50 protein-coding genes (1 of these 50 running past the window's edge) are annotated in these 57671 nt (G+C 38.2%); 9 read left to right on the top strand and 41 right to left on the bottom strand.

Features of this window, described 5'->3' with window-relative positions:
• The 7 genes from yihA to A5849_RS07315 all read right to left on the bottom strand — a co-directional run.
• A protein-coding gene (gene yihA, locus A5849_RS07345; protein ID WP_002292067.1) for a ribosome biogenesis GTP-binding protein YihA/YsxC crosses the window boundary here: on the bottom strand, positions 1-21 show its 5' end (the start). It extends 567 nt beyond the left edge of the window; the window shows 21 of its 588 coding nt (coding positions 1-21); its start codon is at positions 19-21; its stop codon lies off the left edge, out of view.
• Between the two features lie 82 nt (positions 22-103).
• Positions 104-1354: an ATP-dependent Clp protease ATP-binding subunit ClpX gene (clpX, locus tag A5849_RS07340; protein ID WP_002292068.1), complete on the bottom strand. Its 1251-nt coding sequence runs from the start codon at positions 1352-1354 to the stop codon at positions 104-106.
• Between the two features lie 215 nt (positions 1355-1569).
• Positions 1570-2859, bottom strand: coding sequence for a trigger factor (tig, locus tag A5849_RS07335; RefSeq protein ID WP_002347861.1), 1290 nt, complete (start codon positions 2857-2859; stop codon positions 1570-1572).
• Between the two features lie 153 nt (positions 2860-3012).
• A complete protein-coding gene (locus tag A5849_RS07330) occupies positions 3013-3945 on the bottom strand; it encodes a hypothetical protein (RefSeq protein ID WP_002313684.1) in 933 nt (310 codons plus the stop codon).
• Positions 3946-4098: 153 nt separating this feature from the next.
• Positions 4099-4758: an RDD family protein gene (locus tag A5849_RS07325; RefSeq protein ID WP_002292072.1), complete on the bottom strand. Its 660-nt coding sequence runs from the start codon at positions 4756-4758 to the stop codon at positions 4099-4101.
• A gap of 2 nt (positions 4759-4760) precedes the next feature.
• Positions 4761-5786 (bottom strand): signal peptide peptidase SppA, encoded by a 1026-nt coding sequence (sppA, locus tag A5849_RS07320; RefSeq protein ID WP_002309012.1) that lies wholly within the window; start codon positions 5784-5786, stop codon positions 4761-4763.
• A gap of 12 nt (positions 5787-5798) precedes the next feature.
• Entirely contained in the window at positions 5799-6089 is a 291-nt protein-coding gene (locus A5849_RS07315; protein WP_002347862.1) for a hypothetical protein, read from the bottom strand.
• 407 nt (positions 6090-6496) lie between these two features.
• Between A5849_RS07315 and glmS the strand changes: the two genes are divergently transcribed.
• Positions 6497-8302: a glutamine--fructose-6-phosphate transaminase (isomerizing) gene (glmS, locus tag A5849_RS07305; protein WP_002334745.1), complete on the top strand. Its 1806-nt coding sequence runs from the start codon at positions 6497-6499 to the stop codon at positions 8300-8302.
• Positions 8303-8460: 158 nt separating this feature from the next.
• On the opposite strand, the gene A5849_RS07300 is transcribed toward glmS, so the two are convergent.
• Positions 8461-9300 carry a helix-turn-helix domain-containing protein gene (locus A5849_RS07300; RefSeq protein ID WP_002336457.1) on the bottom strand — a complete coding sequence of 280 codons (840 nt, stop codon included), beginning with the start codon at positions 9298-9300 and terminating at the stop codon, positions 8461-8463.
• A gap of 149 nt (positions 9301-9449) precedes the next feature.
• Here A5849_RS07300 and A5849_RS07290 point away from each other — a divergent pair, with 149 nt between their 5' ends.
• Entirely contained in the window at positions 9450-9674 is a 225-nt protein-coding gene (locus A5849_RS07290; protein ID WP_002306487.1) for a hypothetical protein, read from the top strand.
• 338 nt (positions 9675-10012) lie between these two features.
• Here the strand turns inward: A5849_RS07290 and glmM are convergent, their stop codons facing one another.
• From glmM to nifJ, 4 genes are all read right to left on the bottom strand, one after another.
• Complete coding sequence (gene glmM / locus A5849_RS07280; RefSeq protein ID WP_002292085.1) at positions 10013-11368, bottom strand: phosphoglucosamine mutase; 1356 nt, start codon at positions 11366-11368, stop codon at positions 10013-10015.
• Between the two features lie 23 nt (positions 11369-11391).
• Positions 11392-12564 carry a YbbR-like domain-containing protein gene (locus A5849_RS07275; protein ID WP_002306484.1) on the bottom strand — a complete coding sequence of 391 codons (1173 nt, stop codon included), beginning with the start codon at positions 12562-12564 and terminating at the stop codon, positions 11392-11394.
• Positions 12561-13448, bottom strand: coding sequence for a diadenylate cyclase CdaA (gene cdaA, locus A5849_RS07270; protein WP_002287821.1), 888 nt, complete (start codon positions 13446-13448; stop codon positions 12561-12563). The genes A5849_RS07275 and cdaA overlap by 4 nt, the downstream gene beginning before the upstream one ends.
• Before the next feature lie 188 nt (positions 13449-13636).
• Positions 13637-17329: a pyruvate:ferredoxin (flavodoxin) oxidoreductase gene (gene nifJ, locus A5849_RS07265; protein ID WP_002334747.1), complete on the bottom strand. Its 3693-nt coding sequence runs from the start codon at positions 17327-17329 to the stop codon at positions 13637-13639.
• Positions 17330-17519: 190 nt separating this feature from the next.
• Here nifJ and A5849_RS07260 point away from each other — a divergent pair, with 190 nt between their 5' ends.
• Positions 17520-18041 carry a DsbA family protein gene (locus A5849_RS07260; RefSeq protein WP_002292093.1) on the top strand — a complete coding sequence of 174 codons (522 nt, stop codon included), beginning with the start codon at positions 17520-17522 and terminating at the stop codon, positions 18039-18041.
• A gap of 118 nt (positions 18042-18159) precedes the next feature.
• On the opposite strand, the gene A5849_RS07255 is transcribed toward A5849_RS07260, so the two are convergent.
• From A5849_RS07255 to uvrB, 8 genes are all read right to left on the bottom strand, one after another.
• Positions 18160-20391 (bottom strand): excinuclease ABC subunit UvrA, encoded by a 2232-nt coding sequence (locus A5849_RS07255; RefSeq protein ID WP_002309001.1) that lies wholly within the window; start codon positions 20389-20391, stop codon positions 18160-18162.
• 170 nt (positions 20392-20561) lie between these two features.
• Positions 20562-21497, bottom strand: coding sequence for a DNA-binding protein WhiA (whiA, locus tag A5849_RS07250; RefSeq protein ID WP_002292098.1), 936 nt, complete (start codon positions 21495-21497; stop codon positions 20562-20564).
• Between the two features lie 33 nt (positions 21498-21530).
• Positions 21531-22529, bottom strand: coding sequence for a YvcK family protein (gene yvcK / locus A5849_RS07245; protein ID WP_002316327.1), 999 nt, complete (start codon positions 22527-22529; stop codon positions 21531-21533).
• Positions 22526-23410 carry an RNase adapter RapZ gene (rapZ, locus tag A5849_RS07240; protein WP_002292102.1) on the bottom strand — a complete coding sequence of 295 codons (885 nt, stop codon included), beginning with the start codon at positions 23408-23410 and terminating at the stop codon, positions 22526-22528. The genes yvcK and rapZ overlap by 4 nt, the downstream gene beginning before the upstream one ends.
• A gap of 136 nt (positions 23411-23546) precedes the next feature.
• The gene (locus tag A5849_RS07235) at positions 23547-24278 is read right to left on the bottom strand and encodes an aspartate racemase (RefSeq protein ID WP_002345966.1); all 732 of its coding nucleotides are present in this window, start codon (positions 24276-24278) and stop codon (positions 23547-23549) included.
• Positions 24279-24281: 3 nt separating this feature from the next.
• A complete protein-coding gene (locus tag A5849_RS07230; RefSeq protein WP_002320122.1) occupies positions 24282-25547 on the bottom strand; it encodes a D-aspartate ligase in 1266 nt (421 codons plus the stop codon).
• Positions 25548-25809: 262 nt separating this feature from the next.
• Positions 25810-28626: an excinuclease ABC subunit UvrA gene (gene uvrA / locus A5849_RS07225; protein WP_002313677.1), complete on the bottom strand. Its 2817-nt coding sequence runs from the start codon at positions 28624-28626 to the stop codon at positions 25810-25812.
• Between the two features lie 9 nt (positions 28627-28635).
• A complete protein-coding gene (uvrB, locus tag A5849_RS07220; RefSeq protein ID WP_002347864.1) occupies positions 28636-30630 on the bottom strand; it encodes an excinuclease ABC subunit UvrB in 1995 nt (664 codons plus the stop codon).
• Between the two features lie 258 nt (positions 30631-30888).
• On the opposite strand from uvrB, the gene A5849_RS07210 reads away from it, so the two are divergent.
• Together A5849_RS07210 and A5849_RS07205 are read left to right on the top strand one after the other, a co-directional pair.
• Positions 30889-32391, top strand: a complete 1503-nt coding sequence (locus tag A5849_RS07210; RefSeq protein ID WP_002292110.1) for an amino acid ABC transporter substrate-binding protein/permease — start codon at positions 30889-30891, stop codon at positions 32389-32391.
• Position 32392: 1 nt separating this feature from the next.
• Positions 32393-33130, top strand: a complete 738-nt coding sequence (locus A5849_RS07205) for an amino acid ABC transporter ATP-binding protein (RefSeq protein ID WP_002292113.1) — start codon at positions 32393-32395, stop codon at positions 33128-33130.
• Positions 33131-33174: 44 nt separating this feature from the next.
• On the opposite strand, the gene A5849_RS07200 is transcribed toward A5849_RS07205, so the two are convergent.
• From A5849_RS07200 to A5849_RS07175, 6 genes are all read right to left on the bottom strand, one after another.
• On the bottom strand, positions 33175-34323 hold the full coding sequence (locus A5849_RS07200; protein WP_002292114.1) for a glycerate kinase: 1149 nt from the start codon (positions 34321-34323) through the stop codon (positions 33175-33177).
• Positions 34324-34367: 44 nt separating this feature from the next.
• The gene (locus tag A5849_RS07195; RefSeq protein ID WP_002292115.1) at positions 34368-35696 is read right to left on the bottom strand and encodes an enolase C-terminal domain-like protein; all 1329 of its coding nucleotides are present in this window, start codon (positions 35694-35696) and stop codon (positions 34368-34370) included.
• Positions 35697-35738: 42 nt separating this feature from the next.
• Complete coding sequence (locus tag A5849_RS07190; RefSeq protein ID WP_002313675.1) at positions 35739-37043, bottom strand: SLC13 family permease; 1305 nt, start codon at positions 37041-37043, stop codon at positions 35739-35741.
• Between the two features lie 96 nt (positions 37044-37139).
• A complete protein-coding gene (locus A5849_RS07185; RefSeq protein WP_002313674.1) occupies positions 37140-38495 on the bottom strand; it encodes an enolase C-terminal domain-like protein in 1356 nt (451 codons plus the stop codon).
• A 27-nt stretch (positions 38496-38522) separates the two neighbouring features.
• A complete protein-coding gene (gene garR / locus A5849_RS07180) occupies positions 38523-39419 on the bottom strand; it encodes a 2-hydroxy-3-oxopropionate reductase (RefSeq protein ID WP_002308995.1) in 897 nt (298 codons plus the stop codon).
• 3 nt (positions 39420-39422) lie between these two features.
• Positions 39423-40331 carry a dihydrodipicolinate synthase family protein gene (locus tag A5849_RS07175; RefSeq protein ID WP_002334748.1) on the bottom strand — a complete coding sequence of 303 codons (909 nt, stop codon included), beginning with the start codon at positions 40329-40331 and terminating at the stop codon, positions 39423-39425.
• A gap of 358 nt (positions 40332-40689) precedes the next feature.
• On the opposite strand from A5849_RS07175, the gene A5849_RS07170 reads away from it, so the two are divergent.
• The gene (locus A5849_RS07170) at positions 40690-41790 is read left to right on the top strand and encodes a sugar diacid recognition domain-containing protein (RefSeq protein WP_002308991.1); all 1101 of its coding nucleotides are present in this window, start codon (positions 40690-40692) and stop codon (positions 41788-41790) included.
• Between the two features lie 48 nt (positions 41791-41838).
• On the opposite strand, the gene A5849_RS07165 is transcribed toward A5849_RS07170, so the two are convergent.
• From A5849_RS07165 to A5849_RS15185, 13 genes are all read right to left on the bottom strand, one after another.
• Entirely contained in the window at positions 41839-42540 is a 702-nt protein-coding gene (locus A5849_RS07165; protein WP_231601460.1) for a hypothetical protein, read from the bottom strand.
• A 239-nt stretch (positions 42541-42779) separates the two neighbouring features.
• A complete protein-coding gene (locus A5849_RS07155; protein ID WP_002320123.1) occupies positions 42780-43406 on the bottom strand; it encodes an ATP-binding cassette domain-containing protein in 627 nt (208 codons plus the stop codon).
• A gap of 352 nt (positions 43407-43758) precedes the next feature.
• Entirely contained in the window at positions 43759-44925 is a 1167-nt protein-coding gene (gene dnaJ / locus A5849_RS07150) for a molecular chaperone DnaJ (RefSeq protein ID WP_002292130.1), read from the bottom strand.
• Between the two features lie 150 nt (positions 44926-45075).
• Complete coding sequence (gene dnaK, locus A5849_RS07145) at positions 45076-46905, bottom strand: molecular chaperone DnaK (RefSeq protein ID WP_002292134.1); 1830 nt, start codon at positions 46903-46905, stop codon at positions 45076-45078.
• Between the two features lie 50 nt (positions 46906-46955).
• Positions 46956-47519 carry a nucleotide exchange factor GrpE gene (grpE, locus tag A5849_RS07140; RefSeq protein ID WP_002292135.1) on the bottom strand — a complete coding sequence of 188 codons (564 nt, stop codon included), beginning with the start codon at positions 47517-47519 and terminating at the stop codon, positions 46956-46958.
• A 93-nt stretch (positions 47520-47612) separates the two neighbouring features.
• On the bottom strand, positions 47613-48656 hold the full coding sequence (gene hrcA / locus A5849_RS07135; RefSeq protein ID WP_002292136.1) for a heat-inducible transcriptional repressor HrcA: 1044 nt from the start codon (positions 48654-48656) through the stop codon (positions 47613-47615).
• Positions 48657-48889: 233 nt separating this feature from the next.
• The gene (gene hemW, locus A5849_RS07130; RefSeq protein ID WP_002345173.1) at positions 48890-50056 is read right to left on the bottom strand and encodes a radical SAM family heme chaperone HemW; all 1167 of its coding nucleotides are present in this window, start codon (positions 50054-50056) and stop codon (positions 48890-48892) included.
• 15 nt (positions 50057-50071) lie between these two features.
• Complete coding sequence (locus tag A5849_RS07125) at positions 50072-50299, bottom strand: hypothetical protein (RefSeq protein ID WP_002345972.1); 228 nt, start codon at positions 50297-50299, stop codon at positions 50072-50074.
• Between the two features lie 251 nt (positions 50300-50550).
• Positions 50551-50817 carry a type II toxin-antitoxin system RelE/ParE family toxin gene (locus A5849_RS07120; RefSeq protein ID WP_002345973.1) on the bottom strand — a complete coding sequence of 89 codons (267 nt, stop codon included), beginning with the start codon at positions 50815-50817 and terminating at the stop codon, positions 50551-50553.
• Positions 50814-51044, bottom strand: coding sequence for a type II toxin-antitoxin system RelB family antitoxin (relB, locus tag A5849_RS07115; protein WP_002329324.1), 231 nt, complete (start codon positions 51042-51044; stop codon positions 50814-50816). Before relB ends, A5849_RS07120 begins: the two co-directional genes overlap by 4 nt.
• Before the next feature lie 114 nt (positions 51045-51158).
• Entirely contained in the window at positions 51159-52118 is a 960-nt protein-coding gene (locus A5849_RS07110) for an IS30 family transposase (RefSeq protein WP_002301399.1), read from the bottom strand.
• A 179-nt stretch (positions 52119-52297) separates the two neighbouring features.
• On the bottom strand, positions 52298-52558 hold the full coding sequence (locus A5849_RS07105; RefSeq protein WP_002345974.1) for a hypothetical protein: 261 nt from the start codon (positions 52556-52558) through the stop codon (positions 52298-52300).
• Positions 52559-52599: 41 nt separating this feature from the next.
• Positions 52600-53265 carry a hypothetical protein gene (locus A5849_RS15185; RefSeq protein ID WP_002292140.1) on the bottom strand — a complete coding sequence of 222 codons (666 nt, stop codon included), beginning with the start codon at positions 53263-53265 and terminating at the stop codon, positions 52600-52602.
• Between the two features lie 174 nt (positions 53266-53439).
• Between A5849_RS15185 and A5849_RS07090 the strand changes: the two genes are divergently transcribed.
• Both A5849_RS07090 and A5849_RS07085 read left to right on the top strand, forming a co-directional pair.
• Positions 53440-53697, top strand: a complete 258-nt coding sequence (locus A5849_RS07090; protein ID WP_002345975.1) for a hypothetical protein — start codon at positions 53440-53442, stop codon at positions 53695-53697.
• 13 nt (positions 53698-53710) lie between these two features.
• The gene (locus A5849_RS07085) at positions 53711-54010 is read left to right on the top strand and encodes a hypothetical protein (protein ID WP_002345976.1); all 300 of its coding nucleotides are present in this window, start codon (positions 53711-53713) and stop codon (positions 54008-54010) included.
• Positions 54011-54244: 234 nt separating this feature from the next.
• On the opposite strand, the gene A5849_RS07075 is transcribed toward A5849_RS07085, so the two are convergent.
• Together A5849_RS07075 and A5849_RS07065 are read right to left on the bottom strand one after the other, a co-directional pair.
• Positions 54245-55003, bottom strand: a complete 759-nt coding sequence (locus tag A5849_RS07075; protein ID WP_002345977.1) for a restriction endonuclease — start codon at positions 55001-55003, stop codon at positions 54245-54247.
• Between the two features lie 488 nt (positions 55004-55491).
• Positions 55492-56517, bottom strand: coding sequence for an HNH endonuclease signature motif containing protein (locus A5849_RS07065; RefSeq protein ID WP_002345978.1), 1026 nt, complete (start codon positions 56515-56517; stop codon positions 55492-55494).
• 184 nt (positions 56518-56701) lie between these two features.
• Between A5849_RS07065 and A5849_RS07060 the strand changes: the two genes are divergently transcribed.
• Complete coding sequence (locus A5849_RS07060; protein WP_002301399.1) at positions 56702-57661, top strand: IS30 family transposase; 960 nt, start codon at positions 56702-56704, stop codon at positions 57659-57661.
• Positions 57662-57671 lie beyond the last annotated feature (10 nt).

The raw sequence follows: 57671 nt of genomic DNA, 5'->3' as shown, positions 1-57671 counted from the left end.
TTCAGCTTGATGGACTTTCATGGTCTCTCTCCTTAAAAAGGTGATGAATAAAGCAAGCGGCTGTCGTAAAAGCCAAAATGACTTTTACGGCAGCCTCTTCTCATCAACCCGCTTTTTTCTCTGAATCTTTATAGATCACTGTTGGCTCACCAGACAATTCAGCTGCTTCCTTGGTAATAATCACTTTTTCGATGTTTTCATTTGAAGGGATATCAAACATCACATCCATCATGATTTCTTCGATGATAGAACGAAGACCTCGAGCACCAGTGTTGCGTTCGATTGCTTTTTTCGCAATAGCTCTCAACGCTTCAGGTTCGAATTCAAGTTCAGTATCATCTAGAGAAAGAAGCTTTTGATATTGTTTGACTAACGCATTTTTTGGCTCAGTCAAGATCCGCACCAGATCATCTGTTGTCAATTTCTCTAAAGCTGCCATAACAGGTAATCGTCCGATAAACTCAGGAATCAATCCGAATTTCAGCAAATCTTCAGGGATGATATGTTGCATGACGCTTTCGTCTTCAGAAAGTTTTTGGTTTTGTGTACCAAATCCAATCGTTTTTTCGCCCATACGGTTTTTCACGATTGTTTCGATACCATCAAACGCCCCACCTACGATGAACAAGATATTCGTCGTATCGATCTGGATAAATTCTTGATGTGGATGTTTACGTCCTCCCTGAGGCGGAACACTTGCAACAGTTCCTTCTAGAATCTTCAGCAAGGCTTGTTGGACACCCTCACCGGAAACATCACGAGTGATGGATACATTTTCGCTTTTACGCGCGATTTTATCGATCTCATCAATATAGATGATCCCTTTTTCTGCACGTTCCACATTGTAATCAGCAGACTGGAGCAATTTAAGTAAAATGTTTTCTACATCTTCACCCACATAACCAGCTTCTGTCAAACTTGTCGCATCTGCGATTGCAAAAGGTACATTCAACGTTTTTGCTAATGTTTGTGCCAAAAATGTTTTCCCTGACCCTGTAGGTCCGATCAAGCAGATATTGCTTTTTTGTAGTTCAACATCATCTGTGTTCTCTTGTGCTTGCTGATTGACACGTTTGTAGTGATTGTATACAGCAACAGCTAACGAGCGTTTTGCGCGATCTTGTCCAATCACGTAGTTATTCAATACTTCAAGAATTTCTAGTGGTTTAGGGACTTCAGTGAATTCGCGTACAGCTTCTTCATAAAATTCTTCATCAATGATTTCTTTACATAGGTCGATACATTCATTACAGATGTAGACCCCTGGACCAGCTACGATTTTTTTCACTTCTTCTTGGGTTTTCCCACAAAAAGAACAGCGTACGGTCTCATTGCTACTTGGATTGTCATACATGGTCTTCACCCCTTAACTTGCAAAAAGTATGCAAGAAACTATCAGAGACTTTACAGTCTTTTATTATCATAACATAGTTTAGTAAAAAGAAAAAGTGTTTAACAAAGGATCGATTGACCTATATCTTTGTATATTTTCACGCTTAACAAAAAATAAGGGACTGTGACAACAAACATGTCACAGTCCCTTATTTCATGACCTGTATTACTTAATTTCTATTCTTTTGCTTCTGTCGCTGTACCCGTGATCAATTCGATTGCTTTTTTCATTGTCACATCATGTTCCAGCATATCTTCTGTCAACACGCGTTTGATTTGTTCGATTGGCATGTTGTATGTTTCTGATAATTCTTGGATTTCTGCATTGATTTCTTCTTCTGTTGCTTGAAGATTTTCAGCAGCTGCAATTGCTTCGATCACAAGATTTGTTCTTGTGCGCATTTCTGCTTCACCTTCGAATTGTTTATGCAAGTCTTCTTCTGTAGAACCAGTTAATTGATAGTACATTTCAGGAGAGATACCTTGACGTTGCATGTTGTTCAAGAATTCGTCCATTGAACGATGTACTTCATCATGAACCATCACGTGTGGCAATTCAACGATTTCTGCGTTTTCAACAGCCATACGGATTGCTGCTTCATCTTTTGCATCGTCTGCTGCTTTTTCTTTAGTTTCTACTAATTCTTTGCGATATTTTTCTTTCAATTCTTCTAATGTTGATACTTCGTCATCCACATCTTTTGCGAATTCGTCATCTAATTCAGGCACTTCTTTTGCTTTTACTTCATGGATTGTCACTTTGAAGACTGCTTCTTTTCCAGCAAGATCTTCTGCTTGATAATCTTCTGGGAAAGTTACATTTACATCTAGACTTTCACCTGATTTATGACCAACTAATTGATCTTCAAATCCTGGAATGAATGAACCTGAACCTAATTCAAGTGAGTAATTTTCGCCTTTTCCGCCATCAAACGCTTCGCCATCTACAAAGCCTTCGAAGTCGATTACTACTGTATCGCCATTTTCAGCTGCAGCATCTTCTTTGATAACTAATTCAGCTTGTGCTTCTTGTTCACGTTTGATACGTGCATCCACGTCAGCATCTGTTACTTCACGATCTTGTTTTTCAACAACTAGATCTTTATATTGTCCTAATTTTACTTCTGGTTTCACTGTTACTTCAGCAGTGATTACCCAGTCTTGACCTTTTTCCATGCTTTCAACATCGATTTTTGGTTGAGAAACAGGATCGATACCAGCTTCTTTGACAGCAGCTTCATAAGCTTCTGGTAATACAGCATTCAATGCATCTTCATATAAAGCTTCTTCACCGTACATACGGTTGAATACTTGACGAGAAACTTTTCCTTTACGGAATCCAGGTACGTTCAAGCTTTTTTTCACTTTATTAAACGCAGTTGTTAATCCTTTTTGGATTTCGTCTTGCGCAATCGTAAATTTTAAAACACCATCATTCGTGCCTTTTTTTTCAAATGTTGCAGTCATTTAATTCCCTCCGAGTTTAGAAATTCATTTTATACATCAAAAACGTTTCATGCATACCTTTAAATAGTACACTAACCCTTTCAAATTGTAAACATATTGAATGGGTAGAATCATTGTTTTTCATAACATTTTTATCTTTTTCACTGATAAAATCTAATGGAAGAAGATCATTTGCTCCAAAATTTTCTCTCGTTTTTTAAAAAAATTTTGTTTTTCATCTTCCGTACCATCATACATCGTTTTTCCTGTACATGCCTCTACAGTCAGTTGAAACCAACGCCTCGGGTCTTCAATGTATGTATCATAGACAGGATAAACGATTGCAGATTGCAACGTAAATTCTTCTTTCAGCACCGAACTAAGTAGCGCATCTTCATTCCCATAATGGTCTGATAACACACACAATTGTTGATAACTTGACTGTTGCTGTGGCTTAGGCAAATCTTTGGGTATAACTTTGACTAGTTTTTCTTCAATCGTCAAATAGAAAACAGGGTTGCATTCATTCAATTGCCTAAGCGTCTCCAGCAATTTTGCCCTCGCTAAAATATGGACCTCTGGTAATACAATCAGTTTACTCGCTGTTTGGATAAACTCATGGTAAGGAAGCTGTTCGATCTCCTCAATAGACGACAGCTGACGTGCTGGTTCCAATGAAGGAAGTTCCTCCGATTTTTTATGGAGCGCCTTGACTTTTTGCCTCTCCATTTGGCCGGATAACTCTTCTGCAAATTGGATTTTTTCAATGATACGCTGCTCAAAAGATTCATAAAAATCTGTACTTGCTATCAATTTTCTAGCATATAAAAAATCTTGTGCACTGATTAACAAGTCAAAATAAAATTCAGCAAACTCCTCGTTTTGAAGATACTGTTTTTCATGTAAGAGTGCTTGTTTCAACGCTTCTTTTTTCTCGTCTAACTCATAAAGACAAAAAACAAGCAGGCTATTAGCCTCAAAGCTTTCTTTCAACTCGTAAGCACGTTGAAATAGTTCTTTTGCCTGCTGATATTGCTGGTTTGCTAGTGCTTGTTGGGCCACTCGCATTAAATTCTCATATTTTTCTGGAAAATCAATCGGCTTCACGCAGTGTCCTCCTCTTGCTTATGTTCAGCTCATGTTCAATAGTAGCAAAACAAAAAAAGCATGACAATTAAAAATAATCGAAGCATCCTCTAAAAGCTAGATTTTTGATCTGACTTTTATAAGATGCTTCAAACTACTGTTTTTTATGGATCATCAGCTGTTAACTTCTTGGTTGAATGCTTTGATCAGATTAATCGTAACGACACTTGTATTAGTGAAAAAATCTCCCAGATGCTGCTTTTTCTGATTAAAGATTGCTGGAAGATACCCTAACATCAGCAAAGGAAACTTTAAAATGAACCGGCAAGCACCTTCTCTAACTAAAACAGTTGACCAGCTAAGTTCTTCTTCATCAAAGCTGATGACTCGAATACCGAAGATCATTTTCCCAATCGTTTGGCCATGATTGAGTTTCGTCAATAAAACAAAATACGCTAAATAAATGAGTAATGCCGTGAATCCATAGAGACTCAAATACGAATCTGAAAAATTCAGCCAACCTAGATTTTTGGCAATACCAAGTGTTAAACGTGTAATAGCTCCGATACACAAAAGATCGATCAAGAAGGCAAACATTCGGATCAAAAAGCCTGCATAGAAATAATGAGGAAAATCATTTGCTTTTGGTGGTTCATTTTTTGTGTCAGTATACTTTTTCCATTTCCGTTGTTTCTTTTTGATTTCTTCTGATGTCATCGGTTCTCTTTCAAAAGAGCTCAGCACTTTTTGGGAAAAGCTTGGATCAGGTCCCACAGCAGGCTGCTGTTGCCTCTCTCTTCCTTGTTCCTTATTTTCGTTTGGAAGTTCCGTCATGCTTACTCACCTCCGTAATAATACATTGCTTTTGGTGATTCTGCAGTTCCGAGATTCTCAAGTATTGATAAGATCTGACTAGTTTCAGAAGATTTCAATCCTTGGAACTCTGCCAGTTTGCTTCCTAACCATGTGCTGGCAAATCCAGATGATGGGGAGGAATATTCTACTAATTCAGCATCTTCAAGCTTTTGTTCCTTTCGCATAGCTTGTAAGGCGTCTTCAGGGAATCCCAATTCATCAACTAAACCTACTTCTTTTGCTTGGACACCATCATAAATCCTTCCATCTGCTATTTTTTTGACTGCTTCTTCAGATTTATTCCGTCCCTCGCTAACGATTCTTACAAATCGTTGATACGCACTATCAATATACGCTTGAAGCACTGCTTCCTCTTCTTTTGTCTCTGGGCGTGTTCCTGATCCCATATCTTTCAACGCGCCACTTTTCACTGTTGTGTCTTCCACACCCAGTTTTTCTAAAAGCCCTGAATAATTCAATCCTGACATGATCACACCAATTGAACCGGTCACTGTTTCTTCGGTTGCAAAGATTTTATCTGCTTGAGCAGAAATATAATAACCACCGCTAGCTGCCATGTTTTTCATACTGACATACATCGGGATATCATGTTCTTTACGGATCGTATCTAATTTCTTAGCGATTTCCGCACTTTCATAGACACCACCACCAGGAGAGTTTACTTCTAAAAAGATTCCTTTAACTGTTGGATCTTCTTCCACAGCTTTCAGTTGTTCCATGAAATTTTCATGGTTATAACCTTCAGAAGCAAATAAGCCAGAAGATCCTCCTGCAGCAATCGTTCCATCTACTGTCAGTTTTACGATTTTTTGCGTACTGTCTCCCTCTTCCAACACATTTGGTACTAACTCTTCATCCCCGTATAACCAACTGTTCAACCCTTCGACTTGATTGTTTTCCTGAGGGTTAGTCAAACTCGCCGAAACTAACGAAACCACAAATAATCCCGCAGCAATCAGAACTGCTGCCCAACGTTTTTTATTCATTCTTTCTCCTTTCTAATACAAGTTTTTTAAGACGATTACAGTTTCTGACTTCTCGGAAGCGTCGAACCGCTCTGCTTTTTCTTCACGCGCATACCCAGAAAATGATTCTTTTGTCCATTCATCTTCTACCGTAAACTCTCGCGCTTGGACAACTTCCAAGGCATCAGGTGCGATTTCCTGGATGCTATCCCAACCAGTATCTAAAAATATTTTTGTATCATCTGATACACCAGCTGATGCTTCAAATTCGGACAATTGTTTTTTTAACATTCCAAGTGTCATGATTTCAATTTTTGAATCCATTTTTCTCCTCCTTCATCCTATTACTTTCCATTGTACCGAACTCCTGAAAAAGATGATAGACAAAAACCGATTATTTTTTGATACAAAACGCACACCCAAAAGGCAATTCGATATATACCAATTTATTTTTATTCTTTTTTTGTTGACAAAAACATTCGCAAAAGGGTATGATTTTAAATGTTTCCAGATAAAAAACAAAAAAGGAGGATAGTTATACCTTTTAGGATAGCGCCTGGTCTGTGTAAACAGATGACGAGGAGAGGGTTTATCGAAAGATTCGGCGGATGACCCTAGGGACTGCACTCTACAGAAGATCCACAAAAAGTATCTGCAAAGATAAAACAAAAGGATTTTCCTGCAGCTGGAAGCATTCATACGAATTCATTATAGAAAGTAGGATGTTTTTTATGTGCGGAATTGTTGGAATGATTGGATTAAAAAATGTAACACCAGGATTGATTGGCGGGCTAGAAAAATTGGAATACCGCGGTTATGATTCAGCTGGCATCTTTGTCTCAGATGGCACGACAGATCATTTAGTCAAAGCACAAGGCAGAATCCAAAATTTAAAAGATAGAATAACTTCTGATACTACAGGAAATATAGGCATCGGCCATACACGTTGGGCAACCCACGGACAACCATCTGAGGAAAATGCCCATCCACATACTTCACAAAGCGGGCGTTTCGTGCTTGTCCATAATGGCGTGATCGAAAACTTCGAAGAACTTAAAAATGCTTATTTAACAGATGATCACTTTATCGGTGAGACAGATACTGAGATTATCGCTCATCTGATTGAAACTTTTGCGAAGGATATGACGGCAAAAGAGGCATTTTTAAAAGCTTTGCGCGTCATCAAAGGTTCTTATGCTTTCGCTTTGATTGATCGTACAACACCTGATGTGATTTATGTAGCGAAAAACAAAAGCCCATTGTTAGTCGGACTTGGTGATGGATTCAATGTAATTGCTAGCGATGCAATGGCTATGCTTGCTCATACGAAGAAATTCGTCGAGGTCGAAGATGAAGAGATGGTTACCGTTACATCAGACAAAATTATTATCCAAAATTTTGCGGGCGACATTATGGAACGTTCTTCATTTGAAGCGCAAGTAGATGCTTCAGATATCGAGAAAGGCACCTATCCTTTTTATATGCTGAAAGAAATCGACGAACAGCCTATTATCATGCGCCGTATTGCTCAAAAATACGTAACAGAAGACAATCGGGTCCCTCTTGATCCAAAACTGATCGATACATTATCTGACAGCGATCGAATCTACATCGTTGCTTGCGGAACTAGTTACCATGCGGGATTAGCTGGTAAACAGACTTTGGAAGAATTGACACAGATTCCTGTCGAGGTTCATTTAGCCAGTGAATTCGGCTATAACACACCTCTTCTTTCACAAAAACCATTCTTTATTTTCTTGAGTCAAAGTGGCGAAACAGCGGACAGTCGGCAAGTGCTGGTAAAAATCAACCGTCTTGACTATCCTTCACTTACGATTACAAATGTTGCTGGCTCTACTCTTTCGCGAGAAGCATCCTTCACCCTATTGTTGCATGCCGGACCTGAGATTGCAGTAGCATCAACGAAAGCTTATACTGCACAAATAGCAGTACTGACTTTATTAGCCAAAGCTATCGGTGACAAAAAAGAATTAGAAACTTCTCTTTCGTTCGATATCACTCATGAATTGAGTTTAGTCGCAAATGCGATGGAATCGGTCATTGCCCAGAAAGATTATTTAGAGGAGCTAGCTGCAGAATACCTCAGTGACACAAGAAATGCTTTTTATATCGGACGCGGGGCAGACTACAACGTTTCTCTTGAAGCCGCTTTGAAATTGAAAGAAATCAGTTATATCCAGGCTGAAGGTTTTGCTGCTGGTGAATTGAAACACGGAACAATTGCTTTGATTGAAGAAGGAACACCCGTGATCGGAATCATCAGTGAAGAAGTGACTGGCGCGCATACTCGAGGTAATCTGAAAGAAGTCGAAAGCCGTGGTGCTAAAACATTAGTTATCGTCTCAGAAGGATTAGAAAAGGAAAATGACCAACTAGTACTGCCAGCAGTCCACCCTTATCTGTCTACTCTTGCTACAGTCGTGCCGACTCAATTACTTGCCTATTACGCCACACTGTTACGAGGGTTTGACGTTGACAAGCCACGTAATCTGGCGAAATCAGTGACAGTTGAGTAACGTTTCTGTACGGGAAATCATTTGATTTTTGCAGTCTTTTGTAAAAAAATAAAAGCATAGTATATACCGAACACCAAAAAATTTGATTTTTAGTGTTCGGTATTTTTACTTTATTTCATTTCCCGTTTACTTTTTAAAACCTCGTTTAAATAAATCGTTCACTTTCTCTGTCTATAATATTGGAGTTCCTTTAATAATTTGGCTTTTAATTCCGTTTCTTCAACTACTTCAAGTAAATCAAACCCTTTTTGCATTAATTTTGTATCGTTTTGGCAGTACCCCAATCTTACGAAGATCATGCCTAGAAAATCAGCTCGTTTTGCTCGTTTCGCCATATCTTTTGCTAGATTCAACATGTATCGGCCATCTTCTACAAGATTTTTTTGTATATATATTTGAGAGATATTCATCAAAAGTGTCAGCCTTACTGTATCGACAACATCCAATCGATTATATCTATCAAGCGTAGCTAATAGAATAGGATACATTATTTCTAACGTGCTGATTTCTAGATGAAATGAAATGATCGCAAATATTTGAATATCTCTTAATGTCCACACCTCTATTTTTGAAAGCCGCTGCCAAATCGGAGTCACCAACCCTTTGAATTCTGTTTTATCAAAGTCTATAGGATCAGCAGATAAATACAAGCGTAAAATCAACAGGATTTCTTCTATTTTTTTATCTGAACAAGTAGATGTAAATTCTAAACATCGTCTATACAACTTTCTTATCTGTGCACTTTCTGTATTTGAAATAATAGAATAAAAATCCTCAATAAGCCTTGTACGATTATCTCTATTATCTCTATTCTCTATATTTGCCAAATATCTAAATTCATCTAAAGATACATCTATCCTCTCTAATAAATAACAAGCATTTTCAAACCTTGGCTCCGTCTCATTTTTTTCAATCCGCGAAAGAGTTGTCCTATCTAAAAAATCATTACAAACTTCTTTTTGAGTCATTCCTTTCCCTTTCCTTATAAATCGATACATTTCGCCAAACCTCAATTTTTTCTCCCTCCAAAATTTTTGTGAGCTTATGCAACAAATCTACCAAAAACAATTAGATGATTATAAAATATAAGGGTAACAAAGAAACTATTATACTTATATTATAACAAAAACAAAATGGAGGTTGGCCTATGATAAGAAAAATGCTTATTATTTTTGTCACTACAATTGTTGTTTCCTCACTCGTCCTGACTTCTACTGCAATCGTCTCCCTTGCTTCTGAATTAGATACTACCACTATCAAGCCTGATGTTTACAAAAATGATAGTTATGAAGATGCTAACGGCAATAGAGGGACTGGTAGAATAACCTTGACTGAAGCACGCTGGAGTTCTACCTATGATTTTCGATGGTAACAAAATTAACGCTCTTACGCTGGTCTATTCTCTTTTTTGATAGTATAGTTGCTTCTCTTGTTTTGTACTTCCTTATTGCGGACGGGCAAAACTATTATTACGTCTATCTATTGGCTCAAATTCCTAGTTATATTATTCTTGATCATATCCACAAAAAAATAGGATTAAAAGCAGATAAAGCACGCAAACGTGCTATTTTACTAGTGATGTTGAGTTTTTTCATCTCTTACATTGGTATAATATTTCTTACACAATATGTTTTTAAATAAAAGAAAAAGCAAAGACCAGCGACGAATAACCGTCACTAGTCTTTGCTTTTTCTCTTCTACCTTAGGTTCTTAATCTAGACCGATTTCTTCTTTGACTACTGCTGCGATTTTATCGACATAGTAATTGACTTTCTCATCGGTAGGCGCTTCTGCCATCACACGAAGTAATGGTTCTGTGCCGGAAGGGCGAACTAGGATTCTACCTTCTGACCCCATTTCAGCTTCTGCTTCTTCGATCACTTTTTTAATTGCTGGAACATCCATCGCACCATTTTTATCACTTACACGGATATTCACTAATTTTTGCGGATAAATCGTTACCTCTGCTGCAAGCTCAGATAATTTTTTACCCGTCTGTTTCATAATATTCAACAACTGAATTCCTGAAAGCATCCCATCACCAGTTGTGTTGAAATCTAAGAAAATCATGTGTCCAGACTGCTCGCCACCAAAATTATAATCGTTTTTGCGCATTTCTTCTACAACATAACGATCACCGACTTGTGTAACGACATCTTTCAGACCGATTCCTTCTACCGCTTTGTGGAAGCCTAAGTTGCTCATCACAGTTGTAACGATGGTGTCTTTTTTCAAGCGATTTTTTTCTGCTAAGTATTTAGCACAGATAAACATGATTTTATCACCATCGACGATATTCCCAAGTTCATCTACCGCGATGATGCGATCGCCATCGCCATCGAAAGCTAGACCAGCGTCCGCTCCTTTTTCAACGACCATCTCAGCTAAACGTTCTGGATGCGTAGAACCTACCCCATCATTGATGTTTAAACCATCTGGATTTGTGCCCATTGTATAGAAATCTGTTTCAAGATCAGCGAACAAACGATTGACACTTGTTGAAGTTGCTCCGTTTGCTGCATCGACACAAATCGTCAAACCGGAAAGATCGCCATTGATCGTTTGAACAAGGAATTGAGAATATTTCAATAAACCTTCTGGAAATTCTTCTACAGTTCCCAAACCGTCAGCTGATGGACGAGGCAATTCATCTACTTCTGCATCCAACAATGCTTCGATTTCTAGTTCTTGATCATCTACTAATTTAAAACCGTCTGCACCAAAAAATTTGATTCCATTATCCTGCGCTGGATTGTGAGAAGCAGAGATCATCACTCCTGCACTTGCTTTTTGTAACCGTGTCAGATAAGCAACACCTGGCGTAGAAATCACACCTAGTTGGAACACTTCAATACCCACCGATAAAAGTCCTGAAATCAGCGCTTCTTCTAACATTTGACCTGAGATTCTTGTATCCCGCCCCACTAGTACGCGTGGGCGTTTTCCTTCTTCTTCATGCTGGCTTAGGACATAACCTCCGCATCGTCCCAGCTTAAATGCAAGTTCTGGCGTAAGCTCCTTGTTGGCTTCACCGCGGACGCCGTCTGTTCCAAAATATTTACCCATAGTTGTAAAATTACTCCTTTAACTTAATTTTCCGAGGAATTTGTTCTGCTCATTTGTGTTGATTCGCTTGTTTGCGACGTTTCTTCTGTACTCGTGGATGAACTGCTTGTTGCAGATTCCGAACTAGAAGAGATGGACGTTGTTGTTGAAGGTACCGTTACTGAATCAGCAGATGTGGTGCTTGTACTTATATTTGTATCTTCTTGTGTCCGACTGCTCGTCGAAGCGGAGCTGCTGCTTGACGTTTGCATTACGGGTGTAATCTCCACACTGACTGATTTAGGTTTGATACTTAGTCCTTCTTCTACTGGTATTTCGATTTTACGAGTTGTTCGATGACTGATTCCTGAGACATTGATTGGTACAACGATACTGTCGCCGATTGACGCAAGCAAATCGCTAGATCCGCTTACTTCTGCTTCCAGGTCTGAAAAACTGAAATCATAGCTTTTAACCCCAGCAGCCGGTGTTCCTTGTTGCGTCCCATAAAGTCGTACCGTTTTGCTTGGTTTGATTGCATCAGCTTTCACAGTTACTTGCACTGGATCGGAAATGATACTTAATATTTCTCCTGCTGCGTTCAGCGCTTGTATCGGCACTTCACTATTGATTCCATCATCCGTGACCATCGAAGCATCTACATCAGCTACTACTCGTTTGATTTCGGCCAACGTTTTATCACCTGTAGTGATAGAGACTTTTTTAGGACTAACGGAAGTATCATCCAGCTCATATCCAGATGGTGTGATCGTTGAAGGAATCAATGTTTCCACATCGAAATCTTTTGTCACCTTTTTCTCAACCGTTACTGTAATAGTTGCTGGTTCCATCTTTGCTGTGACAGCACTGCTCAAGTTCTGAATTTTCAGCGGAACTTCATGTGTTCCTTCGCCAAGCTTAGTGATATCTGCAGTGATGCGAAACATCCGTGTATCTTCGTTTGCTTCTGCATTCAACTGGACTCGGTTTGCACTGGAAAGTTTGACCGTCACTGTGTTTTCATATCCATGGATATAATAGCGTTGCGAATCATAAGAAATTTTGATTGGCACACCAGTGACTGTTTGATTATACGCTTCATTTCCAGAAAGCGTGTTTTGAACGGACTGTCCATTTGCATTGAAGTACAGTGCAATACTGAACAGCAATGCAATAAAACTGTAAAGAATGCTTGTCCGTTTCTCTTTTGAGATCATTTGCGATCCCCTCCCTTAGTCATACCGTCTAGGAAAGATTGAATCACGTTTTTCTTATTTTTTGTTTTCTCTTCAGCAATTAATTCTCTACGCAAGATTGCCAAATATTCTTGCTGGGATAAGCCAGCCATCAGTTCATTATCTAACGTGATGCTGACGTCCCCGGTTTCTTCAGAGACAACGATGGTGATCGCGTCGCTGACTTCGCTTATACCGACAGCTGCCCGGTGTCGAGTCCCGAATTCTTTAGGGATCAACATACTTTCTGATAGAGGAAGATAGGCACTTGCTACTGCGATCTTTCCTTCTTTTACAATAACTGCACCATCATGCAGCGGTGTATTAGGAATAAAGATATTGATCAGCAGCTCCCCAGTGATATCTGCATCTAAAGCAATCCCTGTCTCAATATACTCATCTAATCCAGTATGACGTTCGATAGTGATCAGCGCACCGATTTTTCGCTTGGACATATATTGGATGGCTTTGTCAAAAGACAAGATCATCTTCTCATCTTCCTGCTGTTCGCTTTTTGATTGTTTGAAAAGCGAACTGCGTCCAAGATGTTCCAGTCCTCTCCGGATTTCCGGCTGAAAAATCACGATAGCAGCTATCACCCCGTACGTGATGACTTGGTTCATCAGCCAAGACAAGGTGTGCAGACCAATGATTTCTGCTACGATTCGGATAACAATAAAAATAGCTACACCTTTCAGAAGCTGAATCGCTTTTGTGCCTCGCAACAGTTGGATCAGTTTGTATACAAGATACCAGACAACCAGAATATCAAGTATGTTCACCAAAAAATTCAGAGAGAACAAGTCACCGGAAAACATTTGCTGCCAATAGTCCAAATTAAAAAGTTCCCCGATTTGAAATGACATAAAAAGCCTCTCTTCTCTTTTGAGATTTCCTCTCTAGTATATCATATGTTTTAATTTTAGAGGCTGATCTGCTCGTTTTTTTCTTGAGAAAAACACATAATTTTCAAGAAAATTACAAGTATGCGTTTTATTTTTCTCTAGAATAAAAATTTTTAAACCTCAGAGAATTATTCATTACATTTTTTCTGTTATTTTTCACTTTTTTCTTCTGTAACGTGTTCCATTTTTTTACGTCGTTCTGCTCGAGCGGCTCTTCGGGCAGCTCTTCTTTCTTCCGCTTCAAGATCCGTCGTTTTTTCTTTTCTCGTCTTAACGACTACATCAATGGACTCTTCTGGTTCAAGTCTTTTCTTGATTTTTTCTAATTCTCCTGACAGTGCAGCATAGTTGTAAAAACGTTTTTTAGCATCTTGGACAGTCTTTTCAAATAAAGCTTTTGCAAGATTTGGATTTGCGTTCTCTAGTGAAGAAAAGCGAACCTGTTTCCTCATGAAATCAGGCATAGTAGAGAAATCAGGTTTTTTGTAGTCCAAAGTCATTGGTTTCTTGTTTTTTTCGACCATTGTAGGGTTATATCGATATAATGACCAATAACCAGAAGAAACAGCTTCTTTTGCTTCTTTAAGCGATTCTTTCATTCCACCAAGCAAGCCATGTGTGATACAAGGTGTATAGGCAATAATCAAAGAAGGGCCAGGATACTTTTCTGCTTCTTCAAATGCTTTGATTGTCTGCATTTGATTGGCCCCTGAAGCGATTTGTGCTACATAGACATTCCCATATGTCATCGCCATCATCCCTAAGTCTTTCTTTGAAGCATATTTTCCACTAGCTGAAAATTTAGCGATTGCCGAAGCTGGTGTTGCTTTTGAGGTTTGACCGCCAGTATTGGAATAGACTTCGTTATCCAAAACAAGGATATTTACGTCTGCTCCGCTGGCAAGTACATGATCGATCCCGCCAAAACCAATGTCGTAAGCCCATCCATCTCCGCCAATCATCCATTGGCTGTTTTTTACGAATAGATCTCTTCTCTTGTATATATCTTCCAGTTCAGGGACAATTGATCGTTCATTTTCGATCGCTGCTTGCAGTTTTGCTGCTCTTTGTTGCGTTCCTTCACTCTCAAAGAGATGTTCCAACCAGTCTTCCATCAATTCTCGCAGTTCTTCTGACACTTTTGGCAATACTTCTTTGATTGAATTTGCCAAAGCCTCACGACGAGTCTGTGCCGCCAGAAGCATACCATAACCAAATTCAGCATTATCTTCCAATAAAGAATTTGACCATGCAGGCCCTTGACCACATTCGTTTGTCGTATAAGGCGAAGCTGGAGAGGCACCGCCCCAAATAGAAGAACAGCCTGTCGCATTCGCAATCATCATTCGATCGCCGAACATTTGTGTCAATAATTTTACATAAGGTGTTTCGCCACAGCCTGAGCAAGCGCCTGAGAATTCAAGAAGTGGTTGGTTGAATTGTGTCGATAAAACCGTATTTTTCCCTTTCACTGGATTTTCTTTTTGTCTTAGCGTCATCGCAAAAGCCCAATTCATAGCTTGTTCTTTCTGTTCTTCATAAGGTTTCATCACTAAAGCTTTGCCTTTTGCGGGACAAGCCTCTACACACAGACCACAACCTGTACAGTCTTCCACTGAAACTTGGATACGGTATTTTACGCCGTCTGCGCCTCTCATTTCTCTCACGATAAATCCTTCTGGCGCTTCTTCCATTTCCTCTTCATCTGCTAAAAATGGACGGATGGCAGCATGTGGACACACAAAGGCACATTCATTACACATCGTACAGCGATCACTAATCCACTCAGGTACTTCTAAAGCGACACCTCGCTTTTCAACAGAAGCCGTTCCTAAAGGCATTTCGCCAGTTGTCATTCCATTTGCTACAAGCGTACCAACAGAGAGATGATTCCCTTCTTGCGCATTCACTGGCTCAAGGATTTCTTGTACATACCCCTTGTTCCTTTTATTGATTTTTTCAGGCATCTCCAATGTTTTCCAATTTTCTGGAATCACAACTTCATGAAGCAGTTCGATTGTCCGATCGATTGCCTGTATGTTTTTTTCTACGATAGCCATTGATTTATGCCCGTAGCTTTTTAGTGCTTCTTCTTTTAGCAACGGAATCACTTCATCAAATGGAATGATGTCAGCTAATTTAAAAAATGCTGTTTCCATTGCCGTATTGATCCGTCGTCCCAAACCAACTTCTTGGGCCAATCTCATGGCATTGATCGTATAGAACCGAATGTTATTTTCAGCCAAGTAACGTTTTAATTTTATGGGCAGATGCGTTTCTAATTGTTCGTCACTCCAAAGAGTATTCAGTAAAAAGATTCCACCTGGCTTCAATCCTTTGACTAAGTCATAGCTATGCAGGTAAGCTGGTGTGTGACAAGCAACAAGGTCCGCATGCTCGACAAGATACGCTGAACGTATCGGCGTATCTCCAAAACGCAGATGAGAGACAGTTAGACCGCCAGATTTTTTCGAATCATAATAAAAATAGCCTTGAGCATATTTGTCTGTGTGATCCCCGATAATCTTGATGGCTGATTTATTTGCACCAACTGTTCCGTCAGATCCAAATCCCCAAAACTTTGCCTGGAATGTTTGCGGTTCTGTTAAATCTAGACTTTCTTTTGTTTCCAAAGATTGATAAGACACATCATCCACGATCCCAATGGTGAACCGTTTTTTGCGTATACTTGGATCTTTTTGCAATTCATCAAAAACTGCCGAGATTTGATCGGGTGTCACATCTTTCGAACCTAATCCGTAGCGACCACCAATAATAGCCGGGCGAAATTCAGAATCATATAACGCACTTTGAACGTCTAATAAAAGGGGTTCTCCCCCTGCTCCTGGCTCTTTACTTCGATCAAGAACAGCGATTGCTTTTACTGTATGAGGTAACTTTTGCACAAATGTTTCCACTGGAAAAGGTCGATAAAGATGGATATTCAAAAAACCTGTTTTCCGTCCGTTTGCATTCAAATAATCAACTGTTTGCTCAATCGTCTGTGCAACTGATCCCATCGAAACAATGACCTCTTCTGCATCAGCTGCTCCGTAATAAGTCACCAAATCATAAGAAGTACCTCGTAATCGATTAATCTCTTTCATATATTTTTGTACGATTGCAGGTAACTTATCATAATACGGATTGATTGTTTCCCGTTGTTGAAAATGAATATCTGGATTCTGGTTCGTGCCACTAACTGTCGGATGATTGGGATTCATCCCACGTTTACGAAAAGAAGCTAACTTCTCCTGATTGACCAAAGGAGCTAATTCTTCATATTCCAAAACTTCGATTTTTTGAATTTCGTGACTCGTACGGAACCCATCAAAGAAATTCAAAAAAGGCAATTCGCCTTCAATGGAAGCAAGATGGGCAACAGGTGTCAAATCCATCACTTCTTGCACACTGCTTTCAGCTAGCATCGCAAACCCTGTTTGTCTTGCAGCCATCACGTCTCCATGATCTCCAAATATATTTAAAGCATTCGTCGTCACTGCCCGACTAGCAACGTGAAAAACACTTGGCAGTAGTTCCCCAGCAATTTTATACATATTCGGTATCATCAAAAGCAACCCTTGTGAGGCGGTATATGTAGTTGTCAGCGCACCAGTTTTCAGTGAACCGTGAACCACGCCAGCTGCTCCTGCTTCGGATTGCATTTCCACTACTTTTACTGGTTGACCAAATACATTTTCTTTTCCTGCTGCTGACCATTGATCGACTAATTCAGCCATGGTCGAACTGGGCGTTATCGGATATATTGCAGCAATCTCGGTAAAAGCATAAGAAATATACGCGGCTGCCGTATTGCCGTCCATTGTTTTCATTTTTCGCATGATTCATCATCCTTGTTCATATTCTCTCTTATTATCTGTTCCATTATAACGTAAAATATTCCATTTTTTCTTTTATTTAGAAAAATATTTCACATACGTCTATTTCAATCATTTTTTTAGAAAAACAATCTAAATCGTTGCCTTTTTTTGTCAGACATGTGTAAACTATAACCGAAAGAGGTGTTTTTACATGGATATATCAGTGATTGATGCAACAAAAACAACTACAGAAAAAGGTATTACTTATGGTTCATCAGATGCTCCTAAAAAAATGATCGAATTCATCAACTTAGCTTGCCCATATTGCCGACAATGGTTTGAAGAATCTCATGAGCTATTGGAAGAAGCCGTCCAAAGCGGTCAATTACAGAGAGTGATCAAATTATTCGATAAAGAAAAAGAAAGCTTGCAGCGAGGAAACGTGATGCACCGGTATATCACGATCAGCGATGGACAACAAGCAATCAAAGAGATCAAACAAATATTCGATACTCAAGACGAGTGGAAACATCTTTCGCTCCAAGGAGTAGCGGATTTTGCAGCAGATAAATTAGGGCTGGCAGAACAAAAAAACGAACAGCTGAGCCAAGCTATCATCAACGAAGCTGAGCAAGCACATATTCGATTTGTTCCAACCGTCATCTTGGGTAAAGAAATCTTTGATGAATCTATTTCAAAAGAAAAACTAAAAGAATTGATCCAAGCAAAATAAAACAACAAGGGGGCTGTGACAAAAGTCTTGTCACAGCCCTTTCCTAGTATGTTTTTTCCGAATAAACGGTGTTCCAGAAGTAGCTTCTGTCACAACCTCTCCACTAAACAGTATTCAATCAGATATAGTTTCCAGTGATCGTTTGTGCGTTCTTTAATCCTCCTGGAATCCCTTCATAAAGAATATTTCCACCACCAGATCCACCTTCTGGTCCAAGATCAATGATCCAATCAGCACTTCGGATCACATCTAGATTGTGTTCAATAACAATGACCGTGTTCCCTTTATCCACTAAGTTATTGATAATTCGAATCACATTTTCGACATCTGACATATGCAGTCCTGTTGTTGGCTCATCTAGAATGTATATTTGTCCATTTGTTTTCAATTCATTAGCTAATTTCAGCCTTTGTGCTTCTCCGCCAGATAAGGTGTCCATCGGCTGTCCAAGAGTCAGATAACCAATACCAACTTCTTTTAGATTCTCAAGCTTTCGCTGGATCTCTTTCTCATCAAAAAATTCAAGTGCTTCTTCTATGGTCATATCCATGACTTCTACGATATTTTTTCCACGATAACGATAATCCAAAACAGCTGGATCATAACGTTTCCCATGGCAATTTGAACAAACTACCTCTGATTTGTCCATAAAGGATAGATTAAGCTCGATTACACCCATTCCTTTGCATTCTGGACAAGCCCCTTTAGAATTGTAGCTGAAATATCCAGCATCAACTTGATTTTCTTTACCAAAAGCTTTCCGAATGTTATTCATGATCCCACTGAATGTGGCTGGATTTGACCGTTTGTTCGTATGGATTGGATTTTGATCAATAAGTAGGCTTTCTGGAAAGTCTTTTAAAAATACTTGATTGACCAATGTACTCTTGCCAGAACCAGCTACCCCAGAAACAACGGTAAAAACACCTTTAGGGATTTCTAAGCGAATATTTTTTAAATTATGCAAAGAGCTCTGGCGGCTAATAAAGGTTTCTGAAAATGTCCGTACTTCTTTTTTGATTGGTAATTGATGTCCCAAATAGTTTCCCGTTAACGTACCAGAATCCAGTAACCCATCATAATCCCCAGTATACATGATCTCACCGCCGTGACTTCCAGCATAAGGTCCTACATCCACGATATGATCGGCCACCTTGATGACATCAGGATCATGTTCGACTACCAGAACTGTATTCCCTTCATCTCGGATTTTTTTTAATAAATCATTAAGTAGATGGACATCTCTAGGATGCAATCCTGTACTTGGCTCATCAAAAATATACATCATATTAGTCAAACTGCTAGCTAATTGCTTCACCATTTTTACTCGCTGTGATTCCCCTCCAGATAAACTTGAAGTCTCGCGTGTCAATGTCATATAGCCTAATCCAATATCAATCAAATCTTGGATACGTTTTTTGATACTGGCAATCAACGGATGACGCTCTTTGTCATCTAACGTTTCTAGTATTTGTAATAGTGAAGATAATTCTTTTGCGGTCAAATCGTATATATTATAACCGTTTATTTTAGAGTTTAGGACTTCGTGTGAGAAACGTTTTCCTTGGCATTCTGGACAAGTGTCCATTTTGGTATACGTCTCCAGAACCTTTGCTGTTTTTTTCGTTGTTTCTTTTTCAGTATGGACATTGGTTCGCATGAATCGAGTGACAATCCCTTCATACGTCACATTCATATCTCCCGCACTTGGTATATTGATTCTCTCTGCTTTTCCATACAATAATCGATCGTATTCTTCTGATGTGTATTCGGAGATTGGTTTGTTTGGGTCGAATAAACCAGTCTCTGCATACATTTTCCAATACCAAGTCCCTACCGTGAAATTGGGAAGCAAGATTGCTCCTTCATTTAGTGAGCGTGTCACATCTACGGCGGCATCGATATTCAATGTTATCGTTTTTCCAATTCCTTGGCAGACAGGGCACATACCTTGAGGATCATTAAATGAATACGCGTTGGCATAACCTAATGGCGGTTCAGCAAAGCGTGAAAATAAAATTCGAAAAAGTGCCTGAATATCCGTTGCAGTACCTAAAGTGGATCGAGCATTTCCTCCCAGTTTCTTCTGATTGATCAAAACAGCCGTGGATAAATGCTTGATTTCATCAATATCAGGTCTGCTATATTTAGGCAAAAAATTACGTGCAAAACTATTAAAAGTCTCATTCAGTTGTCTGCCCGCCTCCTGTGCAATCGTATCAAAAACAATAGAAGATTTGCCAGACCCTGATACGCCAGTAAAGATGGTAATTTTATTTTTTGGGATACGCAAATCAATGTTTTTCAAGTTGTTTTCTCGTGCATGAATCAATTCAATATACTCTGTCATCCTTGTTTCTCCTTTAAAATCGATTTTTAAACAAATCTATGGCGAACAACGGGCAGTAATAGGGATTTATAGTTTGACAGAAGAAGAAAAGAAAAGCAAGTGATATTTTGTTAAATAAAAAAAACTGATACATCCGCACCTCTGCTTCATGTATCAGTTTTTACATTGGATTACACTGCTTCTTCACGTAGTTTTTCCGCAAATTCATTGATTTTGCGTATACGGTGATTGATTCCCGATTTGGATATCGTACCTGAGGGAATCATTTCCCCTAACTCTTTCAAACTGACTTCTGGATGCTGAAGCCGGAGTTCAGCAATTTCCTGAAGTTTTTCAGGAAGGGCATGCAGACCGACCTTTGCTTCGATCAATTCGATGTTTTCAATTTGTTTAGAAGCCGCATCAATCGTCTTATTCAAATTTGCTGTCTCACAATTAACTAGGCGATTGACCGAATTTCTCATATCCCGTACGATCCGCACGTCTTCAAATCGAAGCATCGAATTAGTTGCACCAATCAGTGTCAAGAAATCAGCAATCTTTTCTGCGCCTTTTAAATAGGAAATATAGCCATTGCGTCGTTCAAGCGTTCGAGCATGCAGTCCGTAATAATTCAACATATCGCAAATGTCTTGGTTATGCTGTTCATAAATGGAAAATATCTCTAAATGGTAACGGCTTGTTTCTGGATTATTGACTGAACCCGAGGCCATAAAAGCCCCACGTAAATACGAACGCATTTTTTGCGAATTCCCCATAATCTCGTCCGAAACGTGTCCATTGAACATCATACCATCCATAATATCAAGATCCATCAACACATCTTTTGTGCCTTGCTTCAAGCGGACGATATAGACATTGTTCTTTTTTAATTTCATTTTTTTACGAACGAGTAGCTCACTTCGTACCTGATAATGATCTTTCAAAAGAGAATAGATACGTCTGGCAATTGCAGCATTTTCTGTTTGGACGTTCAAAATAAACTGCTGGTTCACAATACCTAAAGAGCCGTTCATTCGCAACAAAGCAGCTAATTCTGCTTTCGCATGTTCTCGATGAACTTCCAAACCAGTTAGTTCTTTCTTCACATCTGCAGCAAATGACATCCTATTCTCCTCCTTTCTCCAACAATAAATTGCTTAATATTTTGAACCGAAAACTAATCGGAATAATTCTTCTACCACTTTGTCTCCATCATGGAAGACACCACCGTCTTTCAATTCTAAAAAGTCGGTAGAAATCACTCGACAGCCTTCATTTCTCAATCCATGGAAATCATGTGCGACTTGTACTAAGTACTCATCATAGATTTCCGGGTCCATATAATCTTCTGGTACTTTTTCCGTATTGACTAGTACCGTGTCGATAAAAGGCTGCTTCAAATGCTTGTGTAAGACACGTATATGATCGGCATCGGTGAAGTGTTCAGTTTCCCCTTTTTGGGTCATGATATTACAGATATACACGGTTTCAGCAGTTGTATTAATCATAGCTTCGCCAATTTCTGGTATCACTAAATTGGGAAGGATGCTAGTGAATAAACTGCCGGGACCCAAAACGACCATGTCGGCATCCATAATTGCTGAAACGACTTTTCGTGCCGCTTTAGCTTCACTTTTATCATTCGTGTTGCAAACATAGACATGATCGATCGTTTTGCGATCAATCGCGATTTTAGATTCTCCTACTGCAGTCGTTCCGTCTTTAAAGACGGCATGCAAGGTCAAAGGCGTTTCTGAAGAAGGATAGACGTGTCCATCTACATGCATCATTTTCGCTAATAATTGAATCGCTTCATATGTGCTTCCTCGCATTTCGGAAACTGCAGCAATAATCAGGTTACCGATCGTATGATTGGCTAAGAACTGATCTTCTTTTTTAAAACGATATTGGAAAATATCTTCATAGAATTGCGGCATATCTGATAACGCTACTAAGACATTTCTCAAGTCACCAGGAGGAGCCATAGCGATCGATTCTCTGATTGCGCCGCTGCTTCCACCATCATCCGCAACAGTTACTACCGCCGTGATATCTGCTCCCTGATTTCGTAAACTTTTTAGGATAACCGGCAGACCCGTGCCACCGCCGACCACTACGATCTTTGGTTTTCTTATCCGGTAGGTTTTCATTTTCACGACCGGTTCACCGTCTCTTTCCTTTTATCCTTGTCCCGATGTGTCACATTGACTTTATATGTTTTTCCTAAAGCATTTGCCAAACGTTCAGTCAACGCCACAGAACGGTGTTGGCCGCCTGTACAGCCGATTGCAACTGTCAAGCTGCTTTTTCCTTCTTTGATATATCCAGGCAATACGGTTTCCAGAAGATCCAAAAATTTATGATAGAAAGATTGTGTTTCATCAAAGGACATCACATAATCATAGACTGGCTGGTCTTTACCAGTTAGTGGTCTTAGTTCTGGAATATAATGAGGATTTGGCAAAAAACGTACATCCATCACGATATCAGAGTCAATCGGCAACCCATATTTAAAGCCAAATGATACAAATTCGATTCGAAATCCTTGGTCTCCCTTTGACTTGAAAGACTCGTTGATTTTTTCGCGTAATTGTCGTGGTGTCAATGTCGTGGTGTCAATGATCACGGAAGCTTGTGCTTTCAAGTCGTCTAATATTGCCCGCTCTTTACGGATTCCTTCAGTGATCAAACCGTCCATTGCCATCGGATGCGCTCGTCTTGTTTCTTTGTAACGAGCAACTAGTTCTTCGTCCGAAGCATCTAAAAACAAGATAGAAGTGTCGATGAAGTTCGTATTTTCGATTTCAATCAGCATGTTTTGAATTTCTTCAAAGAAGGAACGAGAACGTAAATCTACTCCTAAAGCCATTTTTGTGACTTTACCTGATTCTTTGATTAATTCCCAGAATTTTGGAATCAATCGAGGTGGCATATTATCGATACAAAAATAGCCCATATCCTCAAAACTTTGGATAGCTACTGTTTTTCCTGCACCGCTCATACCTGTTATGATGACTAATTGCAAATTATCTGTCATATTTACGAACCCCTCTCACATTGTACATAATAAAATTATATCATTCCGGGCGTATCATTACCAGCTTTCTTTCTCTTTTACAAAAAGATTTGGACCAAATATCTTTTAGGATATTTGCCCCAAATCCAAGATTTTTCTACTTTTCAGATACTGTATCTAATGTTTCGTTTCTTTCAGCTAATGCACGTTCGATCGTCCGATCCGCTAAAATAGATTGAGCATCGATCACTGGGTAATGATTATCTTCAGCAAATTCATGCATCAAAGATAATTCCGTGCAACCTAGAATAACTTTTTCACAGTTTAATCGCTCTACCGCTTCCTCCAAAATCTCATAGTAGAGTTCTTGATTCAAGTGATCTGACTCTTTGATTTCATGATAGATCAAATAATTGATTTTTTCTTGAAGCGCAGTATCAGGAATCACTGTTTCGAATCCAAGATTTTTGACTTCGCGTTCATAGATTCCAGCTTTCATACTTCCTTCTGTTCCTAGAATCGCTACTTTCCCTGTCGTATGCTGACGGACAAGTTCATTTGCTGCTTCTCTTGGCATATGCAGGATAGGAATATCCGTTGCCGCTTGTAATTCTTCAAAAAAGTAATGTGCTGTGTTACAAGTCAACACAATGAAGTTTGGTCGCAATAAATTTTGTTTCTCAATATCGTCCAGCAGAAACGGCATTGGATTTTCTTCTGATCGATCTAAAATATAAGCTGTACGATCAGGAACTGTTGCATGATTGAATAAGACATAATTCAAATATTCTTGATCTTTTGTAGCTTTCGTTCGGTGGTTGATCAAGCGAACAAAACTTTCTGTCGCCATCGTGCCCATTCCGCCTAAAATACTGAAAAAATTCTCCATGAACTAGCCTTCTTTCACATGAAAATACTTTTTGAATCTTGGAATATAGTTATGGAACATATATTTCATCAACATCCAGCGCTTGATTGACCGATCTTTTTCATAAAATACAGTAGTGCCGTAACGATTTTCTTTGATCATTTGCTCAGCTAGTTTTTTGTCTTCATTTTCCCGAGCATATTCTAAAAAGATTTTTTTGGGCACACCCATCCATAATCTTGCTTTATCTGATTGATTCGTTCCATAGGTCGTTTCAACAAAGGGTTTGTTGAACACTCGATCTTCTGTGACGAAACGAGCCAGATTCAAGCCGTTCAATGTCACAAAGAAACTGCTACGTCCTTGTCTCAAATTGATTTCAAATAATTTATATTCTCCATCTCTAGGATCATACTTCATATCGAAATTGGCAAAGCCGGTATATTCGATTTTTTCCAAAAATGCTTTAATGGTTTGATAGATTTTTTCGTTATAATCTGGCATGATCACAACGTAATTTCCAATCGATGCTGGTGTAGGATCTTCTAAAAGTGGATGACCAAGACACATCATCCGAACTTGATGATCTTCATCTACATACGCATTTAGCACACGCATATTACTATCATCACCCGGGATAAAATCTTGTACGATCATTTCACTAGTATAACCGGCTTCATAGATCCGACCTAAAATCAAATCAAACTCTTCTCTCGTTTCTAGAATAAACGCTTTTTTTCTTCCTTCAAATTGAACGGAAAGGTACTCCACACTGTTTGCGGGTTTCAAAGCAACCGGGAATTCAAAAGGCAATTCCTGTTCTAAGCGTCCATTTACTAACATTTCTTCTCTGACGATCAATGTTTTAGGATACGGAAGATCATATTCTTCACAAACTTCATAAAAGCTTACTTTATTGATCAGTCTTTCAAATAAAGAATAATCAATATACGGACAGATAAAATATTCTGACAGCTCTTGCTTATGTTGAGAGATCAATTCTGCATACCCATCACCACAAGCGATCAAAAGATATTTTTTACTCTTATCAGAATATCTTTCTTTTGCCAAACGAAGCATCGTCTCGATAAATACAGGGTCTTTATCAAATCCTGGAATGACTTCTACATTGACGATTTTACTGTAGCGGGTAGGGGCTAATTGATCAGAAGCATATGCTTGGCAGACTTTGCCGTATGCTTCGTTAAAAGAACGTGCCATACCATAAACGTTCATGTCGCTTCCTAATAATATAGGGATAAATTCTTCATTTTCAATACTGTTCATCATTATCTCTCACTTACTCATAATCTCTTGTTTTTCTTTTCTAACTACACAAGGAATATCATACCATAAAGAAAAAAGCAATCAAAGGAAACTCCTCCGATTGCTCAATTCTTTTTTGAACGGATTGAACTTATAGGAAGTTTTTATCTATACCAATCAGTGTAGAAAGAACTACCATGTAATGATTCTAGAACACTAGTATTAAGAAAACAAGCAAAAATTCATTTTTTTATGTTTTTTTAACTATCTCAGCGATCTATCTTCTTTATACCATTATTTTTTTCAAATAGTGACCTGTATAGCTTTCTTTTACATCAATGATTTCTTCTGGAGTTCCAGTCGCAAGGATCGTTCCTCCGCCTTCTCCGCCTTCTGGTCCTAAATCAATGATATGATCGGCTGTTTTGATTACATCTAGATTGTGTTCGATCACTAAAACTGTATTACCAGCGTCTACTAACCTTTGTAACACTTGCAGCAAACGGGCGATATCGTCGCTATGAAGACCAGTCGTTGGTTCATCTAATATATAGAAATTCTTTCCATTAGAGATTTTGTGTAATTCACTGGCAAGTTTCATCCGTTGCGCCTCGCCACCGGACAATGTCGTTGCTGGTTGTCCCATCGTCACATACCCTAAGCCAACATCAACGATCGTTTGCAGTTTGCGATGAATCTTTGGAATATGCTTGAAGAATTCTACAGCATCTTCTACCGTCATTTCCAAAACATCTGCAATGCTTTTTCCTTTGTAATGCACTTCTAATGTTTCAGAGTTATATCGTTTGCCATGACATACTTCACAAGGAACATAGACATCAGGCAAAAAGTGCATTTCGATCTTAATAATCCCATCCCCGCGACACGCTTCACAACGACCGCCTTTTACGTTGAAACTAAAACGACCTTTCTTATATCCCCGCATTTTTGCCTCGTTTGTTTGAGCAAATAACCCACGGATATCATCAAAGACACTCGTATAAGTCGCTGGATTACTTCTCGGCGTCCGTCCGATTGGGCTTTGATCGATGTCGATGATCTTTTCGATACTTTCGTAGCCGGAAATTGTCTTGAATTTACCTGGCTTGGCAGAATTCTTATTTAATTTCTGCGCTAATGATTTCTTTAAGATACTATTGACCAATGTACTCTTTCCAGAACCAGACACACCTGTTACTGCTACAAATTCTCCTAAAGGAAATTCGACACTGATATTTTTCAGATTGTTTTCTGAAGCACCAGTAATCTTGATTGCTTTCCCATTACCTTTACGGCGTTCTTTTGGCACCGGGATCGATTTTTTCCCTGAAAGATATTTCCCTGTCAAAGAATTTTCATCATTAGCTACTTCTTCAGGAGTACCTGCAGCAACGATTTGTCCGCCTTGTTCCCCTGCTCCAGGTCCGACGTCAATCAGATAATCTGCTGCCCACATCGTATCTTCATCATGTTCGACCACAACGAGTGTATTGCCAAGATCACGCATTTTCTTCAATGAGCCAATCAGTCGATCATTATCGCGTTGATGTAATCCGATCGATGGTTCATCTAAAATATACAGAACTCCAGAAAGATTCGATCCAATTTGCGTAGCCAATCTGATTCGCTGTGCTTCTCCTCCAGATAACGTTCCCGAAGCACGACTCAAGGTTAGATAGTCTAATCCGACATTTTCTAAGAATGAAAGTCTGTCATTTACTTCTTTTAAAATCGGTTTGGCAATCACTTTTTCTTGTTCAGATAATGTAAGGTTTGAGAAGAAGTCTACTGCTTTTTGGATAGACAATTCATTTGTTTGCCCAATATTCGTTCCATTGATTTGAACAGATAATGCTTGAGGATTCAAACGATAACCTTTACACGTCTGACAAGTCAATTCGGTCATATAAAGACGCATTTGCTCACGCGTGAAATCACTGTTCGTATCATGATAACGACGTTCGATATTTTTCAATACTCCTTCGAAAGTTGTTTCTACATCGCGAACGCCACCAAAATCATTTTCATAATGGAAATGGAAAAGTTCATCTGTTCCATTTAAGATGATTTCCTGATGTTCTTCCGGTAATTCTTCGAATGGTGTATCCAAATCGATACCGAAACTTTCGCAAGCCTGCGCTAACATTTGAGGATAATATTGAGAGCTGATTGGGTTCCATGGAACGATTGCACCTTGACTAAGCGTCTTCGTTCTATCTGGAATGACTAAATCTTGATCGACTTCTAATTTGACGCCTAAACCGTCACAGTCTGGACAAGCTCCAAAAGGCGCATTGAAGGAGAACAGTCTTGGTTCTAGTTCACCAACAGTAAATCCGCAATAAGGACAAGCATAGTGTTCGCTAAACAACATTTCTTCTTCGCCAATCACGTCAACCAAAGCATAGCCGTCTGCCAGTCGCAAGGCTGCCTCTAAAGAATCAAATAGACGAGAACGAATTCCTTCTTTCACAATGATCCGGTCGATGACGATTGCGATATCGTGTTTTTTGTTTTTCTCCAGCTCAGGTACTTCACTTAAATCATAGATTTCGCCATCGACTCGAACGCGGACGTATCCCTCTTTTTGGATTCGTTCGAATATTTTTTTGTGTTGACCTTTTTTCTTTACCACGATTGGTGCCATTACTTGAATCTTTGTGCGCTCAGGTAAAGCCATTACTTGATCGGCCATTTGATCTACTGATTGACTGGTAATCTCGATATGATCGTTGGGACAAATCGGATGTCCTACACGAGCAAACAACAAGCGTAAATAGTCATTGATTTCCGTCACAGTACCTACTGTCGAACGAGGGTTTTTACTTGTTGTTTTCTGATCAATAGAAATCGCCGGACTCAATCCGTCGATGCTGTCTACATCTGGTTTATCCATTTGACCTAAAAACTGGCGGGCATACGCAGAAAGACTTTCTACGTATCTCCGCTGTCCTTCTGCATACAGTGTATCAAATGCTAAGGAACTCTTTCCAGAACCGGACAAACCTGTAACGACCACGAATTTGTCTCGTGGAATCGTGACATCTATATTTTTCAAGTTATGGGCACGTGCACCATGAATCGTAATTTTATCGTTAGCCATGTTGTCCTCCTACTTCGAAGCTTTTAATTCTAAAATCATATCTCGTACATTAGCGGCTGTTTCAAAATCCAAAGCTTTTGCCGCATCTTTCATTTCTTTTTCTAATTTCATCAATAACGTGTCTTTTTCTTCCTTCGTCATTTCTTCATACGACACTTTTACCGCTTCTTTTGTATCATCTTCCGATTCTTTCGTAATAGAAATCAAATCTCGGATTTCTTTAATGATCGTTTTTGGAACGATCCCATGTTCTTCATTGTACTTCTGCTGAATCGTACGACGTCTTGACGTTTCATCCATCGCTAAACGCATAGAATCCGTCACCTTGTCTGCGTACATGATTACTTTCCCTTCTTCATTACGAGCAGCTCGCCCAATCGTTTGGACTAAGGAACGTTCGCTACGTAAAAAGCCTTCTTTATCTGCATCCAAGATAGCAACAAGAGAAACTTCAGGTACATCTAATCCCTCACGAAGCAAATTGATTCCGACTAACACATCAAATTCGCCTAATCGTAGATCTCGAATGATCTCTGTTCGTTCCAACGTTTTGATATCACTATGCAGATATTTGACTTTGATTCCTAATTCTTTGAAATAATCTGTGAGGTCTTCTGCCATTTTTTTCGTCAGTGTCGTTACAAATACCCGTTGATCTTTTTCGACCCGTTCATTTATTTCGCCTACTAGATCATCGATTTGTCCCATGATTGGACGGACTTCGATTACTGGATCAAGCAGCCCTGTCGGACGGATGATTTGTTGGATAACGGTATCAGTTTGTTCATATTCATATGGTCCTGGTGTTGCAGAGACATAAATGATCTGATTGACATGTTTTTCAAATTCTTCTAGACGAAGCGGTCGATTGTCTAAAGCAGATGGCAAACGGAAACCGTAATCTACTAGCATCTGTTTTCTCGCTCGGTCGCCATTATACATTCCTCTGATTTGAGGCATGGTCACGTGCGATTCGTCAGCCACGATCAAAAAATCTTCAGGAAAGAAATCCAATAGCGTATAAGGCGGTTCGCCTTCTTTACGTCCGTCCATATGCCGAGAATAATTTTCGATTCCTGAAGTGTAGCCCATTTCTAACATCATTTCAATATCATAATTGGTTCGCTGTTCTAAACGTTGAGCTTCTAGAAGTTTGTTTTCATTTCGTAAAACAGCTAAACGCTGCTCTAATTCTGCTTTGATATTCGCTACGGCATGCTCCATATGTTCGTCATTCGTCACAAAATGAGTTGCCGGGAAGATTGCTACATGTTCCGTTTCTCCTAAAACTTCACCTGTCAGCGCATTGACTTCTCGGATACGTTCGACTTCATCTCCAAAAAACTCCACTCTTAAGGCACGTTCATCTCTTGAAGCCGGGAAAATCTCCACGACATCACCACGCACTCGAAAACGACCGCGCTGAAAATCTATATCATTTCTTTCGAACTGGATACTGACTAAGTCACGAATCAACTGGTTGCGATCTAATTCTGCTCCTTGTCGAATCGAAACGACTTGTTTTTGATACTCAAAAGGCGAACCTAATCCAAAAATACATGAAACGGATGCAATGACGATCACATCATTTCTTTCTAATAATGAACTAGTAGCCGAATGTCGTAATTTATCGATCTCATCATTTACACTTGAATCTTTTTCGATATACGTATCGCTTGAAGGCACATAAGCTTCAGGCTGATAATAATCATAATAAGAAACAAAATATTCAACAGCATTGTTAGGGAAAAATTCCTTGAATTCCCCGTACAGCTGACCAGCCAATGTTTTGTTATGGGCAATAATCAGCGTTGGTTTATTCACTTTCTCAATAAGATTGGAAATCGTATATGTTTTCCCTGTTCCAGTCGCACCTAATAAAATTTGTGCTTTTTTCCCGCCGACTACGCCATCCACTAATTGGTTAATCGCTTCAGGCTGATCACCAGCCGGTTGGTATTTCGAGACAAGCTCAAAGCGTCGGGAGGTATCTCTTTCAATCATTCTTTGTCCTCCTTTTCATTCATTCCTTTTCATTTTACGACCAATAAAAAGAAAAGGAAAGCAAAGGCATTCCTTACTAAAAAATTATACCACACCGAACATACTTTCGCCACTTTTTTCTCTCATTCTCCATGTTATGTTTTATAACATATAATGTTAGAAACTCGCATTTTTTTCATTTTTTCGAGCCTACAGTCTTGTCTGATTCAGCACTTTTCGCCTATAATAATAAAATATTGGAAATTTAGGAGGTTGATTATGAAAAGAAAGCATTTATTTCACTCATTTGTTTTCTTAATGACAGGACTTGTGACACTTGCGTTTGGTCATGTTGCACAAGCTGACAACACTACAACGGCAGAGTCAAGCACAAGCGAGACAATGCAAAAAATAGAGCCCAAAAAAGACGTATACGTAATTGCTAGCGACTCTGCTTTTGCTCCATTTGAATTTCAAAACGCAAACGGCGAGTATGAGGGCATCGATGTAAAATTGATGGAAAGCATCGCCAAACTGCAAGGATTCAACATCCGAATGGACTATCGTGGATTCTCCGCTGCTTTGCAAGCTTTAGAATCAGGACAAGCAGACGGGATGATTGCCGGAATGACGGTAACGGACGAAAGAAAGAAAAGCTACGATTTTTCTGATTCTTACTTTGACAGCGGAATTCAATTAGCTGTCAAAAAAGGCGACACTTCGATCAAGTCTTATGAAGATTTGAAAGGAAAAACAGTCGGAGCAAAAGTTGGAACCGAAAGTGCAGAATTTTTAAGCGATCATGAATCTGAATACGGCTATTCTATCAAATATTTTGATGCTGCAGATCAATTGTATGACGGGTTGAAAGTTGGCGCAATTGATGCCATGATGGATGATTATCCAGTAATTGGTTATGCGATCAAACAAGGACAAGAATTGGAAACACCAATCGAAAAAGAATCTGGCGGAAAGTATGCATTTGCCGTCAAAAAAGGGCAAAACCCTGAACTTCTTAATATGTTCAATGAAGGATTGAAAGAATTAAAAAGAACAGGCGAGTACGATAAGATCATCAAAGAATATGTAGCAGATGGTTCAGAATCTTCTAGTGATTCTTCCGCAGCTGATGAATCGACATTTCTTGGACTTATCCAAAACAACTATCAAGCATTGTTAAAAGGACTTTGGCGAACGATTCTCTTGACTTTGATCTCCTTCGCTTTGGCTATAGTAATCGGTGTGATTTTTGGATTATTCAGTGTAGCACCAATACGCGCGCTTCGCACGGTTGCTAGCATTTATGTCGATATCATCCGTGGGATTCCGATGATGGTTCTTGCATTCTTTATTTTCTTTGGATTGCCTGGTATCGTTGGATTTACGATCCCCGACTTCATCGCTGGTGTTATCACCTTGACTCTTAACGCAAGTGCTTATATCGCAGAGATTGTTCGAGGCGGAATCAATGCCGTTCCTGTCGGACAAATGGAAGCTTCTAGAAGTTTGGGTCTTTCTTATAATCGGACGATGCAAAAAATCATTTTACCACAAGCGATACGCATCATGATTCCATCATTCGTGAATCAGTTCGTTATCTCATTGAAAGATACAACGATCATTTCCGCAATTGGTGTAGTCGAATTGCTACAAACTGGTAAAATCATCGTTGCACGTACGACACAAAGTACGTATGTTTATTTGATCATCGCGATCATGTACTTGATTTTGATTACAGCATTGACAAAATTAGCGAAAGTTTTAGAAAAGAAGGTGAAGTAAGATGGCAGAAAAAATCTTAGTTGAGCATCTAGTCAAAAAATACGGCGATAACACAGTATTAAACGACATCAACGTATCCATCAACGAAGGAGATGTCGTCTGTATCATCGGCCCTTCAGGTTCAGGAAAAAGTACATTCTTACGTTGCTTGAATCGTTTAGAAGAACCTTCTGACGGTGAGATCATTATTGACGGCGCCCACTTGATGGATAAAAGCACAGATATCAACTTGGTGAGACAACATATCGGAATGGTATTCCAGCACTTTAACTTATTCCCTCATCTTTCTATTTTGGAAAACATCATTTTAGCACCGATGGATCTGAAGAAAGAATCCAGAGAAGAAGCAGAGAAAAAAGCAATCAAATTGCTACAGACAGTTGGTCTAGAAGATAAAAAAGATATGTATCCTGAAATGCTTTCCGGTGGACAAAAACAGCGTGTAGCTATCGCTCGTGCTCTAGCGATGAATCCTGACATCATGCTTTTTGATGAGCCTACTTCTGCACTCGACCCTGAAATGGTCGGTGATGTCTTGAACGTCATGAAAAAATTGGCAGAACAAGGTATGACGATGGTTATCGTTACGCACGAAATGGGGTTCGCTAAAGAAGTAGCCAATCGCGTCATGTTCATTGACGACGGAAACTTTTTAGAAGATGGAACGCCTCAACAAATCTTTGAAAATCCGCAAAATGAACGGACAAAAGATTTCTTGAATAAAGTATTAAATATTTAATAAAAACCAAAAATGCACGGTCGCCATGAAGGGACCGTGTGTTTTTATCTTCTTATTTTCTCACCTAACTGTATCAGTCGCATCGCTTGTTCTCCTGCACAAACAAGCAATCGCTCTACCTGTTCCATCGCATAAGAAAGTTCCATCGGTTCATTGATGATATCAAGTACATAGTCGATACCAGTTTCATAAATGGTCGAAAGATTAGCCGAGGCACTACCGACGATAGCTATAACAGGAATATCATATTTTTTGGCTAGAATAGCAATCCCAACTGGTGCTTTTCCATTCAAAGATTGACCGTCCATTCTCCCTTCACCTGTAATGACAACATCTGCCTTTTTCATGTATTCTTCAAGCTTTAAAAGTTCAAGGATTTTCGAGATTCCTTGACACATTTCTGCATCGCAGAACGCCAACAGACCTGCTCCTAAACCACCTGCCGCACCTGCACCTTCCATTTCTAGAACGGTTATCCCTAACGTTTCTTGGATCTTTTGACCATAATGACAGAGTGCTTCATCTAATTTTAACACTTGCGCTCCAGAAGCTCCTTTTTGTTTCCCATAAATAAAAGAAGCGCCGTTTTGCCCACATAGAGGGTTGGAAACATCAGATAAAATGTAAAAAACAGTCTCTTTCAACCTTGGATTAATATTAGATATATCAATGGAATCAATCATTGCGATTTCTTTCGCGCCAAGCGCTATCTCTTTTCCATCGGCATCTTTAAAAGACACTCCCAAAGCTTGGGCCATACCCACTCCGCCGTCGTTCGTTGCACTTCCACCAATACCGATATAAATTTCTTTTACACCATGGGCTAGTACTTCATTGATGAGCTCGCCTGTTCCATAAGATGTTGCTTCCATCGGATTCATCTGATTGGTTCCAACAAGCATCAAACCGGAAGCTTGAGCCATTTCGATCACGGCACGCTCGGTATCAATCAACCCAAATTTTGCTTGAACCATTTGCTGATACGGTCCAGTCACTGTGATGTATCGATATTCTCCACCGCACCCCTCAATGATTGCATCAACAGTACCTTCTCCACCATCTGCAATCGGGATCTTGAGTACATCTGCTTGTTTCTCCACTCGTTTGATTCCTTCTTCAATAGATGCTTCTACTTCAAAAGTCGAAGCACTTCCTTTATAGGAGTCTGACGCAATGATGATTTTTTTCTTCATGCTACACCTGCTTTTTCTATCATAATCAACATGACTACTTTAAGCTATGGACGTACTAAACATGGCTTTTTGTGATCAAACGTCCATCCTGGAATTAAGAATTGCATTCCTACTGCATCATCTCTTGAATCTAATTCGTTGTCTAAATAGAGCTGATGTGCCTTTTCTACTTTCTCCATATCTAGTTCTACACCTAAACCAATGATTTCTTCTGTCAACTTGATTTTCCCATCTCTAATAACGAATGGTCTTTTTGATAATTCCTGTCCATCTTGCCAGATCCAATGAGTGTCGATGGCTGTGATCTCACCAGGTGCCGCCGCTGCTACATGCGTAAACATCGCAAGTGAGATATCAAAGTGATTATTGGAATGAGAGCCCCAAGTCAATCCAAAATCATGACACATTTGCGCTACTCTGACCGAACCATCCATTGTCCAGAAATGGGGATCTGCTAATGGGATAGATACGCTTTGCAAAGCTACAGAATGTTGCATTTGTCGCCAGTCTGTAGCTACCATATTTGTGGCTGTTGGTAATCCAGTTGCTTTTCTGAATTCCGCTAATGCTTCTCTTCCCGATAATCCATTCTCAGCCCCACAAGGATCTTCCGCATAAGATAAGATACCATTCATTCCCTTGCATAAATCAATTGCTTCTTGCAAAGACCATGCGCCATTTGGATCTAGCGTGATCCTAGAGTTTGGAAAAGCTTTTTTCAAAGCACAGATCGTCTTTATCTCTTCCTCACCTTCTAAGACGCCTCCTTTTAATTTGAAATCCTTAAAACCGTATCTTTCATGTGCAGCTTTCGCTAAAGAGACGATCGAATCAGAAGTCAATGCTTCTTCTCTTCTCAGTCGACCCCATTCATCAGACTCATCGTCACCTAGCAAATAAGGCAACGTCGTTTGTCTAGAATCTGCAATATAAAACAGATATCCTAGAACGTCTATCTCATCTCTTTGCTGTCCATTTCCTAAAAGCGCAGCAACTGGAACTTGAAAGAACTTGCCTAATAGATCAAGAAAAGCTGATTCAATAGCTGTTACTGCGTGAATCGTTGTGCGCAAATCATAAGTCTGCAATCCTCGACCACTACTATCCAAATGATTGAAATTATGATGGACTTTCTTCAACACATTTTTATATTCACCGATTGTTTTACCAATAAGCAGTTGCTTTGCGTCTTCTAAAACCTTTTGGATATTTTTCCCTCCCGGCACTTCTCCTACACCGATTTCTCCATTGTCTGCTGTCATCAAAAATAGATTTCTCGTAAAATAGGGGCCATGAGCACCGCTTAGATTCAGTAGCATACTGTCATAACCTGCGATTGGTATAACTTTTGTATCAATTATTTTCGGAATCATCTTTTTTCTCCTTTTTGTTTTAATTTCTAATTGCCTAGCTTATTAAAAAATTCCTATAGCAAATCCTACCAACGTCCAAAAGATGCTGATTCCCCACAATTTGAAGAAAGAAAAGCGAATATACTCTCTAATTGTTTCTCCTCCAAGGTCGCAGGCCATGATGATTTGAGGCTGTGCCACGATAGAAGCAAATGCACCAACATTGAAAAATAACGCTAACACGATAATATCTGCAGCAACTCCATATTGTTCTCCTACTGCTGTTATAATGGGAACTAAGGCAAAATACCAAGTATCATTAGTGAAAATGAACATCAAAGGTGTACTCAACAGTGCGATAATGATATGAAGATAGGGTCCCATAGAAGAAGGCACGATCTCAACTAAAGTCATGACCATTTGTTCCATCATCCCCGTTCCTTCCAATACACCAACTACGACTCCTGACATAAAGACGATCGGTGCTATGGGATAGGTAGCCGCAGCATATTTGCTGACCAGCTTGTTTTGCATCTTGCGATCTGGATAATTGATCACTAGTGCAAGGATTAAACCAACGGCAAAAATATAAAATTCTGGAAAAGAAGTAACGATAAGTAGCGTGACCACAGCTATTGTCAAGCAGAGATTGAACCAAAAAAGTTTAGGTCTTGACATTTCGGAAAGCTCTGGTTCTTCTCCCACTAATGTACCTGCTTCTATATTCTTTTTAATGAATCCATTTCTTTTTTGGCTTTTCTTTCCTAAAAAATAAGCGAATATCATGGTCAAAATCGTCATCAATATCATCAAAGGAATTAGTTTTAAAAAGACATGCATCGCCGGACTATCGACATTTGGCAACAATGCAGCAGCCCGGAGCACCCGTGCATTCCAAGGTTTAATCGTTCCTAACATCGTACCAAGTGAAGTCAAAAAAACCAGAATCATCGGATCAATCTTTAATTTTTTAAACAACGGTAATAGTAATGGGATAACAATCAAATAAGTAGACATGACACTCCCGTCTAATGTTGCAAGGATAGCCAACGGTACAGTAAAACTACACAGGATTGGTCCACCAATCTTCATTTTCTTCAGCACTTTATAGATCAAAATCTCAAATAATCCAGCATCTGTCATTAATGCAAAATACGGTAACGAGAACATAATCATTAAAAAGATACTTCTAGTGAGATCTAGTCCAGATATAATATGTTCTGTTGTCTTGGATAAATCAGCACCGCTTAGAAATGAAAAAACAAGGGGCAAAATCGCAAAACAAACCAAAATATTCAGTTTATCTTTCATTAGCAGAAAAGTGATGACTCCCATCATTGCGAAGCCTAAAATTGCTAAATAACTCATGCCGTAATCTCCTTCAACCATTTTTTCATAATTGATCCAGCTGGCAAGAATAGGAGAAAAGTCAGCTAGTTTCATCAATTATCTTTTATTACATGTTTAGCGCACCAAACAAGGTCTACTTGAATCAAACATCCAACCTTTAATTAAATATTGCATTGCTAACGAGTCATCACGATCCCTATATTTCTTTTCAATTTTTTGATATAGGTGATGCGCTGATTCAAGTTTTTCCATATCTATTTCGATGCCTAATCCAGGCTTATCTGTCACTTTGATTTTTCCATCACGAATAACTAAAGGATCTTTGCATAACGCCTGTCCATCTTGCCAAATCCAGTGTGTATCAATAGGAGTGATTTTTCCAGGAGCCGCTGCTGCACATTGCGCAAATACAGCTAAGGAAATATCAAAATGATTATTAGAATGCGATCCCCAAGTCAATCCGAAATCAGCTAATATTTGAGCCATACGAATACTTCCATTCAACGTCCAAAAATGAGGATCAGCCAACACGATATCTACAGCTTTTGTTTCTAAGGCATGATAGAATTGTCGCCAATTCGTCGCAATCATGTTCGTTGCCACTTGATGCCTTGTAGCTGTCTTGAATTCTGACATGATCTCACGACTAGAAAATCCTTGTTCAGGACCACATGGATCTTCGACATAGGAAATCATTGATAATTTGTCTTTACACAGATCAATTGCTTCTTCTAAAGACCATGCACCATTTGGATCGATATTGATTCGTGCATCGGGGAAAGCGTCGTGCAGTGCTTCTATCGCTTTCATCTCTGCTTCCCCCGAAAAAACTCCGCCTTTCAACTTGAAATTATTGAACCCATATCTTTCTTTCACCGCTTTTGCTTGAGCAACAATTTCTTCAGGTGTCAATGTTTCTTTTCGACGAAGTTCGTCCCATTTATCTTTACATGAAGATTCCACTAAATATGGCAAATCAGTCTTCTCGCAATCTGCGATATAAAATAGATAGCCAAGGACTTCAACTTCGGCTCGCTGTCTTCCATCTCCAAGCAATGTACACATCGGCATATTTAGATGCTTTCCTAATAGATCAAGCATAGCGCATTCAACTGCTGCTTCTGCTTGAACAACAAATTTCATATTTTTCAAATCTAAACCTTGCAGACCCTGTCCATCATTTCCTTTTGCCAACCAACCTTTTTTACGAATAGTTGTAATCACTTGTCGGTAATCAGCAATTTTCTGACCTTCTACCAAAGGAATATAACTTTCTAGCATCTTTGTAATATCTTCTCCGCCATGAATCTCTCCCACTCCTCTTTGACCAGTCTCATCTTCTAAAACAACGATATTCCTTGTAAAGTAAGGGGCGTGGGCTCCACTGAGAGTCAGAGTCATACTGTCATAACCTGCTACTGGATAGACAGCCATTTTCATTATTTTGGGTATCGTATCAATCGTTCTCATACACTAGTTCCTCTCTCTTTACGAAAATCAAACTGTATCTTTACTTTCGATCGTCAAGTTATTTATTTTTTCGTAGTAACACGCAATAGCTGAATGATCTTTTTTCTCCAAACCGTCATTTTTTAGTACTTGCATGATTTCCATCAATTGAGCTGTCAAAGGAATTCCGGCATTTATCATATGTGAGGTATCTAACGCATTCTGTAGATCTTTGATGTGCAACTCTATTCTGAATCCTGGATCAAAATCTCGGTTCAAAATCATCGGTGATTTAGCATCCATAACCGTACTCCCTGCTAATCCACCACGAATCCCTTGATAGACCAACTCGGGATCAGCACCTGCTTTAGTAGCAAAGGATAAAGCTTCACCGACAGCGGCGATATTGATTGCGACGATTATTTGATTAGCTAGTTTAGCAATGTTTCCCGCACCTACCTCACCTATATAAGTGACTGAACTTGCCATTGATAGGAGCAACTCATAGCATTGATCAAAAACTTTCTTTTTCCCACCGACCATAACAGCGATTGTTCCGTCAATTGCTTTTGGTTCTCCTCCAGATACCGGCGCATCTAAGAACTCTACTCCAAGTCCTGCAAGCTTTTCTGCAAATCGCTGACTAGAAACAGGATTAATCGAACTCATATCGATTACGATCTTGCCTTCACTGATTCCAGCGGCTATCCCTTCTTCTGAAAACAATGCGGCTTCCACATTCGGAGAATTCGGTAACATAGTAATTACGATATCTGATTGATTTGCTAACTCCTGACTATTTTTTGCTGTTGAAGCTCCAGCTGCTGCAACTTCATCCATATTCGATTGATTGAAATCATAACAGATAACCTCATAACCATCTTTTATTAGATTTTTTGCCATTGGTTTACCCATGATTCCTAGTCCTACAAATCCGATTTTCATTTCTTATTCCTCCATATCTCGTTTATTTATGATTTTTTCAAGTACTTCAGACATTTCTTTCTTTAATTGATCGGAAGACGTCGTGTTCGGTAAAATACTTGCTCCAACATCTAGTCCAATCAAATTACAAGCATCTTTTGTAGCTATTGGAAATGATGCACGGTCAAACATATTCCTAAATTCTGTCAATTCAAATTGCGCGTTTCGCGCGGAAGACAAGTCGCCAGTGCAATAATGTTCATAAATAGAGACGACTAATTCAGGGACAACATTCGCTGTAGATGCAACTGCGCCGACCGCCCCATAGACAAGAGATCCTAAAATCAAGGTGTCTCTTCCAGCCATTACTTTGAACTCCTCATTCTCAGTACGTCGAATATATTCTGCTGTCAAATGTGCATTCCCACTACTATCCTTAATTCCAACAATATTCGGATACTGGGAAAGACGAACGACCAAAGAAACACTTAGACTATATCCAACTTTTCCAGGATTGTTATATAGCAAAACAGGTAGATGAGGCACAGCCTTTGCAATCGTGATTATGTGTTGATACAATTCGTCATCTGTAGGAGAAATGAACATCGGTGGCAAGATCGATAAACCATCAGCACCGTTTTCCTCTGCTGTTTTTGCCATCAACACTCCTTCCTTCGTCGTGATCGATCCAATACCCATATAAACTGGTACACGTTTATTGGCTGATTTAACGATTGTTTGGAGACCTTTCTTTTGTTCCTCTTTATCAATCGCAAAAAACTCTCCGTTACTTCCAAATGCTAAAATACCATTGACGCCTCCTTGAATCACATGTTCAACCATTCGTTCTAATGGTGCAGTTTTTATCTGATTCTCTTGATTTACCGGTGTAACAATTGGGACGATAATCCCTTTGACTTTTTCAATATCCATGCATTCTCCTCCTAGGGATGTTCATCACAACATAAAAGCGATTTTTTTCACAATCGTTTCTTCAATATTCATGTTACAAATCAATATCGCAATAATTATAAGAACGTTTTCATAATAAAAAGTATATATTTTCACAATGATTTAGGGTATGGTACAGGTAACAGAAATAATTCATCTTTTGATAAGATTATTCGTTATCCATCACAATTATCGATGATTTCTACAGGATGATAATCATTTTTTTTAAAAATAAATGTTATATTAGAAGTCTTGTTGATTTATTATTGAATTTCCTTTATATTTTTATGTAAACGTTACCTTTTGCTGTTTTACTGTATTTTCTTACAAGGAGAACTAGATGAACATCTCTAAACAATTAGCACGGAATATTGTCAAAAATCTCAAAGATGTACTAAAACAAGAAATCAACTTTATCGATACAGAGGGCATAATCATTGCAAGCACCGATGAGGAACGGATCAGGACCCTCCATGAAGGGGCAAAAATCGTTTTGGATACGAAAAAAGAAGTTTTTATCAGCGAAGACGGCCAATTCAAAGGAACGAAGCGTGGAATCAACGCCCCGGTGTATTTTGAACAACATATCATCGGTATAATTGGACTGACCGGTGGAAAGGAAGTGAAAAAGTATGCTGAAATTTTAAAAAAAATGACAGAAATACTCATAAAAGAGGCATATCTGAAAGATTTTACTTTTCAATTAAGGGAGAGACATCGTCTGACGATCGAATCGCTATTGTTTCCTTTCAGTCATTTTGACTCTCCTCACTTGATCGAGCTTGATTTTTCTTCTCCATATTATGTAGTTGTGGGGCAACTTCCTGACAATCAGGAATTGTATCAAGAGCAGATCACCCCTTTATTAGAGTTACTTGAAAGGGTCTTTTCTTACTACAGTCAGGCTTTGTTCACTGTACATAGGCAACAAATCATTATCCTAGTCAATCGCATTTCCAGAGCCTTATTGATATCGTTACTTGACAAAGTCCAGACAAATTTTGACAAATCGTATCAGTTACAACTGAACTTCGGAATTGGGTCGCTTTGTTATACAGAGCAGGAGACACCGCAATCTTTCCTTCATGCCCAGCATGCTTGTGAATGGATAACTTTCCATCAATCTGTGAACGAGATCCGCTTTTTTGAAGATTTAGACCTCGGGATCCTTTTACCAGCAATCCCATCAGGTCAACGATCATTATATGTAAAACGTATTTTGAAAAGCTTGACAAAAGAAGAAGTACATTTATTCAAGAAAACTTTGACATGCTTCAGTAAAAATAACGGAAGTATCAAAAAATGTGCAGAAGAATTATTTATTCATAAAAACACCTTGCAATATCGACTGAATAAACTCCATTCTCTCACTGGTTATAACCCTAGAAACTATGATGATTATCTTATTCTAAAGCTAGCTTTTTTGTTGATACAAATATGACGATTACAAAAAACCAGATGAACATAAGGTTGTCCGTCTGGTTTCTACTTATTTCTCAGTAGGACTGCTCCACATTCGTTGTAATTTTTCCATCGTCCATATATAAATAATGATGCCTATACCGATAATCACAATATATTCTATACCAAACTCAACCCGCGTCCCCGAATTGATCCTAAAAGTTGAAGCGTTTGTGTTAAATATTTTAGGATATAGATATAACAAAATATTCTTGAGATCATATTTTCCTAGTGGTGGCAAAAAAAGAAAATAACTTCCTAAGAGACATAGGCTGACGAAAGAATTCTTTACGACTGTTGTAAAATAATAACAAACTAAAAAGGAAAGAAATGCAAACCCCAATAGGACACTCAATTGAAGCGGCGCTTTCTCAAGATAAGATATTTGCCTAATTAACGCTTCATCGATTTGTGTCGATTTGTCAGCCTGAACAAAAAATCTTGAAAAAGACTGCAACATCAAAAATAAAATGAGGGAAGCAAGTATAAAAATAATTAAACTAAGAAACCCCGCTCCTATCTTATGACGATTGATTTGCCATTGAGAATCCAAACAGCGCCTGATTTTCATTGTATGGTATTTGATATCTGCATTTGCTATTACTATCCCGTATACCCCCGAAAAAAAAGGAAAGAGAACAAAAAACGAAGAAGACAATAATTGGTTGACCCCGTTTTGGACATTTAAAGCAGCAAAACTGGAATGATAAGCAACGTAATGATATTTCAACGGATTGTCAACTATTTCAGTATTTTCGTTCATACTGATAGAAAAAGGTTGTTAAAGTATTTCTTGGATCGTTTCACCCCTTGCCAAGGCTTCCTCTACATAATATTGGAAATGACGAAGATGACTTTGAATGAGCATTATTTGAGAAACGAACATTAAAGTAGAAAGCAACAATATTACTGAAAGAAAAAGGTAAAATATTTTCGTACGTCTTTGATAATAAAATTCAAAAAGCATTTTTACCTCCTTTTTGTTGAAATAAAAAAGCTGCGTAAATCCTCGGACGTGATAGGTTCTATTTTTCCGTTTTTTACATTTAATAACTCATCAGCCATTTCCAAGTAATATTCTTCATGACCACTTAAGATGACTGTAGCTTCTTTTTTCAGCTGAACCAAGCAATAAAGCAGCACTTTCCGATTCTTTTGATCTAATCCATTCAACACTTCATCTAATAAAACAACTCGGGGCGCAAGCAACAATAGCAATAGCAGCGAAAGTATCTTTTTTTCTCCCAGAGAATAGTTCTTGACTTTCACATACGATAAAAATGAAAGGGGTAAAAAATCGATTTTTTGTTTAGAGATTAGTTCTTTTATTTGCCGATTTTTTGTCAGTAAAATTAGATTATCTAATCCAGTTAGATTCAAGTAAAAAGGGGTAGAGTCAAAAACACAAAAACAACTACCTGTTTTTTCAATCGTTCCCGAGTAGCTATCAATACCGACAATGCAGCGAAATAAAGTCGTTTTGCCAATGCCATTATCCCCATAAAGATAATAGATTTTATTTTGATCAAATGTGAATGACAGATGATCAAATAAGATTTTTTGCCCAAATCGTTTAGAAAAATCAATAAGTTTCATAGACAAACTCCTGAATAGATTAGTACCATGTAGAACCACCATTACCATGTACTCCAACCATATACTTTTTTAATTTCTTCAATCAAAATGAACTAATTCAATCAATCGAGTTTTTTATTTATTTATATTTTACCAAAATATAGTAATGGCTCATTATCAACTTTTTATCAATATAGAAAGTGATAACCATCCCCTTATTTCATTTCTTAGATTCCTTTTTCCCCTAATAAACGCTATTGAAAACTAGCATTACTAAGTGTTAATACATAAAAAAATAAAAGACTTACCATTTTTTCTAGAAATAGAAAATTTTGGTAAGTCTTTTTGACACTTGTGTTTTTTACTAGAAAAGCTACTTCCGCTTTTTCCCGCCAAAAGCATCTTTGAATTTATCGAAGAAACCATCTTCTTGTTGTTCTTCTACTTTGATGCCGCCAGCTTCAGCGAATGCACGTAACGCTTCTCTTTGTTGTTCATTTAGATTTTTCGGCGTGATCAGTTTTACTTTGACATGTTGGTCGCCTGTTGCACCACCACGTAACTTCGGAGCGCCTTTTCCACGTAAGCGGAAGTTCGTACCTGTCTGTGTACCAGCAGGAATCTTCAGTTTCACATCTCCATGGACAGTTGGTACTTGGACTTCATCGCCCAAAGCTGCTTGTACAAAACTTAAAGGCAATTCATAGTAGATTTCAGAGCCTTCACGGTCAAAGATATCACTTTCTTCTACACGGAAGACCACATACAAATCACCAAATGGTCCGCCGTTTTCTCCGGCTTCTCCTTGACCAGCTAAACGCATTTGTTGTCCTTCTTCTACCCCAGCTGGTACATTCACTTTGACTGAGTGAGCTTTCTTCTCATGACCTGAGCCATGACAGGTTGGACAAGGTTCTTTGATTTCTTTTCCTGTACCATGACAAACATCACAAGTTTGACGGCTCATCACTCGTCCAAGCGGTGTTTGGCGTTCTACATTGATCGTACCTGCACCATGGCATTTATGACAAGTAGTTGGTTGCGTACCTGGTTTTGCCCCATTTCCGCCACAAGTATGACAGATTTCTTCCCGATTGTACTTGATTTCTTTCTCTACGCCAAAAATTGCTTCTTCAAAAGATAAGTCGATCGTATATTGCAAATCAGCACCTTGACGAGGCGCATTGGGATCGACTGAACGACCTCCCCCTCCAAAGAACGAGTCGAAGATATCTTCAAAACCACCGAAGCCGCCGCCAGAGAAGCCGCCGAATCCACCAAATCCGCCACCAGCTCCACCAGCACCGTAATTTGGATCTGTACCTGCATGCCCGTATTGGTCATATGCAGCGCGTTTTTGCGGATCACTTAAAATTTCATAAGCTTCTGATACTTCTTTAAATTTTTCTTCTGCATCAGGTTCTTTATTGATATCAGGATGGTATTTTTTTGAAAGCTTACGATAAGCTTTCTTTATTTCATCTTCTGATGCTCCTTTTGAGAGCCCTAAGACTTCATAATAATCACGTTTTGTTGCCATAGGCTTTCCTCCTATTGGTTCTCATCATTTTCACGTCGCTTGTTATCATATCATATTTTGTTTGAAACAAAAACCGATACTTCAAACTATTTTTCAAAAGAAAAAGCCAAAGTAGCAACTTTGGCCTTCTCTCGAAATTCAGTGAACTGATTATTTATCGTCGCCATCGACTTCTTCAAAATCAGCATCAACGACATCATCTGCTCCGCCTTGAGCTGCTTCTGGGTTTTCTTGAGCTTGTTGTTGTGCCGCTTGTTCATATAGTTTAACAGTCAAGTTTTGAACGATTTCGTTCAATGCATCGCGTTTAGTTTTCATTTCTTCAATGTTGTTTGCTTCAACAGCGGCTTTCAATTCATCGCGAGCTGTTTCTGCTTTTTTCACTTCTTCTTCGTCTACTTTGCCTTCTAATTCTTTCAATGTTTTATCCACAGAGAATAGCAATGCGTCTACATCATTACGTAGGTCAACTTCCTCTTTACGAGCTTTATCTGCTTCAGCGTTTGCTTCTGCATCTTTTACCATACGTTCGATTTCTTCGTCTGTTAGACCTGAAGAAGATTTAATCGTGATTTTTTGTTCTTTTTGTGTACCTAAATCTTTCGCAGATACATTTACAATCCCGTTTTTATCAATATCGAATGTTACTTCGATTTGTGGGATACCACGAGGAGCTGCTGGAATATCTGTCAATTGGAATCTTCCTAGTGTTTTGTTGTCAGCAGCCATTGGGCGTTCACCTTGTAATACATGGATGTCTACTGCTGGTTGATTATCTGCTGCAGTGGAGAACACTTGTGATTTACTTGTTGGGATCGTTGTATTGCGGTCAATCAATTTAGTGAATACACCGCCCATTGTTTCGATACCTAATGACAATGGCGTAACGTCAAGTAAAACAACATCTTTTACATCACCAGTGATCACACCGCCTTGTATAGCAGCACCCATCGCAACTACTTCATCAGGGTTAACTGATTTGTTTGGTTCTTTTCCTGTTTCTTTACGTACTGCTTCTACAACTGCAGGGATACGAGTAGATCCACCGACCAAAATAACTTCGTCGATTTCTGATTGTGATAAACCTGCATCTTTTAGTGCTTGACGTACTGGTACTTTCGTACGTTCTACTAAGTCAGCTGTTAATTCATCAAATTTTGCACGTGTCAATGTCATTTCCAAGTGCAATGGTCCAGATTCACCGGCTGTGATAAATGGCAAACTGATTTGTGTGCTTGATACGCCAGATAAATCTTTTTTCGCTTTTTCAGCGGCATCTTTCAAGCGTTGTAACGCCATTTTGTCTTGAGATAAGTCAATGCTGTTTTCTTTTTTGAATTCTGCTACCATGTAGTCGATGATTTTGTTATCAAAGTCATCCCCACCTAGATGGTTGTCACCAGCTGTTGACAATACATCAAAGACACCGTCTCCTAATTCAAGGATTGATACGTCAAAAGTACCACCACCAAGGTCGAATACTAAGATTTTTTCGTCACGATCTGTTTTATCCAAACCATAAGCAAGAGCAGCTGCAGTTGGTTCATTGACGATACGTTCTACTTCTAAACCAGCGATTTTACCAGCATCTTTTGTTGCTTGACGTTGTGCATCGTTAAAGTAAGCTGGTACAGTAATAACTGCTTTTTCGACTTTTTCACCTAAGTAATCTTCTGCAAATCCTTTAATATATTGAAGAATCATTGCTGAGATTTCTTGAGGTGTGTATGATTTGCCTTCTACATCTACTTTGTAACCAGCTTCACCGATATGGCGTTTGATTGATGAAATCGTATTTGGGTTTGTTACAGCTTGACGTTTTGCCACTTCCCCTACTTGGATTTCTCCATTTTTGAATGATACAACAGAAGGTGTTGTACGGTTTCCTTCTGGGTTAGCGATGATTTTTGCTTCGTTTCCTTCTAGTACTGCTACTGCAGAGTTAGTCGTACCTAAGTCAATACCGATAATTTTACTCATAATTAACGTCTCCTTCTTTAATTGAAAGTGTAAGTTTTATATCCGCACAATTATTGTGCAACAATGACCATAGTTGGTCTTAACACGCGATCATGTAATTTATAGCCTTCTTGTAGTACTTCTACAATCGTATCGGCTGGTGTATCTTCAGTCGCTGGAACAGTTTGTACTGCTTGATGAAGATTAGGATCAAAGGATTCTCCTTTAGCAGGGATTTTCTCGATTCCTTCTTCTTCCAGTGCGTTACGTAAACTTTCCAAGACCATTTCCACGCCTTTTTTCAAGCTTGCTCCTTGATCATCTGACACTTCTGTGGCTAATGCACGTTCCAGATTGTCAATTGATGGAAGCAATTTTTTGGCTAAATCTTGTGAACGGTATTTTTGTAATTGCTCACGTTCATTTTTTCCTCGATTTGCCATATTTGCGATTTCCGCACGAGCCCGCAAATATTTATCTTCCATTTCTTCTAATTCAGCTTTTAATTTTGCTGATTCGAATTCTTCCGCTTCAACTTCTGAAATGCCTGAATCTTCTGCAGCTTCGACATCGATTTCCGGTTCTGGCTGAGCATCTGTCATTTCTTTATCTAGTTCTTCTTGATTTTCTTTCACGATACAGTCTTCCTTTCATTATTCAGTCAGCTGTTTGATTGCTCTTACTAAGAAAGAGAGAACGATCAGCTGCAAATAGCTTCGTTATTCACATTACGAGTTTGACAAGTCAAGTGATCGATAGTAATCAGCAAGCTTAGCTGCTAGTTCTCTTCGATAAACATCCACTAGACCAAACATCCGAGAATAAGGCATACTAGTCGGCCCCAACAAGGCTATTGTACCTCTTCCATGACCATCTATCTCGTAACTTGCTTGAATCATGCTCATATTCTGCAATAAATCATTACCTAATTCAGCACCGATTTTGATACGAATATTACTATCCATCGGAGTGATCATTTGTGTAAGTCCATCGGAGTCTTTCATAAAAGAAAACATCGATTTAAACTGATCAAGATCTTGACGGGGCTCATAATCCAAGAGATTCATTTGTCCACTGACATAAACTTTTTCTTCAAACACATGACCAAGAACGGTGTCAAACAACTGGGACATCCCTTCTGTGGTCTGGAAATATTTATGAAGAATCATCGGAATCTCTGTACGTAGTTTATGGTATACCGTCATCAGAGGATCCCCGACTAGACGGTCGTTTACAATTTGCACCATTTTTTCTAGTTCCTGACTTCCCATGTATTCGGGAAGAGTGAACACTTGGCTTTCTACATTTCCCATATCTGTCACGACAATCGCAATGATCTGTCGATTATTCAAGGGTACGATACGAAAGCCTGTTAGTCGGCGGTCTTTTATTTCAGGTCCCAACGAAAAAGTCGTATAACTTGTCAGCTCAGATAAGATCTCAGCAGATTGCTTAATGATCTCATTGATCTCATGAAATTCTCTACCTAAAGACTGACGTATCAGCAGCAGGTCATCTTCTGCTACGCGAGCAGGTTTTAACAAATGATCCACATAATAACGATAGCCTAAAGCAGATGGAATCCGCCCAGAAGAAGAGTGAGTCTTCAACAGCAACCCTTCATCTTCTAATGCCTTCATATCATTGCGAATCGTTGCTGAGCTGGCCTTGACTCCCTCAGACATCAATGTTTTGGAACCAACGGGCACGCCACTACTCGTATAGTGTTGGATGATCAGACGTAAAATGTCGTTTTGTCGCTTTGTTAACATCTTCCTCACCTCTCATTAGCACTCATATATTCTAAGTGCTAATCCACTTATAAATATAGCAAGAAGCCCTTCTCCTGTCAAGAGAAAGACTTCATTTTTTAGCACTCTATCGTCCAGAGTGCTAATTATGAGCAATTGCTATAAATTCAGTTATATCAACGTTTCAATAGTTCTTTATTGTATTTTTGAACTTTTTTTATTTAAATTCCGATAAAAAACAAATATTCTTTAAACTATTTTTCAAACAAAAAACGCTCAAACACATTGTTTCCCAAAAAAGTCCCTCTAGGTGTCAAATAAATACGTTCTTCTTCATTAACAAGTAACCCTTCTTCCTCTAACTTCATCAACACATCTCCATACACCGATTCAATCGTTTGTTGATAGCGATCATAGAAGTGTTTTTTAGCAATCCCAGTTTTTTTTCTTAGCCCCAAGAACATTTCTTCTTCTATTTGATTTTTTCGTGTCAATTTTTCTTCTTCCAATACTGGGCGTTCATTGACTCGTAATGGACGTAAATAGTGTTGGATTGGTCCTTTGTTGCGATAACGAATATTTCCAAGATAACCGCTAGCTCCTGCTCCAAACCCAAAATAATGGTCATTGTTCCAATACATCAAGTTATGCTGCGACTCGTGTCCGGAAAGCCCAAAGTTACTTATTTCATATTGGTGACGTCCATGCTTTTCCATTGCTTCAATGGTCTCTTCAAACATTTTAGTTTCCGTTTCCTGATCAGGCAGTTCGAGTCTTCCTTGTCGTACCCAGTTCATGAACATTGTTTTGTTTTCTAGGATCAATGAGTACAAAGAATAGTGAGGCAGATCCAAAGCCAAAGCTTTTTCCAAAGTATCCCGATACCCTTCTAGTGTTTGTCCCGGTAATGCATAAATCAAATCGATGCTTACATTGGTAAAATTTTCTGCTTTTAAAAATTTCATCGTTTGATACACATCTTCTGCGGTGTGTTTACGTCCAATTTTTTTCAGTAAGCGATTGTCAAATGTCTGAACTCCCATGGATAAACGATTGACACCATAGTTTTTCATCACTTGAAGCTTTTCACGGGTCAAATCGCCAGGATTCGCTTCTACAGTAAACTCTTTACCATCCTGGAAAGGCAAGATCTCTCTAGCTCCTGATAACAATCGATCAAGTTGTTTAGCAGATAAAGAGGTCGGTGTCCCGCCCCCTACATAAAGTGTTTCCAAATTCGCTGTCGGGTGACTTTCCAGCATTAATCTCATTTCATTCAGCAGCATTTCCACATACTCATCTACCGGTTGCCCTTCTAAAAAAACTTTATTAAAGTCACAGTAATAGCAGATATGCTCGCAAAATGGGATATGAATGTACGCAGAAACTTTGTTTTCTGCGGGATTATTTGTTTCTTTCATTGAACTTCTTTCTCCTTACGTCGAAAAGTCGTACCGATTTTCGACCTTCTTTAAACGGTGTGCAAGCACCAGCTCCTCGAAATAAGCCGCATGTTTATGATCTAAGAAGTCTAGTTCCAAAAATGCTTGCTTATTGTCATCGGAGCTACATGTGGCTTTCACAACCTCTCGATAAACGGTGTTCACAAAGCTGACCTTCGGCATTAACTCAAAATCTGAAAAAATATGAAAAGCTATTTTCACAGATTCCTCCTTAAGTGCTCAGGTCACAACGCTTTGCTTACAACCTCTCATATACGCATACTAAACGTATTTGGCAAACAAATCCACTAAAAAATCCAAGAATCGACTTCTTGGATGATTTTTTTACGTTCATGATTCCTCCTAAACAATTTTATCCATATTTTGTCCATAAAAAAATCTAGTTAAACCTCGCACTTCAAAAGTTTTAACTAGATTCTTCTTATTATTTTTTTATAAAAATAAATAGTCTCTTAATCATAGACATTTTTTCGGTGTCCCACTTGAATAGCGATAACAACCATTTGATTATCTTCTATCTCTACCAACACACGATATTTGCCAATTCGATAACGCCATTGTCCTGAACGATTAGCGGTCAATCCTTTTCCGAATTTTCTCGGATCGTCAATACCATCAATATGTTGATACAGCCATCGAACGATCAGCGTCGCTTGATGCTTGTCTATTTTACGAAGTTGTTTCTGAATTTCAGGCGTGAATTCTAAACGGTAGGTCATTCCAACCCTCCAAATTCATGAAGGATTTCTTCCATGGATACTGTTGTTTTTCCACTTTCTACCCAATGTTTATGGGCAATTTCAGCCGTTTGACGATCGTATTCATCTTCTAGTTGTTCCATCGAATAGGTTTTTAGAAGCTCAGATAAAGTAATCCCATAAAATTCCGCCATATAAGAAAGCCATTCTTTTTCGGCATCACTCACACGAACCGTAATCATAGCCATATTATCGCCTCCCTTTTGTATCACATTGTAATACGAAAGGGACAAGATGTCAATTTTGTATGATTTACTTAGCTTATTTTGAGATTTTTCCATTTTTTTAACCAATCTTAATTGTCAAATTAAGTTAGACAGATCATCAATACTTACGTAACTCAAAAATACTTCCAAAGGTGTTCGATAATCCAGTGATTTTCTAGGAATATTATTTCGTTTAGATGCGACAGATTGAATAAAAAATTCATCTACTGAATTGAAATCCATAGATTTCAATAAACCATCTCTACGTAACAATCCGTTAGAATTCTCGTTTAGGCCTCTTTGAGACGGCGTTCCTGGATCAGCGAAATAAATGGCAATATCATTGACATTACTGATCTGTTTCCAATTTGAAAATTCCTTTCCACAATCAAAAGTGATGGATTTGAATAGGTTTTTCGGTACAGATTCAAACCATTGATTTAATTTTTTTTCAATATCAATCGCTTGTCTACCACACGGTTTCAATGTGATGATAACTTTTGATAATCGTTCAACTAAGGTAATTACAGCACTTTTATGTTTCAGACCTACGATAGTGTCACCTTCAAGGTGACCAAACTCATTTGAGAATTGGCTATAATCCTTTTCACGTTCATGAATAGAGCGGCGGAAAGTTTGTTTTCCACGTCTTTCTTGATGTCCATTCGGTTTACGCTTGCCTTTCATCGGTAAGTCAGAAGAATCAAATAGCCCCTTTTTGAACATACGATAAATGGTACGAGCAGAACAACTAATAGGAAACGCTGCACGACCAACAATCACATCGGGTGTCCATCCTTGAACAACCTTTCTTTGAATATATTCTGATTGTTCCTCGGGTAAAACAAGCGGACGTCTACCACAGTTTGATTTGTTTTTCTTATACTGTTGATAATATTCTAAGGCTGATTTTCCTTGCTTGAAGAACAGATATACTTTATGGATCGTTTGTCTTGAACGATTCAAGCAATGGGCAGTTTTAGCAACAGATTGATTCATTTTGAAATAAGACTCTATTATTACAAGTTCATCCGTTGTAAGATGGGTATAGGTCATTTGTACTCACTCCTTATAATTCTTTGGTCGGAACTATTTTGAGTGTAGCACAAATGACTTTTTTAGTTGTCTAGCTTAATTTTACAATCGGCGCAATAAAAAAATCCAGGAGAATTATTGGATTGAATGTGATTTCTGAAGAACTTTATTTTGAAACTGCCGACCTTACAAATGAACTTTTAGAGAAGGGTAGTTTTTTTAAAACGTACCAAAATTAAACATATCGCAAGAAACACAAAGCCCCAAATTACAAATAGCTTATATTTTATTAAACATTTTTCTACCTTTATATAGTCTGTTTTTGACATTTCTTTTCCTAAATTTAAACGAACAATTGTTTTTACTTTCAAGAGAAATCGTGTGCCAATGATAAAGCAGCACACACTCAATACTCCTAGCAATATTCTACCTAAAAAATTCAAATTTTCTCCTATTGTCACTTATAGCTCCTCATCTACTTGAATTTTAAACTTGTCTAGCGCTATGCCCAAAGATAATTATCATTTCTTCCATCTACTCGATCAAGACCTTCTGCGATTAGTCCTCCAGCCGAAGTACCAGCTAAAGCTAAGGCAATTTCTACAGCTGCGAGCGCTTTTCCTCTTACAGTGGTAATTCCAATTTGCGCAACAATTACATTTTCAGTTACTCGAGCAATATTTCGCTTGTTTTTTCTAATAATTGCTTTTACCGTATTCACACTTGAATTTGCTAAACCTAGACCCAAAACGATTAATCCTGCATCAATGACACCAGCCACAAAACCAGTTGAGTTCCACCAGTTTTTCCCTACGCCTCGCATTCTTGGATTGAATCCAATCATTGCTAAATACTGATTGATTGCTTGTTCCATTCTTAATTCATCTTCAGGTGTTAATAATATTTCTCCGTTTTCGTTAAATTTAGGTTGAACATCTCCATATTCTTCCTTGATTTTTTCAAGGGCTAGTTCGGAATTCTTTTTTTCTTCCGAGTAATAAACTGACAAGTCTTCAGAACTAAAATTGCTTTTACTATTCTGAGTTTCATCCAGAATCAACTCATTCGCTGAAATAATCATACTCCCACTTGTTGCTACTACGGACAAAACAAAAGTTACTGCTATTACACTAATCCACATTTTTAAGTCCAGATATTTCTTTTTCATTATGAATCCTCCAAAATTTAAATTTGCCTTATAAAGACAAAATAACTATAAATTGATAACAAGTTTAATATTTTATAGCATCTTAAAAAGTTGTTTTAGACTCATAATCGTTAATATTTTTATATTCTATAAAAAAACAGTGCTAATTTTACAAAAAAGTCGAATTTAATCACCTTGTTGTCAAATTATCAGCTAGTCACAGTAATAGCAGATTTCTTCAATGTTTCTACAGATTTTCTACTAAATAGAACCTCTGATCCGACTCCTCCAAAACGCAGCAAAGAAGATCAGCTTGGAGACAGTATCCTTTCTCACTTCCGATTGAATACTGCTGACATGGAAGTAGCAGATATTGAAGAATTGGAAGAAGAATTAAATGAATATATGGACTTTTTAGTTCAACGTGCAAAAGCAAAGAAAAATAAAAAATAGCCGGGAGAATTATGTGAATGAAGTAGAAGATGTAGAATTCATCGATTACGACTTCAAAGATAACTTAAGTAAGAAAATGCTTGGTTCCATTACAAAAGTTCATGGCGAAATCATCATTACCACCAATCAACATTTAATGCTTGAACGCAAAAATTTTACAAAAATGCATGAGATCATCCATTATTATAAGGACGTCCCCTATCTTGGAGAATCTCATGCATTTTCTGATATGATTTTAGAAGATGCTTATTTGCCAGAAGACTATAAAAAAACTTCGAGCAAATATAGGTGCCAGTATCCTCATGGCGAATGACCGGGCTCTTCCTTATGCGTTAAAAAAGTTCAGAAATTTTAACGAAGTAGCCAACTACTTTTTCATGAGCAAGGCAGCACTAAGAAAAAGAATCCTCCAGTACTTGGAATTTACTGGAGGATATACATCTGATGAAGCGTATAGGTTATTTAAAAAATATTACTACAGGAATGAACTAGAAATACTTCGATATTTAGAGTAGAACTTGGTACTTTAAGTTAAAGTGGTTTCATTTTAATACTTCTTGATACTTTCTGTGTGACCAAAATAGCGTGAACAAGCATTAAAATACTGTCCAGTTTCCCCGTTCTTGCGCGGAATCATAATTCCTTCATTACATTTAGGACATGGTTTTATATCTTTAGGTAAAGAGTTCAATAATTGACATTTCAGCATTGTCTCTGGAATCAACTGATTTAACAGTTTTAAAAGTTCATACCTGCCATACCACTCGATTTTATGTGCTTTTTCATTTTCTGCTATTTGTTTATATGCATGAGTATTAAAAAAAGACGAAGTGATAAACATCTTTTTAGTCCAGTTTTTATCAGATATTCCTGCAAAATTTTTTACATCATTATCAGTGATCAATCGTTCATTACTTGTGCTATTTAAACGCTTTGATTTTGCTTGAACCGCTATACGCTCATTTTCCTTAGTTAAAATCAAATCCACGCCACCATCGCCAGTATAGACACGCTTATCCTTCATATATCTTTTCTTGGTTATTTCAACTTCATACCCAGCCAATTTAAACACTGCGGCTAAAAATCTCTCAAAATGATCCCCTTGTCTCACTCGATCTCGAATACTACTTCCAAAATTCCTGTCCATATCGCTTACGAAATCTACGACAATTTTTTCATCACTGTTTAGCGCCAGTGACGCTTTTTCCAAGCCCATTTTTACTTCAGAAATAATTTCTTGAACCTCTGTTTCATCTTCTGACTGCCCCGATTTTCTATTTAACTTCTGTAAAAATTTTAGAACCAATTTATTGTCTCCCTTCACAAAGTTATATATCACTTTTTATTGTAAATTAATAACAAGAGTATTAATTTGTTTGACCATAAAAAAATGATTTTTTATGAAAGGAAGATTGAACTTTCCAACAATATAAAAATGCATGAGATATTCCACTTTATAGGGATATACCCTTGAAGAATCTCATGCTTTTTTTGATATGAAAGTTAAAAAAATTTACTTGCTAGAAAACTGTGAAAAAGAACTTCGTGCAAATGTAAGTGTCAGCATCCTCATGGCGAATGTTCGAGCACTTCCTTATGCGTTAAAAAAATTTAGAAATTTTGACGAAGTAGCCAACTACTTTTTCCTGAGAAAGGCAGCACTACAAAAAAGAATCCTCCAGTATTTGGAATTTACTGGAGAAATGAACTAGAAATACTTTGTTACTTGTCATAGAACTAAGTTTCACATAGAAGGCATAGCTCCCATTAGCTTATTTGTCCCATAAAAATAAATTACGGTATTTTAGAAAAGCTATTTTCTCTTTTTTCAACGATCTTCAGCAATTTTTCTTTATCATCAGGTAACTCAAGTTCATGAATTCTAGCATGACAATTGGGGCATAACGCGATACAGTTTTCAATCACATCTTTTCCACCTTGCGACAAATATTCTATGTGGTGACAATGTAAATAAGGAACACCGTCTTTTATAAATGGTCCTTTTTCTTGGCAAAGTTGACAAATACCCTTTGCAAGTCGTTTAACATATTCAGATACGAAGGGATTACGTTTATATACTTTTGTTTTTGAGAAGAAAAACTCCTCTTTGTTAACATATTTTGCAGCCATTTTTTTGTTATAACTACTAATTTTTCTTGCTTCTTCTTCTAATTTAGTATCAGATAAATTATGAACATGCCTAGTTTGGCTTTTTTCCTGATTATATATGTCTTTATCTTCAATCAATTGATCTTGATTTATTAAAGCTAAAGGAAATTTATATACTTTTCTTCTGTTACCCGAACTATCTTTTTCATTATCAGTATATATTTGTCCTGCTAAATATACTTCTCCCAAATACGTGTGTTCTTTTGGTTTAAATGTTTCAAATAAATGAATCTTTACAAAATTACTTTTTGAATTGGCTAAAACTTTATTTTGATTCTTATCCAATACTTGATCCCCTTTTAGCCCCATACCGGTATATTGTAAAATACCATTTAACCACTTATCTTTATAAACATTACTTCCTGTCTGATCACTAAACAATACAAGAGTATTAGATTGATGAGATCTTCTCATTCCACCTTGTTTAGAACATTTAAACTTCTCTGAAATTTCTTTGTTAGTATATACTCTACCAACTTCTAACTCACCTAATACGTTTTTAGACCTATTTTCTCGCCATGCGATAATCTTATCAAGATTAAACATTTCTCCCTCTTTTGGCATGCCATTTCTAATTAAATCAGCTAATACACCAGTAGAAATATCTAATTTTTTTAGTAATTCTTTCTTAGTAATCAATGTTGGATTCATAGCAATGCAGCTCCTAATGATATCAATATAATTGGCATTAGATAACTTGAAAATCGAAAAATCTCATTTTATGTTCAAGTTATCTATAACACGCCGATTGTAAAATTAAGCTAGACAACTAAAAAAGTCATTTGTGCTACACTCAAAATAGTTCCGACCAAAGAATTATAAGGAGTGAGTACAAATGACCTATACCCATCTTACAACGGATGAACTTGTAATAATAGAGTCTTATTTCAAAATGAATCAATCTGTTGCTAAAACTGCCCATTGCTTGAATCGTTCAAGACAAACGATCCATAAAGTATATCTGTTCTTCAAGCAAGGAAAATCAGCCTTAGAATATTATCAACAGTATAAGAAAAACAAATCAAACTGTGGTAGACGTCCGCTTGTTTTACCCGAGGAACAATCAGAATATATTCAAAGAAAGGTTGTTCAAGGATGGACACCCGATGTGATTGTTGGTCGTGCAGCGTTTCCTATTAGTTGTTCTGCTCGTACCATTTATCGTATGTTCAAAAAGGGGCTATTTGATTCTTCTGACTTACCGATGAAAGGCAAGCGTAAACCGAATGGACATCAAGAAAGACGTGGAAAACAAACTTTCCGCCGCTCTATTCATGAACGTGAAAAGGATTATAGCCAATTCTCAAATGAGTTTGGTCACCTTGAAGGTGACACTATCGTAGGTCTGAAACATAAAAGTGCTGTAATTACCTTAGTTGAACGATTATCAAAAGTTATCATCACATTGAAACCGTGTGGTAGACAAGCGATTGATATTGAAAAAAAATTAAATCAATGGTTTGAATCTGTACCGAAAAACCTATTCAAATCCATCACTTTTGATTGTGGAAAGGAATTTTCAAATTGGAAACAGATCAGTAATGTCAATGATATTGCCATTTATTTCGCTGATCCAGGAACGCCGTCTCAAAGAGGCCTAAACGAGAATTCTAACGGATTGTTACGTAGAGATGGTTTATTGAAATCTATGGATTTCAATTCAGTAGATGAATTTTTTATTCAATCTGTCGCATCTAAACGAAATAATATTCCTAGAAAATCACTGGATTATCGAACACCTTTGGAAGTATTTTTGAGTTACGTAAGTATTGATGATCTGTCTAACTTAATTTGACAATTAAGAT

It is taken from the genome of Enterococcus sp. 10F3_DIV0382 (assembly GCF_002140245.1).
GTDB classification, from domain to species: Bacteria; Bacillota; Bacilli; order Lactobacillales; family Enterococcaceae; genus Enterococcus_B; species Enterococcus_B lactis.
The sequence above is the reverse complement of the archived record's forward strand: the minus strand, read 5'-3'. Positions and strand labels throughout refer to the sequence as shown.

Excerpts from the sequence above, each read along its gene's own strand:
- A5849_RS07120 (WP_002345973.1), bottom strand. The coding sequence starts at position 50,817 with ATGACCTACCGTTTAGAATTCACGCCTGAAATTCAGAAACAACTTCGT.
- A5849_RS07260 (WP_002292093.1), top strand. The coding sequence starts at position 17,520 with ATGGATATATCAGTGATTGATGCAACAAAAACAACTACAGAAAAAGGT.
- A5849_RS07060 (WP_002301399.1), top strand. The coding sequence starts at position 56,702 with ATGACCTATACCCATCTTACAACGGATGAACTTGTAATAATAGAGTCT.
- uvrB (WP_002347864.1), bottom strand. The coding sequence starts at position 30,630 with ATGATTGAAAGAGATACCTCCCGACGCTTTGAGCTTGTCTCGAAATAC.
- A5849_RS07190 (WP_002313675.1), bottom strand. The coding sequence starts at position 37,043 with ATGAGTTATTTAGCAATTTTAGGCTTCGCAATGATGGGAGTCATCACT.
- A5849_RS07300 (WP_002336457.1), bottom strand. The coding sequence starts at position 9,300 with ATGTATCGATTTATAAGGAAAGGGAAAGGAATGACTCAAAAAGAAGTT.
- A5849_RS07290 (WP_002306487.1), top strand. The coding sequence starts at position 9,450 with ATGATAAGAAAAATGCTTATTATTTTTGTCACTACAATTGTTGTTTCC.
- nifJ (WP_002334747.1), bottom strand. The coding sequence starts at position 17,329 with ATGCGAAAAATGAAAACAATGGACGGCAATACGGCAGCCGCGTATATT.
- garR (WP_002308995.1), bottom strand. The coding sequence starts at position 39,419 with ATGAAAATCGGATTTGTAGGACTAGGAATCATGGGTAAACCAATGGCA.
- A5849_RS07315 (WP_002347862.1), bottom strand. The coding sequence starts at position 6,089 with ATGGATTCAAAAATTGAAATCATGACACTTGGAATGTTAAAAAAACAA.
- A5849_RS07275 (WP_002306484.1), bottom strand. The coding sequence starts at position 12,564 with ATGATCTCAAAAGAGAAACGGACAAGCATTCTTTACAGTTTTATTGCA.
- A5849_RS07205 (WP_002292113.1), top strand. The coding sequence starts at position 32,393 with ATGGCAGAAAAAATCTTAGTTGAGCATCTAGTCAAAAAATACGGCGAT.
- whiA (WP_002292098.1), bottom strand. The coding sequence starts at position 21,497 with ATGTCATTTGCTGCAGATGTGAAGAAAGAACTAACTGGTTTGGAAGTT.
- dnaK (WP_002292134.1), bottom strand. The coding sequence starts at position 46,905 with ATGAGTAAAATTATCGGTATTGACTTAGGTACGACTAACTCTGCAGTA.
- A5849_RS15185 (WP_002292140.1), bottom strand. The coding sequence starts at position 53,265 with ATGAAAAAGAAATATCTGGACTTAAAAATGTGGATTAGTGTAATAGCA.
- A5849_RS07185 (WP_002313674.1), bottom strand. The coding sequence starts at position 38,495 with ATGAGAACGATTGATACGATACCCAAAATAATGAAAATGGCTGTCTAT.
- relB (WP_002329324.1), bottom strand. The coding sequence starts at position 51,044 with ATGGCTATGATTACGGTTCGTGTGAGTGATGCCGAAAAAGAATGGCTT.
- A5849_RS07065 (WP_002345978.1), bottom strand. The coding sequence starts at position 56,517 with ATGAATCCAACATTGATTACTAAGAAAGAATTACTAAAAAAATTAGAT.
- A5849_RS07110 (WP_002301399.1), bottom strand. The coding sequence starts at position 52,118 with ATGACCTATACCCATCTTACAACGGATGAACTTGTAATAATAGAGTCT.
- A5849_RS07200 (WP_002292114.1), bottom strand. The coding sequence starts at position 34,323 with ATGAAGAAAAAAATCATCATTGCGTCAGACTCCTATAAAGGAAGTGCT.
- A5849_RS07230 (WP_002320122.1), bottom strand. The coding sequence starts at position 25,547 with ATGATGAACAGTATTGAAAATGAAGAATTTATCCCTATATTATTAGGA.
- A5849_RS07155 (WP_002320123.1), bottom strand. The coding sequence starts at position 43,406 with ATGAAACTTATTGATTTTTCTAAACGATTTGGGCAAAAAATCTTATTT.
- A5849_RS07170 (WP_002308991.1), top strand. The coding sequence starts at position 40,690 with ATGAACATCTCTAAACAATTAGCACGGAATATTGTCAAAAATCTCAAA.
- uvrA (WP_002313677.1), bottom strand. The coding sequence starts at position 28,626 with ATGGCTAACGATAAAATTACGATTCATGGTGCACGTGCCCATAACTTG.
- hrcA (WP_002292136.1), bottom strand. The coding sequence starts at position 48,656 with ATGTTAACAAAGCGACAAAACGACATTTTACGTCTGATCATCCAACAC.
- hemW (WP_002345173.1), bottom strand. The coding sequence starts at position 50,056 with ATGAAAGAAACAAATAATCCCGCAGAAAACAAAGTTTCTGCGTACATT.
- glmS (WP_002334745.1), top strand. The coding sequence starts at position 6,497 with ATGTGCGGAATTGTTGGAATGATTGGATTAAAAAATGTAACACCAGGA.
- A5849_RS07325 (WP_002292072.1), bottom strand. The coding sequence starts at position 4,758 with ATGACGGAACTTCCAAACGAAAATAAGGAACAAGGAAGAGAGAGGCAA.
- cdaA (WP_002287821.1), bottom strand. The coding sequence starts at position 13,448 with ATGTCATTTCAAATCGGGGAACTTTTTAATTTGGACTATTGGCAGCAA.
- rapZ (WP_002292102.1), bottom strand. The coding sequence starts at position 23,410 with ATGACAGATAATTTGCAATTAGTCATCATAACAGGTATGAGCGGTGCA.
- dnaJ (WP_002292130.1), bottom strand. The coding sequence starts at position 44,925 with ATGGCAACAAAACGTGATTATTATGAAGTCTTAGGGCTCTCAAAAGGA.
- glmM (WP_002292085.1), bottom strand. The coding sequence starts at position 11,368 with ATGGGTAAATATTTTGGAACAGACGGCGTCCGCGGTGAAGCCAACAAG.
- sppA (WP_002309012.1), bottom strand. The coding sequence starts at position 5,786 with ATGAATAAAAAACGTTGGGCAGCAGTTCTGATTGCTGCGGGATTATTT.
- clpX (WP_002292068.1), bottom strand. The coding sequence starts at position 1,354 with ATGTATGACAATCCAAGTAGCAATGAGACCGTACGCTGTTCTTTTTGT.
- A5849_RS07235 (WP_002345966.1), bottom strand. The coding sequence starts at position 24,278 with ATGGAGAATTTTTTCAGTATTTTAGGCGGAATGGGCACGATGGCGACA.
- tig (WP_002347861.1), bottom strand. The coding sequence starts at position 2,859 with ATGACTGCAACATTTGAAAAAAAAGGCACGAATGATGGTGTTTTAAAA.
- A5849_RS07195 (WP_002292115.1), bottom strand. The coding sequence starts at position 35,696 with ATGATTCCGAAAATAATTGATACAAAAGTTATACCAATCGCAGGTTAT.
- A5849_RS07175 (WP_002334748.1), bottom strand. The coding sequence starts at position 40,331 with ATGGATATTGAAAAAGTCAAAGGGATTATCGTCCCAATTGTTACACCG.
- A5849_RS07210 (WP_002292110.1), top strand. The coding sequence starts at position 30,889 with ATGAAAAGAAAGCATTTATTTCACTCATTTGTTTTCTTAATGACAGGA.
- A5849_RS07255 (WP_002309001.1), bottom strand. The coding sequence starts at position 20,391 with ATGACAGAGTATATTGAATTGATTCATGCACGAGAAAACAACTTGAAA.